Origin of the sequence: Halorubrum lipolyticum DSM 21995 (genome assembly GCF_000337375.1) — an archaeon.
GTDB classification, from domain to species: Archaea; Halobacteriota; Halobacteria; order Halobacteriales; family Haloferacaceae; genus Halorubrum; species Halorubrum lipolyticum.
The window spans coordinates 55,204-105,243 of sequence record NZ_AOJG01000040.1 but is presented as its reverse complement, the minus strand read 5'-3'; the positions used below and the strand labels follow the sequence as shown (position 1 = coordinate 105,243).

The 50,040-nt window shown below is 68.9% G+C and carries 62 protein-coding genes, 1 tRNA gene and 1 pseudogene (1 of these 64 only partly in view); 42 read left to right on the top strand and 22 right to left on the bottom strand.

The features are described 5' to 3' along the window. Window positions 1-323 (top strand): annotated as a pseudogene (locus C469_RS14620) (MATE family efflux transporter); the annotation flags it as partial. Between the two features lie 20 nt (window positions 324-343). On the opposite strand, the gene C469_RS14615 reads toward C469_RS14620, so the two are convergent. Then, window positions 344-2,737, bottom strand: a complete 2,394-nt coding sequence (locus C469_RS14615; protein WP_008007962.1) for a glycoside hydrolase family 32 protein — start codon at window positions 2,735-2,737, stop codon at window positions 344-346. A gap of 90 nt (window positions 2,738-2,827) precedes the next feature. Between C469_RS14615 and C469_RS14610 the strand changes: the two genes are divergently transcribed. From C469_RS14610 to C469_RS14595, 4 genes are all read left to right on the top strand, one after another. Further along, window positions 2,828-3,193 (top strand): HesB/IscA family protein, encoded by a 366-nt coding sequence (locus tag C469_RS14610; protein WP_008007960.1) that lies wholly within the window; start codon window positions 2,828-2,830, stop codon window positions 3,191-3,193. 62 nt (window positions 3,194-3,255) lie between these two features. Beyond that, window positions 3,256-3,501 carry a DUF5816 domain-containing protein gene (locus tag C469_RS14605; protein ID WP_008007957.1) on the top strand — a complete coding sequence of 82 codons (246 nt, stop codon included), beginning with the start codon at window positions 3,256-3,258 and terminating at the stop codon, window positions 3,499-3,501. Window positions 3,502-3,558: 57 nt separating this feature from the next. Beyond that, on the top strand, window positions 3,559-3,897 hold the full coding sequence (locus tag C469_RS14600; protein ID WP_008007955.1) for a DUF7116 family protein: 339 nt from the start codon (window positions 3,559-3,561) through the stop codon (window positions 3,895-3,897). 87 nt (window positions 3,898-3,984) lie between these two features. After that, window positions 3,985-4,185: a dodecin gene (locus tag C469_RS14595; protein ID WP_008007953.1), complete on the top strand. Its 201-nt coding sequence runs from the start codon at window positions 3,985-3,987 to the stop codon at window positions 4,183-4,185. A 101-nt stretch (window positions 4,186-4,286) separates the two neighbouring features. Here C469_RS14595 and C469_RS14590 read toward each other — a convergent pair whose 3' ends face one another. Genes C469_RS14590 through C469_RS14575 form a run of 4 tightly spaced genes read right to left on the bottom strand, consistent with a single transcriptional unit; the run spans window position 4,287 to window position 7,797 of the window. Then, window positions 4,287-5,222: a type II CAAX endopeptidase family protein gene (locus C469_RS14590; RefSeq protein ID WP_008007952.1), complete on the bottom strand. Its 936-nt coding sequence runs from the start codon at window positions 5,220-5,222 to the stop codon at window positions 4,287-4,289. Window positions 5,223-5,272: 50 nt separating this feature from the next. Beyond that, complete coding sequence (locus C469_RS14585; protein WP_008007950.1) at window positions 5,273-5,827, bottom strand: NUDIX hydrolase; 555 nt, start codon at window positions 5,825-5,827, stop codon at window positions 5,273-5,275. Between the two features lie 34 nt (window positions 5,828-5,861). Further along, on the bottom strand, window positions 5,862-6,317 hold the full coding sequence (locus C469_RS14580) for a hypothetical protein (protein ID WP_008007948.1): 456 nt from the start codon (window positions 6,315-6,317) through the stop codon (window positions 5,862-5,864). A 49-nt stretch (window positions 6,318-6,366) separates the two neighbouring features. Then, entirely contained in the window at window positions 6,367-7,797 is a 1,431-nt protein-coding gene (locus C469_RS14575) for a Y-family DNA polymerase (RefSeq protein WP_008007947.1), read from the bottom strand. Between the two features lie 171 nt (window positions 7,798-7,968). Here C469_RS14575 and C469_RS14570 point away from each other — a divergent pair, with 171 nt between their 5' ends. The 4 genes from C469_RS14570 to C469_RS14555 all read left to right on the top strand — a co-directional run bounded on the left by C469_RS14570 (window position 7,969) and on the right by C469_RS14555 (window position 12,656). Then, on the top strand, window positions 7,969-9,831 hold the full coding sequence (locus tag C469_RS14570; RefSeq protein WP_008007944.1) for a PAS domain-containing protein: 1,863 nt from the start codon (window positions 7,969-7,971) through the stop codon (window positions 9,829-9,831). Window positions 9,832-9,929: 98 nt separating this feature from the next. Beyond that, entirely contained in the window at window positions 9,930-11,246 is a 1,317-nt protein-coding gene (locus C469_RS14565; RefSeq protein WP_008007942.1) for an MFS transporter, read from the top strand. Between the two features lie 348 nt (window positions 11,247-11,594). Then, window positions 11,595-11,873 (top strand): zinc ribbon domain-containing protein, encoded by a 279-nt coding sequence (locus tag C469_RS14560; RefSeq protein WP_008007940.1) that lies wholly within the window; start codon window positions 11,595-11,597, stop codon window positions 11,871-11,873. Window positions 11,874-11,978: 105 nt separating this feature from the next. After that, window positions 11,979-12,656, top strand: a complete 678-nt coding sequence (locus tag C469_RS14555; protein ID WP_008007938.1) for a hypothetical protein — start codon at window positions 11,979-11,981, stop codon at window positions 12,654-12,656. Here C469_RS14555 and C469_RS14550 read toward each other — a convergent pair. Further along, window positions 12,653-13,510, bottom strand: coding sequence for a 3-hydroxyacyl-CoA dehydrogenase family protein (locus C469_RS14550; RefSeq protein WP_008007936.1), 858 nt, complete (start codon window positions 13,508-13,510; stop codon window positions 12,653-12,655). The two genes, C469_RS14555 and C469_RS14550, sit on opposite strands and share 4 nt — an antisense overlap. Window positions 13,511-13,745: 235 nt before the next feature. Between C469_RS14550 and C469_RS14545 the strand changes: the two genes are divergently transcribed. The 3 genes from C469_RS14545 (at window position 13,746) to C469_RS14535 (ending at window position 17,376) form a co-directional block, all read left to right on the top strand. Next, a complete protein-coding gene (locus tag C469_RS14545) occupies window positions 13,746-14,549 on the top strand; it encodes a class I fructose-bisphosphate aldolase (RefSeq protein ID WP_008007934.1) in 804 nt (267 codons plus the stop codon). Then, a complete protein-coding gene (locus C469_RS14540; RefSeq protein ID WP_008007932.1) occupies window positions 14,549-15,448 on the top strand; it encodes a class 1 fructose-bisphosphatase in 900 nt (299 codons plus the stop codon). Before C469_RS14545 ends, C469_RS14540 begins: the two co-directional genes overlap by 1 nt. Window positions 15,449-15,552: 104 nt before the next feature. Beyond that, entirely contained in the window at window positions 15,553-17,376 is a 1,824-nt protein-coding gene (locus C469_RS14535) for an acyl-CoA carboxylase subunit beta (RefSeq protein ID WP_008007930.1), read from the top strand. A 26-nt stretch (window positions 17,377-17,402) separates the two neighbouring features. Here C469_RS14535 and C469_RS14530 read toward each other — a convergent pair whose 3' ends face one another. Then, a complete protein-coding gene (locus C469_RS14530) occupies window positions 17,403-17,951 on the bottom strand; it encodes a DedA family protein (RefSeq protein WP_008007928.1) in 549 nt (182 codons plus the stop codon). Between the two features lie 160 nt (window positions 17,952-18,111). Between C469_RS14530 and C469_RS14525 the strand changes: the two genes are divergently transcribed. Beyond that, window positions 18,112-18,639 (top strand): redoxin domain-containing protein, encoded by a 528-nt coding sequence (locus C469_RS14525; protein ID WP_008007926.1) that lies wholly within the window; start codon window positions 18,112-18,114, stop codon window positions 18,637-18,639. A gap of 103 nt (window positions 18,640-18,742) precedes the next feature. Continuing rightward, window positions 18,743-19,843 (top strand): D-xylose 1-dehydrogenase Gfo6, encoded by a 1,101-nt coding sequence (gene gfo6, locus C469_RS14520; protein WP_008007924.1) that lies wholly within the window; start codon window positions 18,743-18,745, stop codon window positions 19,841-19,843. Between the two features lie 10 nt (window positions 19,844-19,853). Here the strand turns inward: gfo6 and C469_RS14515 are convergent, their stop codons facing one another. Further along, window positions 19,854-20,687 carry an aldo/keto reductase gene (locus tag C469_RS14515; protein ID WP_008007922.1) on the bottom strand — a complete coding sequence of 278 codons (834 nt, stop codon included), beginning with the start codon at window positions 20,685-20,687 and terminating at the stop codon, window positions 19,854-19,856. A gap of 89 nt (window positions 20,688-20,776) precedes the next feature. Beyond that, window positions 20,777-20,847 (bottom strand) — tRNA-Gly (locus C469_RS14510). Between the two features lie 140 nt (window positions 20,848-20,987). On the opposite strand from C469_RS14510, the gene C469_RS14505 reads away from it, so the two are divergent. The 26 genes from C469_RS14505 to secY all read left to right on the top strand — a co-directional run bounded on the left by C469_RS14505 (window position 20,988) and on the right by secY (window position 36,774). Next, entirely contained in the window at window positions 20,988-22,274 is a 1,287-nt protein-coding gene (locus C469_RS14505) for a PQQ-dependent sugar dehydrogenase (protein ID WP_008007918.1), read from the top strand. A 145-nt stretch (window positions 22,275-22,419) separates the two neighbouring features. After that, the gene (locus tag C469_RS14500; protein WP_008007916.1) at window positions 22,420-23,286 is read left to right on the top strand and encodes a putative RNA uridine N3 methyltransferase; all 867 of its coding nucleotides are present in this window, start codon (window positions 22,420-22,422) and stop codon (window positions 23,284-23,286) included. Window positions 23,287-23,290: 4 nt separating this feature from the next. Further along, window positions 23,291-24,307: a 50S ribosomal protein L3 gene (locus tag C469_RS14495; protein WP_008007914.1), complete on the top strand. Its 1,017-nt coding sequence runs from the start codon at window positions 23,291-23,293 to the stop codon at window positions 24,305-24,307. Between the two features lie 3 nt (window positions 24,308-24,310). Further along, window positions 24,311-25,057, top strand: coding sequence for a 50S ribosomal protein L4 (gene rpl4p, locus C469_RS14490; RefSeq protein WP_008007912.1), 747 nt, complete (start codon window positions 24,311-24,313; stop codon window positions 25,055-25,057). Then, window positions 25,054-25,308 carry a 50S ribosomal protein L23 gene (locus C469_RS14485; RefSeq protein WP_008007910.1) on the top strand — a complete coding sequence of 85 codons (255 nt, stop codon included), beginning with the start codon at window positions 25,054-25,056 and terminating at the stop codon, window positions 25,306-25,308. The genes rpl4p and C469_RS14485 overlap by 4 nt, the downstream gene beginning before the upstream one ends. 1 nt (window position 25,309) lies before the next feature. Beyond that, window positions 25,310-26,032 (top strand): 50S ribosomal protein L2, encoded by a 723-nt coding sequence (locus tag C469_RS14480; RefSeq protein WP_008007907.1) that lies wholly within the window; start codon window positions 25,310-25,312, stop codon window positions 26,030-26,032. Continuing rightward, window positions 26,029-26,454 (top strand): 30S ribosomal protein S19, encoded by a 426-nt coding sequence (locus C469_RS14475; RefSeq protein ID WP_008007906.1) that lies wholly within the window; start codon window positions 26,029-26,031, stop codon window positions 26,452-26,454. Before C469_RS14480 ends, C469_RS14475 begins: the two co-directional genes overlap by 4 nt. Before the next feature lie 3 nt (window positions 26,455-26,457). After that, window positions 26,458-26,922 (top strand): 50S ribosomal protein L22, encoded by a 465-nt coding sequence (locus tag C469_RS14470; RefSeq protein ID WP_008007904.1) that lies wholly within the window; start codon window positions 26,458-26,460, stop codon window positions 26,920-26,922. Then, the gene (locus C469_RS14465; protein ID WP_008007902.1) at window positions 26,922-27,866 is read left to right on the top strand and encodes a 30S ribosomal protein S3; all 945 of its coding nucleotides are present in this window, start codon (window positions 26,922-26,924) and stop codon (window positions 27,864-27,866) included. The genes C469_RS14470 and C469_RS14465 overlap by 1 nt, the downstream gene beginning before the upstream one ends. Next, complete coding sequence (gene rpmC / locus C469_RS14460) at window positions 27,867-28,079, top strand: 50S ribosomal protein L29 (RefSeq protein ID WP_008007899.1); 213 nt, start codon at window positions 27,867-27,869, stop codon at window positions 28,077-28,079. Between the two features lie 2 nt (window positions 28,080-28,081). Continuing rightward, window positions 28,082-28,540, top strand: a complete 459-nt coding sequence (locus C469_RS14455; RefSeq protein ID WP_008007896.1) for a ribonuclease P protein component 1 — start codon at window positions 28,082-28,084, stop codon at window positions 28,538-28,540. Beyond that, window positions 28,531-28,875 carry a 30S ribosomal protein S17 gene (locus C469_RS14450; protein ID WP_008001361.1) on the top strand — a complete coding sequence of 115 codons (345 nt, stop codon included), beginning with the start codon at window positions 28,531-28,533 and terminating at the stop codon, window positions 28,873-28,875. Before C469_RS14455 ends, C469_RS14450 begins: the two co-directional genes overlap by 10 nt. After that, window positions 28,875-29,273 carry a 50S ribosomal protein L14 gene (locus C469_RS14445; protein ID WP_008007894.1) on the top strand — a complete coding sequence of 133 codons (399 nt, stop codon included), beginning with the start codon at window positions 28,875-28,877 and terminating at the stop codon, window positions 29,271-29,273. Before C469_RS14450 ends, C469_RS14445 begins: the two co-directional genes overlap by 1 nt. 2 nt (window positions 29,274-29,275) lie before the next feature. After that, window positions 29,276-29,632 carry a 50S ribosomal protein L24 gene (rplX, locus tag C469_RS14440; RefSeq protein WP_008007893.1) on the top strand — a complete coding sequence of 119 codons (357 nt, stop codon included), beginning with the start codon at window positions 29,276-29,278 and terminating at the stop codon, window positions 29,630-29,632. After that, window positions 29,629-30,354, top strand: coding sequence for a 30S ribosomal protein S4e (locus C469_RS14435; protein ID WP_008007891.1), 726 nt, complete (start codon window positions 29,629-29,631; stop codon window positions 30,352-30,354). The genes rplX and C469_RS14435 overlap by 4 nt, the downstream gene beginning before the upstream one ends. Continuing rightward, window positions 30,347-30,871 (top strand): 50S ribosomal protein L5, encoded by a 525-nt coding sequence (locus tag C469_RS14430; protein ID WP_008007889.1) that lies wholly within the window; start codon window positions 30,347-30,349, stop codon window positions 30,869-30,871. Before C469_RS14435 ends, C469_RS14430 begins: the two co-directional genes overlap by 8 nt. Further along, complete coding sequence (locus tag C469_RS14425; protein WP_004597423.1) at window positions 30,868-31,041, top strand: 30S ribosomal protein S14; 174 nt, start codon at window positions 30,868-30,870, stop codon at window positions 31,039-31,041. Before C469_RS14430 ends, C469_RS14425 begins: the two co-directional genes overlap by 4 nt. A gap of 2 nt (window positions 31,042-31,043) precedes the next feature. Continuing rightward, window positions 31,044-31,436, top strand: coding sequence for a 30S ribosomal protein S8 (locus tag C469_RS14420; RefSeq protein WP_004597419.1), 393 nt, complete (start codon window positions 31,044-31,046; stop codon window positions 31,434-31,436). Window positions 31,437-31,438: 2 nt separating this feature from the next. Further along, window positions 31,439-31,972, top strand: a complete 534-nt coding sequence (locus C469_RS14415; RefSeq protein WP_008007887.1) for a 50S ribosomal protein L6 — start codon at window positions 31,439-31,441, stop codon at window positions 31,970-31,972. A gap of 3 nt (window positions 31,973-31,975) precedes the next feature. Then, entirely contained in the window at window positions 31,976-32,686 is a 711-nt protein-coding gene (locus C469_RS14410; RefSeq protein ID WP_008007885.1) for a 50S ribosomal protein L32e, read from the top strand. After that, window positions 32,679-33,140, top strand: coding sequence for a 50S ribosomal protein L19e (locus tag C469_RS14405; protein ID WP_008007882.1), 462 nt, complete (start codon window positions 32,679-32,681; stop codon window positions 33,138-33,140). The genes C469_RS14410 and C469_RS14405 overlap by 8 nt, the downstream gene beginning before the upstream one ends. Beyond that, window positions 33,140-33,697: a 50S ribosomal protein L18 gene (locus tag C469_RS14400; protein WP_008007880.1), complete on the top strand. Its 558-nt coding sequence runs from the start codon at window positions 33,140-33,142 to the stop codon at window positions 33,695-33,697. Before C469_RS14405 ends, C469_RS14400 begins: the two co-directional genes overlap by 1 nt. Then, window positions 33,690-34,337 carry a 30S ribosomal protein S5 gene (locus C469_RS14395; RefSeq protein ID WP_008007878.1) on the top strand — a complete coding sequence of 216 codons (648 nt, stop codon included), beginning with the start codon at window positions 33,690-33,692 and terminating at the stop codon, window positions 34,335-34,337. Before C469_RS14400 ends, C469_RS14395 begins: the two co-directional genes overlap by 8 nt. After that, on the top strand, window positions 34,337-34,801 hold the full coding sequence (locus C469_RS14390; protein WP_008007876.1) for a 50S ribosomal protein L30: 465 nt from the start codon (window positions 34,337-34,339) through the stop codon (window positions 34,799-34,801). The genes C469_RS14395 and C469_RS14390 overlap by 1 nt, the downstream gene beginning before the upstream one ends. Continuing rightward, window positions 34,798-35,295 (top strand): uL15m family ribosomal protein, encoded by a 498-nt coding sequence (locus C469_RS14385; protein WP_008007873.1) that lies wholly within the window; start codon window positions 34,798-34,800, stop codon window positions 35,293-35,295. The genes C469_RS14390 and C469_RS14385 overlap by 4 nt, the downstream gene beginning before the upstream one ends. Before the next feature lie 3 nt (window positions 35,296-35,298). Further along, window positions 35,299-36,774 carry a preprotein translocase subunit SecY gene (gene secY / locus C469_RS14380; RefSeq protein ID WP_008007871.1) on the top strand — a complete coding sequence of 492 codons (1,476 nt, stop codon included), beginning with the start codon at window positions 35,299-35,301 and terminating at the stop codon, window positions 36,772-36,774. A 139-nt stretch (window positions 36,775-36,913) separates the two neighbouring features. Here secY and C469_RS14375 read toward each other — a convergent pair whose 3' ends face one another. From C469_RS14375 to C469_RS14355, 5 genes are all read right to left on the bottom strand, one after another. Next, a complete protein-coding gene (locus C469_RS14375; RefSeq protein ID WP_049911466.1) occupies window positions 36,914-38,296 on the bottom strand; it encodes an ATP-binding protein in 1,383 nt (460 codons plus the stop codon). Between the two features lie 307 nt (window positions 38,297-38,603). Next, window positions 38,604-39,977 (bottom strand): M20 family metallopeptidase, encoded by a 1,374-nt coding sequence (locus C469_RS14370; RefSeq protein WP_008007866.1) that lies wholly within the window; start codon window positions 39,975-39,977, stop codon window positions 38,604-38,606. A gap of 125 nt (window positions 39,978-40,102) precedes the next feature. After that, window positions 40,103-40,537 carry a YeeE/YedE family protein gene (locus tag C469_RS14365; RefSeq protein WP_008007864.1) on the bottom strand — a complete coding sequence of 145 codons (435 nt, stop codon included), beginning with the start codon at window positions 40,535-40,537 and terminating at the stop codon, window positions 40,103-40,105. Between the two features lie 17 nt (window positions 40,538-40,554). Continuing rightward, window positions 40,555-41,079: a YeeE/YedE family protein gene (locus C469_RS14360; RefSeq protein ID WP_008007862.1), complete on the bottom strand. Its 525-nt coding sequence runs from the start codon at window positions 41,077-41,079 to the stop codon at window positions 40,555-40,557. An 81-nt stretch (window positions 41,080-41,160) separates the two neighbouring features. Continuing rightward, window positions 41,161-42,363, bottom strand: coding sequence for an MBL fold metallo-hydrolase (locus C469_RS14355; protein ID WP_008007860.1), 1,203 nt, complete (start codon window positions 42,361-42,363; stop codon window positions 41,161-41,163). Between the two features lie 265 nt (window positions 42,364-42,628). Between C469_RS14355 and C469_RS14350 the strand changes: the two genes are divergently transcribed. Further along, window positions 42,629-42,883, top strand: a complete 255-nt coding sequence (locus tag C469_RS14350) for a sulfurtransferase TusA family protein (RefSeq protein WP_008007858.1) — start codon at window positions 42,629-42,631, stop codon at window positions 42,881-42,883. Between the two features lies 1 nt (window position 42,884). Then, window positions 42,885-43,472 carry a DsrE/DsrF/DrsH-like family protein gene (locus C469_RS14345; RefSeq protein ID WP_008007856.1) on the top strand — a complete coding sequence of 196 codons (588 nt, stop codon included), beginning with the start codon at window positions 42,885-42,887 and terminating at the stop codon, window positions 43,470-43,472. A gap of 634 nt (window positions 43,473-44,106) precedes the next feature. Here the strand turns inward: C469_RS14345 and C469_RS14340 are convergent. From C469_RS14340 to C469_RS14305, 8 genes are all read right to left on the bottom strand, one after another. Continuing rightward, window positions 44,107-45,105, bottom strand: coding sequence for a Gfo/Idh/MocA family protein (locus C469_RS14340; RefSeq protein WP_049911465.1), 999 nt, complete (start codon window positions 45,103-45,105; stop codon window positions 44,107-44,109). Between the two features lie 91 nt (window positions 45,106-45,196). Next, the gene (locus tag C469_RS14335) at window positions 45,197-45,844 is read right to left on the bottom strand and encodes a DUF1641 domain-containing protein (protein WP_008007852.1); all 648 of its coding nucleotides are present in this window, start codon (window positions 45,842-45,844) and stop codon (window positions 45,197-45,199) included. Between the two features lies 1 nt (window position 45,845). After that, window positions 45,846-46,991, bottom strand: a complete 1,146-nt coding sequence (locus C469_RS14330; protein ID WP_008007850.1) for an NAD(P)/FAD-dependent oxidoreductase — start codon at window positions 46,989-46,991, stop codon at window positions 45,846-45,848. 1 nt (window position 46,992) lies between these two features. Then, window positions 46,993-47,235 (bottom strand): sulfurtransferase TusA family protein, encoded by a 243-nt coding sequence (locus C469_RS14325; protein ID WP_008007848.1) that lies wholly within the window; start codon window positions 47,233-47,235, stop codon window positions 46,993-46,995. Window positions 47,236-47,392: 157 nt separating this feature from the next. Continuing rightward, window positions 47,393-47,644 (bottom strand): DUF7542 family protein, encoded by a 252-nt coding sequence (locus C469_RS14320; protein ID WP_008007845.1) that lies wholly within the window; start codon window positions 47,642-47,644, stop codon window positions 47,393-47,395. Between the two features lie 101 nt (window positions 47,645-47,745). Further along, window positions 47,746-47,961, bottom strand: a complete 216-nt coding sequence (locus tag C469_RS14315) for a hypothetical protein (protein ID WP_008007843.1) — start codon at window positions 47,959-47,961, stop codon at window positions 47,746-47,748. Further along, on the bottom strand, window positions 47,958-49,751 hold the full coding sequence (locus tag C469_RS14310) for a b(o/a)3-type cytochrome-c oxidase subunit 1 (protein WP_008007840.1): 1,794 nt from the start codon (window positions 49,749-49,751) through the stop codon (window positions 47,958-47,960). Before C469_RS14310 ends, C469_RS14315 begins: the two co-directional genes overlap by 4 nt. After that, window positions 49,748-50,040, bottom strand: the 3' portion of a protein-coding gene (locus C469_RS14305) for a cytochrome c oxidase subunit II (protein WP_008007838.1). The gene runs 223 nt beyond the window's last position; 293 of the gene's 516 nt are visible here — the last part of the coding sequence; its start codon lies off the right edge, out of view — the gene reads right to left on this strand; the stop codon is at window positions 49,748-49,750. The genes C469_RS14310 and C469_RS14305 overlap by 4 nt, the downstream gene beginning before the upstream one ends.

Sequence of the window (50,040 nt, the reverse complement as noted above, 5' to 3'; positions counted from 1 at the left end):
GGATCGTCGCGCTGACGTTCGGCTTCATCGGCATCATGCGCGCGTACACCGGGAGCTTCCGCGGCGCGGGGAAGACGCTCACCGCCGCGGCCATCTCGGTGCTGATGCTCGGGCTCGTCCGGTTCCCGATCGCGTGGGTGGCCGCCGGCCGGATCGGCGAGACCGGCGTCTGGCTGTCGTTCGCGCTCTCGAACGTCGTCGGCGCGGTCATCGCGTACGCGTGGTACCGCCGGGGGACGTGGCGGAGCGGCGACCTCACCGACCGAGGCGCCGCGGTCGACGCCGACGAGCCGGCGGCGGCCGCGGAGTCGACCGACGACTGACCGACCGCCGCTCGGGCCGGTCAGTCGCCGCCCGTCGGCATCGCCTCGCCGAGCTCCCACGCCGACAGCGACGCGATCTCCGCGCGACCGCCCTCGGCGCGCGCGGAGACGCCGACCGCGTCGTCGCGGGTCGGGTACACCCGGCTCGTGAGACAGTGACGACCGTTGGCGTAGATCTCGACCACGGAGCGGTCGAGGAAGACGCGCAGCGAGAGCGGCTCGTCGTAGGGGGGAACCGCCATCGACTGCGGGTCGGCGAACGCGCGGGGGTCCCGGCTCGACGGGGCGCGGTCGACCGACAGCGTCCCGTCGCGCGCGTAGCGGATCGGGGTGTGTTCGGCGCGGTCCGGCGTCTCGAACACGGAGAGCTCGACCGCCTCCGCGTCGTCGAGCGCGATCTCCGCCTCGATCTCGATCGCCGCGCCCGAGAGGTCGAGGCGGCGGCGGTCGTCGGGCGCGAGGGACACCGCCTCGTCGTCGGCGAGCCGCTCCGTCCGGAGCTCGGCCACCTCGTCGGCCGGGCGCTGGCGGAGGTCGCCGTCGGGCCCGGTCTCGATCACGCGGGGGAGCGAGAGCGCGCCCGACCAGCCGGCGTCCCACTGCGCGTCCACGTCGCGGGCCTCGGGGAGCCAGCCCCACGTGAGCGAGCGGCCGTCGTCGTCGAGCGACTGCGGCGCGTAGAAGTCGCCGTGGTCGAGCACTCCCTCCGACTCGACCGCGAACTCCCCGTCCTCGACGGTCCCGAGGAAGTAGACGACGTTCTCGTAGTCGGAGACGTGGAGGAGCCGGCGGTCCCCCAGATCGAGCAGCTCGGGGCACTCCCACACCGCGCCGGCGTCGGGCCCGCCGGCGAGCAGGGGACCCTCGTAGGTCCACTCGGTGAGCGTCTCGGAGGTGTACAGGAGAGCGGCGCCGCCGCCGTCCGCGAGGCCGGTCCCGACGAGGTGGTGCCAGCGCCCGTCCTCGCGCCAGACGTTGTGGTCGCGGAACTCGGCGCGCCAGTGTTCGGTCTCGAGGACGTCGAGGTCGGCCGGGGGCGACTCGATGACGGGGTTCCCCTCGTACTTCTCCCACGACCGGAGGCCGGGGTCGTCGGTCGTCGCGAGACAGGGGAGCTGGTCGCGACCGCTGCCGCCGGTGTACAGCAGCGTCGGGGTGCCGTCGTCGTCGACCGCACAGCCCGACCAGCAGCCGTCGCGGTCGGGGCCGTCGGGGGAGGGCGAGAGCGCGACCGGCTCGTCGCGCCACGTCACGAGGTCGTCGCTGACGGCGTGGCCCCAGTGGATCGTGTTGTGGAACGGGCCGGCGGGATTGTACTGGTAGAAGACGTGGTACCGCCCGTCCCACCGGATCAGCCCGTTCGGGTCGTTCAGCCAGTTCGCGGGCGGCGTGAGGTGGTACTTCGGTCGCCCGCCGGGGCCGCCCTCGCCGGCGTCGTCGACCCGGTCGCGGAGCCGGCGCATGTCGGCGGCGTCGGTCGGGCGAGCGGGCGTCCCGTCCCCGACCGAGACGCTCCGGAGGCAGCCGGCGACGAGGCGGTCGCGCGTCTCGGCGAGCCCCGGGGCGTCGGGGTCGCTGGCTTCGTGACCGCCGCCGCCCGGCGGCTCGCCGAACAGGACGGGCGCGCCGAGCCCGACGACCGCGCCGCCGGGCCCGTCGCCGGGTTCGTCTGGCTCGTCGCCGGGTTCGTCTGGTTCGTCGCGCTCGCCGGGGGCTCCCGAGCCGCTCACCCGCCACGAGACCGCCGTCACCTGGTCGGGGACCGCGGTGTCGCCGCGGAGCGTCGAGGCGAGCGGCTCGCCGCGCTCGGGGAGCACGCGCTCGTACCGGACCGCCGGGACCGCGCCGTGCTCCCGGACGTGGTGTCGACACCCCTCCAGCGACGCCATCGCCGGGTGGTCGGCGTACAGCGACCGCCACAGCACGCCGGTCGGCTCCGCGAGCGACTCCTCGCCGACCCGGTCGGGCGGGACCGACTCCGCGGCGAGGCGGTCGACCGACGCCATCGCGCGAAGGGTCAAGAGGAGGCCGCCGCCGTCGGCGAGGTACCGATCGATCGCCCCGGCCGCGTCGGCGAGGGGGTCGCTCCCGCCGAGCGGGGCCGCGCGGTGCCACCAGAGCGCGTCGAACCGACCGAGGGGGTCGCCTCGGGGGCCGCTGTCACCGACGCCCGGACCGGGGTACGACCCGTCCGGGGACGGGTGGGACCGTCCCGCGGAGTCCGCCGTATCGGTAGGTTTCGAGGCCGAAACCGTCGATATCGGTGCGGTCGGGGTCGGTCCGGCGAGGTCGCCGAACGCGACCGTCTCGACCGCGATCCCGTCGCGCGCGGCCAGCCAGTCGGCCGCGGCGCGCTGCTCCTCGGAGAGGTCCCCGTCGGTGAGGATCCCGACGCGGGACGGCGACGCCGTCATACTCAGGTTCACTCGCTACCGAGTCAAAACCGTGTCGCCCGCGCCGCCGTCGCCGGCAGGGTTTTTATCGTTCGGACGGAAGATCTTCGCATGAGTACCGAAACGGTCGACACGGGAAGCGACCCGGCGATCGAGGTGACCGTCGACGCCGCGGAGGAGGCGCTCTCGCTCCTGGAGGGCGAGGGCCTCGACACGGACGAGGCCGGGCTCCGGCTGTTCGTCCAGCAGGGCGGCTGCGCGGGCCTCTCGTACGGGATGCGGTTCGACACGGAGCCGGAAGACGACGACCTCGTGGTGGAGCACCACGGGCTGCGCGTGTTCGTCGACCCGGCGAGCCGGAACTACATCGGCGGGAGCAAACTCGACTACGAACACGGGCTGCAGGCCGCCGGCTTCGAGGTCGAGAACCCGAACGTCGTCTCCGAGTGCGGCTGCGGCGAGTCGTTCCGGACGTAGTCGGGCGTCGGATATCGCGATCGAGTCACGCTTTTAAACGGCTCCGACCGATACGGACGGGTATGAGTCTCGACGCGTCGACGACGGCCGACGGCGAGCGGGTGTACACCGATCGGACGCAGGTCGAGCGGGGGTCCGAGGGACCCTTCTTCGTCGTGTTCTCCGACGCCGACGGGGCCTCGCGGTGGGGGTTCCGCTGCGGGAACTGCGGCTCGTTCGACACCGCGATGGACACGATGGGGCGGATCCAGTGCACGGAGTGCGGCAACTTCCGGAAGCCGGACGAGTGGGACGCGGCGCACGAATGACCGCCGCCGCGAAATCGTGAGAAAGTTTATCACGGAAGCCGGCCAACGTCGAGGTAGATGGCCACTGCGAGCATCCCACCGACGACGGAGGCCAGAGACGTCTTTCGCGAACTCGGGTACACCGTCTCCGACGGCGGACAGGAGTTCGTCGCGGAGCGGAAATGGCGGCGCGTGCTCGTGACCGTGTTGTGTATGGAGACCGACGATCTGGACCCGTATCTGGCGGACGGCGGCGACGCCCCGCGGCTCCGCTGTTTCGTCACGTGGCGTAACCGCGCGGGCGATCTGCGCGACCGGCTCGTCTCCGCGAAGCCCCCGTACGACTGGGCGGTGATCGGCGTCGAGGCCGACGGCGGGGACTTCGCGGTGATGGAAGGCGCGCCCGGCAGTCCCTGACCGCGACGGGGGACTCGCGGGAGACGCACGCGCCGTCGCGGAGTCCCACCTGCTTTTATATCGCCGTGCGTCCAACTAGCACGTGACATGGTGTTTAAAAAGATCACGCTGATCGGGACGAGCGAGGAGAGCTTCGACGACGCCGCCGACGAGGCGATCGACCGCGCCGAGGACACGCTGGAGAACGTCTACTGGGCGGAGGTACAGGAGTTCGGCGTCGAGCTCCAGGGCGCGGCAGACCGAGAGTACCAGGCGGAGGTCGAGGTCGCGTTCGAGCTCGAGGGCTGAGGCCGCCGGCGCCTCGACGAGCGGCAGTTCCGGATTTTTGAGGGTCGGTCGGACTCGAGAGCCGCTCGGGTATAAATGATCGACGGCGACGCCACGCCTATCTATAAGCCGAACAGCAGCGCGCCCGCCTGTCCCGCGCCCTCCATCTCCGGGGCGTACCTGATAGCGACGTAGCCGATCGTCAGGAGGATGCTGTTGTACAGTCCGTGCATCACGGCGACGACGACGAGGTTCTCCGTGTACTCGTACACCGCGCCGAAGATCAGACTCGGGACGAAGAGCAGGCTGATCGTCGTCAGCATCGCGGCCACGCCCCCCGTCAGCGAGACGAAGTGGGCGGGCGCGAACACGGAGGCCGCGAGGAGGATGGCCGGAACCACAGAGAGCGCCTCTCGCGCCCGGCTCTGGATGACACCGCGGAACAGGATCTCCTCGCACGGTCCCACGACGAGCAGCATGGCCACGATCATGACCGGGATGATCGACGGGTTCTCCAGGGTCGTCTGGGCGCCTTGGTTCTGCGCCGGCTCCGGCCCGACCAGCAACACGAGCGAGCCGACGACGAACACCGTGACGAGCACGAGGACCGGGCCGATCACGGCGATCACGGACTCGACGATGCTCGGCCGCCGGATCCCGAGGTACGCCGCCATCTCGCTCCGGTCCATCCCCCGCCACCGGAGGTAGCCGAGGCTGACGCCGACGAATGCGACGATCTGACCGACGACGAACGGCGCGACGAACGAGCCGAGGAGCGACGGCTCCCACTCGGTGAGCGCCGAGAGGGCGAAGACGGCGCCCCCGACGAGCGTGGTGACGACCAGGAGGCCGAGAATGCCCGCGATACCCAGCCCGAAGGCGACGCCGATCGTCCGTAGCGCGGAGCCACCGCCCTCCCCGTCCGACGGATCGACGGTGTCGGCCACCGCACGGGCGCCGCCGGGCTCGCCGCCGTCGCTGGCCGCGGTGCTCGTCGGATCGCCACGCGTTCTGGCGTCGTCGCCGGGACCGTCGTCGGACGCGGAGGGATCGCTCATTGACCCCAGTACGAACCGATCGCTCAAAGGCCTGTCCGTCGTTTCCGTTGTCACCGGTACAGGAGCTCGTACCACAGCACGGCGGTCACGGTCCGACCGTCGCGGAGCCCCTCGTCGACGACGGCCTCGAGCAGGTCGTCGTACGGCACCGTCTCGACCGCGATCGACTCGTTGTGGTCGAGGTCCCGCTCGGCGGTCGGCTCACACCCCGTCGCGAGGAAGTGGTGGTGGACCGAGTCCGCCATCCCGTTCGTCGGTTCGACGGTGGTCAGGCGCTCGAAGGAGTCGGCCTCGTACCCGGTCTCCTCGGCGAGCTCGCGGGCGGCGGCGCGTTCGAGGTCATCGTCCCCCGGCTCCACCGACCCCGCGGGGAGCCCACGGTTGACCCGCCCGACCGCCTGCCGCCACTCGTCGATGACGACGGCGTCGCCGTCGGGTGTGAGGGGGAGCACCACGACCGCCGGCGGCTCGTCGACGTAGTGGTACCCGTCGGTGTCGCCGTCCGGGAAGCGCACCTCGTCGCGGCGCACGTCGAAGCCGGGACAGCGGTAGTCGATGTCGGTGTCGAGCGTCTCCCACGCGAGCTCGGCGGCGGAGTCGTCCATGGGTCGGGGTCGACGCTCGGGCACCTAAATCCCCTCACTCGGGGGAGCCGTCTCGGCTTCGGGCTCTGACGAGGTCGACCGCGCTGACCGCGCCCCGGCCGGCGATCCACGCGAGGGTCCCGAGCGCGAGCGCCTCGACGCCGACGAAGACGAGGCCGTCGAGTTCGAGGAGCGCGGCGACGCGCTCCCCGAGGGGCCGATCCGGGAGACCCAGCAGGTAGTGATCGGCGTTGCTTCCGACTAGCGCGGCGTAGACGGAGACCCACGCGAGCGCTATCCCGGCCCGACGGTAGGCGAGGACCGCGGCCGCGAGGACGCCGAGGGCCGCGGCGTCGACCGCGAGGAACACGACCCCGCCGGCGTGAGCGAAGATGCCCAGCGCGTAGGCGGCGAAGGAGACGAGAAAGAGCAGCGGCGGGACGAGGAGCTGGAGCCGTCGGGGCGGTGCGTTCCGGTTCGAGCCGAGGAGGACGCGGCGAGCGAGGGACATGTGTCCGGATCGTTTCGAGTCTGTGATAAACGTGCGCGTCGAGTGCGGCTCACGACCAGTCGCCGAGCGACGCCTGTCCGTCGCCGCGATCGCTCGCCCGTCGGTCTCTGGTCTCGTCCGACTCGCCCCCGTTCCCGGCGCTCGGCTCGCCGCCCACCCAGTCGGTGAGCTTCCCGCCGTCGCCGTCGGTGGCGGCCGACCGCCGCCCCGATGCGCTCGCACGACCCCCCGCGTCCGGGGTTCCTCCGCTCGCTTCCTCCCCGTTCCCCGGATCGAACCCGCCGAGCGTCGCCTGGTCGCTCTCGGCGAAGTCGAGCTTCGAGACGCGCACCCCGAGCTTGCGGACCCGGTCGTCGGCGAACTCGCCGAGGAGGTCCAGCGCCACCGACTCCACGAGGTCGGGGTCGTCGACGGGGCCGGGGAGGCTCCGGGCTCGGGTGTTCACATCGTAGGGGGGTTCGACCGCCTTGATCCCGATGGTGCGGTAGAGACACCCCCGCTCGCGGGCGCGGCGGGCCACGTCCGCGGCCAGCGCGCGCACCGTCTCCCGCTTCCGTTCCTCGTCGGCCGTCGCCGACAGCGACGACTCCCGCGAGAGGCTCTTCGGGAGTCCCGTGGGCGTGACCTCCCGGTCGTCCTCGCCGCGCGCCCGCCGGTACAGCTCCCGGCCGCGGTCGCCCAGCTCGTCGGCGAGCCGGTCGGGGTCGGCGGCGGCGAGGTCGCCGGCGGTCTCGATCCCCAGCTCCGCCAGCGTCCGCTCCGTCACCGGGCCGACGCCGTGGATGTCGGCGGTCGGCAGCGACGCGAGGAAGGACTCCACCTCGCCGGGCGGCACGACGACGAGCCCGTCGGGCTTGTCGGCGTCGCTGGCGACCTTCGCGGTCGACATGTTCGGCGCGACGCCGACGCTCGCGGGCACGCCGGCCTCGCGCTCGATGCGCTCCTTGACGTGCCGGGCGTACCCCTCCGCCAGCGTCCGGACCTCGGCGGGGCCGGCGGCGGCGCTCTCCCCGGCCGCGGCGTCCCACGCCGTGCGGTCCGTCACGTCGAGGTACGCCTCGTCGACGCTCACCTCCCGGAGCACGTCGGCGCAGTCGCGGAGGACGGCCTTCACGTCGCCCGCGACCTCCTTGTAAAAGTCGAGGTCGACGGGGAGGTAGCGACCCGCCTCGTCGGGGTCGGGCGCGTCCGGGTCGTCGCCGTCGGCGGTCGCCCGCCGCGGGAGCAGCTCCAGCGCCTCCGAGATCGGCATCGCGCTCTCGACGCCGAACGCGCGGGCCTCGTAGCTCGCGGTCGCGACCGCCCCGATCGTCTCCCCCGCCTCGTATCCCATCCCGACGACGAGGGGCTCGCCCGCCAGCTCGGGGCGTCGCAGGCGCTCGCAGGAGGCGTAAAAGCAGTCCATGTCGACGTGGAACACGACGCGGTCGCTCTCCGCGTCGTCGGCCGCGTCGGTCCCCGGGAGCGTGCCGCCCGCCATCGTCCGAGGCTCCGCGCCGCGCGGCCTTAAGAATCAGCCACGCGCGGCGGTAGTGGAACTCCGGCGCCTCGGCGTCGAAACGCCGGCGACCGTGGCCGTCGCCCCCGAGCGATCCTCAGAACTGATACCCGAGCCGACATCCGTTTATCGGGAGGGCCCGAAGACCGCGCCATGTCCGAACGGATCGACGTGTTGCACGTCGACGACGACCCGTCCGTGCTGGACCTCGCGGAGGCGTACCTCGAACGCGAGCTGGGGTCCGTCGCGGTGACGAGCGTCACGGAGCCGTCGGCCGCGCTCGATCGGCTCGACGACGGCGAGTTCGACTGCGTCGTCAGCGACTACGACATGCCCGGGACCGACGGGCTGGAGCTCTTCGAGGCGATCCGCGCGGCGCACCCCCGGCTCCCGTTCGTCCTCTACACCGGGAAGGGGTCGGAGGAGATCGCCAGTCGGGCGCTCAACGCGGGCGTCACCGGCTACTTCCAGAAGGGCGGTCCCGAGCAGCTCCGCCGGCTCGCGAACCGGGTCGAGCAGGCGGTCGAGGAACACCGGACCCGCGAGATCGCCGACCGCTACTCGACGGTCATCGACGCGCTCGGCTACCCCGTGTACGTCGTCGACGAGACCGGCGTCTTCCGGTTCGTCAACGAGCCGTTCGCGGCGCTGACCGGCTACGACCGCGAGGAGATCGTCGGCAGCAAGCCGGGCCTCATCAAAGACGACGACGCGGTCGACGAGGCCGAAGACCGGCTGGGTCGGGTCCTCTCGAGTTCCGGCCCCGACGTGCAGCGCTTCTCGGTCGACATCGTCCCGAAGGAGGGCGACCCCATCCCCTGCCGGGACCACATGGCGGCGCTCCCGTACGACGGCGAGTGCTTCGAGGGGAGCGTCGGCATCCTTCGAGACGTCTCCGACGAGCGCGAGCGCCGCGAGGAGCTGGAGACGAAGACGCGCGCGCTGGACGAGGCCCCCGTCGGCATCACGATCACCGACCCGGATCTCTCGGACAACCCGATGGTGTACGTCAACGACCGGTTCGTCGAGGTGACCGGCTACGACCGCGAGGACGCCGTCGGCGTCAACTGCCGGTTCCTGCAGGGGGAGGACACCGACCCGGAGCCGGTCGCCCGACTCCGGGAGGCGATCGACGCCGAGGAGCCGGAGAGCGTCGAGCTGCTGAACTACCGGAAGGACGGCACGCCGTTCTGGAACCGGGTCAGCGTCGCGCCGATCCGCGCCGGCGACGGGTCGGTCTCGGAGTGGGTCGGCTTTCAGGAGGACATCACGGCGTTCAAGGAGCGCGAGGCGGCGCTCGAACGACAGAACGAGCGGCTCGACGCCTTCGCGAGCATCGTGAGCCACGACCTCCGGAACCCGCTCAACGTCGCGCAGGGGAGAGTCGGGCTGGCGCGAGACGCGACGGACGATCCCGAGAGCCTCGACGCCGCGGCCGACGCGCTCGACCGGATCGAGTCGATCGTCGAGCACACCCTCACGCTCGCCCGCGAGGGAGAGACCGTCGGCGACCCGGAGCCGGTCGCGATCGCCGCGGTCGCCGCCGACAGCTGGGAGACGGTCGACACCGGGTCGGCCTCGCTGTCGGTCGAGGCCGACGGCGAGGTGTTAGCCGACCCGGACCGGCTCCGGAACCTGTTCGAGAACCTCATCCGCAACAGCGTCGAGCACGGCTCGACTGGCAGCCGGGCGGATCCCGGCGACAGCGTGGAACACGGGTCCGCTGGCGGCCGGGGGGCGCCCGGCGACGGCGCGGAGCACGCCGGCGGCGACGTGCGGCTCCGCGTCGGCGACCTCCGCGACGGGTTCTACGTCGAGGACGACGGTCCCGGGATCCCCGGAGACCTCCGCGACACGCTCTTCGAACCCGGACAGAGCGGGACCGAGGGCAACACCGGCTTCGGGCTGGCGATCGTGCAAGAGATCGCCACGGCCCACGGGTGGACCGTCGAGGCGGCCGACGCGGTCGACGGCGGCGCGCGGTTCGAGATCCGCGGCGTCCGGCGCCCCTCGTAGTCGGCGTCGCGTCTCCCCGCGGGCAGGGTCCACGCCGGAACCGGATCGATCCCCCCCGTTCGCAAACGCCTTTGGGCTCGCGGGCGAACTCGGCTCCGATGGGGTTGCTCTCGGGCGTCGCCGACACCGATCGGCGAGTGATCGTGCTCGCGCTCGCCCGGATGGTCGGTGCGGCCGGCAACTCCTTTCTCATCGTCGTCCTGCCGCTGTACATCGCGAGCGACCTGGTCGACATCGAGTCGCTCCTCGGGACGGCGGTCGGCGTCGGCGCGGCGTCGGTGACGCTGACCGAACCGCTGCTCATCGGGCTCGTGTTATCGCTGTTCGGCTTTCTCAACAGTCTCTCGCAACCCCTGACCGGCCGGCTCTCGGACCGGACGGGCGCGCGCCGCCCCTTCGTGTTGGCCGGGATCCTGCTTCTGGGGACCGCGAGCGGGCTCTACACGATCGCGGACGCCTACTGGCAGCTGGTCGCGCTCCGCGCGGCGCAGGGGCTCGGCGCGTCGCTCATCATCCCGGCGACGGTCGCGCTGGTCAACGAGTACGCCGCGAGCGACGCCGACCGCGGCGGCAACTTCGGCGTGTACAACACGTTCCGGCTGATCGGGTTCGGCTTCGGCCCGGTCCTCGCCGGCGCCGTCGTCGAGCGCGGCCCGTACGACCTCTCCGCGATCGGGCTCCCGGTCCTCGACGGGTTCGACGCCGCGTTCGCGGCCGCCTGCGCCGGCGCGTACCTCAGCTTCGTCCTCGTCTTCCTCCTCGTGCGCGACGCCGCCGAGGCGAGCGAGGCGAGCGACGACCTCTCGATCCGCGTCCGCGGCGAGGACCGCCTGCTCGACCCGGTGTTCGCGCTCGGGCTGGCGACGGTCGTGATGGGGATCTGCATCGCGCTGTTCGCGACGCTCCAGACGCAGGTGAACGCCCGGCTCGACCAGCCCCCGGTGTGGTTCGGGCTCCAGTTCGCGGCGGTCACCATCGCGAACGTCCTGTTTCAGGTCCCCGTCGGGCAGGCCAGCGACCGGATCGGGCGCCGGCCCTTCCTGCTGGCCGGGTTCGCGCTGCTCGTCCCCACGACGCTCCTGCAGGGGATCGTCACCGAGCCGGTCGTGATGACGCTCGTCCGGCTGGCGCAGGGCATCGCCGTCGCGTGCGTGTTCGCGCCGTCGCTGGCGCTCGCCGGCGACCTCGCGCGAGAGGGCGAGTCCGGGACGACGCTGTCGGTGCTCACGATGGGGTTCGGCTTCGGGGTCGCCGTCGGGCCGCTGGCGTCCGGGTGGCTCTACGGCTTCGGGTTCCTCGTTCCCTTCGCGGCCGGCGCCGCCCTCGCCGTCGTCGCGCTCGCCGCCGTCGTAACGCAGGTCGAGGAGACGCTCGAGACGGGCGGCGACGCCGCGGACGCGGCGACGGCGGACTGAGTCTCACGCGGTCTGTCCACGATCGGCGTTTATAAGCGCCCGATTTCGCTTATCACCGAATTCTCGCGGCGCGCCGCCGAGCGGCCGCCGATGGCGGCCGCGAGGGGCCCGCGAGGGAGGCGGACGGGTCAGCGCGGCGCCGCCCGCGCTGACCCGTCCGCCGAGGCTGGGGAGGCGTGAGGGGCGGTGCTGTGCGGTGCGGTCGCGGTGCGGGACTCAAAAGGGCCGGAGGCGGTCACCGTCGATCCGCCGCCGGCAACGATTTATAAACGAGCGGTTGAGCCTTCCGAGGCGTTCGCTCCCGAGTCCGTGATCGCTTATAAGTCGGTGACCAGCCAATCCCCTCGCGTGTCCCGCGATCGCGTCCACTGCGTCGACTGCCGGGAGCCGATCCCGAGCGACGCGCGGATCTGCCCCCACTGCGAGAGCCTCCAACCCTCGCCGCTCCTCGACGTCGGCGTCGTCGTCGCCGGCGTGTTCGCGTTCGTCTTCGGCGTGATCCTCGGGCTGATGACGCTGGGGACGACCCGCATGCTCGGCCTCGGGCTGATCGTCGTCGGGTTCGGCCTCGCCGTCGGCGGCTACACCCGATACGTCGACCGGCAGGCGGGGCGTCGGGCGCGGTGAGGACGCCGCTCGGGCCCGCCATCCGCGCCCCGAACCCGCCACCGGTGCGCCGCCGACGTTCACGTCCCGCGACCTTTTAAGTCGAACCGGGGTCCACGTGGTGACATGATCACGCCACTCTCGGCCGGGCTCGTCGTCGCGGGACTGCTCCTCGCGTTCGTCGGGGCTGCGGTCTCCGTCTACGCCGTCACGCTGACCGGGGTCCTCGTCGGCGCCGGCGCGGGCTACCTCGCCGCGCCGAACCTCGCCGGACTGATCGCGGTCGACGGGCTGGTCCTCACGGGGGCCGCGGCCGCGATCGGCGCCGCGGTCGGCGGCTTCCTCGCGTACGCCGGGCTCTCGTTCGCGGTCGTCGCCATCGGCGGGCTCGTCGGCGGCTTCGCCGGGCGGTTCGCGGTCGGCCCGATGTACGCGGCCGACGCGGCCGGGGTGGAGGGGACCCTCCTCCTCGTCGGCGCGACGCTGGCCGGCGTCGCGGTCGGCGCGCTGTTCGGGTTCGTGTTGAGCCGGACGACGCTCGTCGTCTCGACCGCGTTCATCGGCGCGGCGTTCGCGTCGCGGTCGGTCACGCCGGCCACGCTGGACGCGGCCACCGCGCAGATGTCGGTCGAACCGCTGCTGTTCGACGTGACCGCGCCCGCGTTCCTCGCCGTCTTCGCCCTCGGCGCGCTCTCGCAGCTCGGCCTCTTCAAGTTCGGCTACGTGACGAAGCTCGTCGGCCTGCTCCCGGGCGCGCGCCGGTGGACGGCGAGCAACGACACGGACGGCACGAAAGACAGCTAATCGTACTCGTAGAACCCCCGTCCCGTCTTCTTGCCGAGGTCGCCGGCCTCCACCTTTCGCTTCACGAGGTACGCCGGCTTGTAGCGGTCGCCGAGCTCGTCGTGGAGCGTCTCGCTGGCGTCTAACACCACGTCGAGCCCGATGTGGTCGGCGAGTTCGAGGGGGCCCATCGGGACGTTGGTCCCCAGCGTCATCCCGCGGTCGATGTCCGCCTTGTCGGCGACGCCCTCGTCGTACGCCCGGACGCCCTCGTTGATCCACGGCATCAGGATGCGGTTCGTGACGAAGCCCGGCTTGTCGTCGGCCTCCCACGTCTCCTTCCCGAGGTCCTCGGCGAACGCGTGCGCGAAGTCGACGACGGCGTCCGCGGTGCGCTCCCCGACGACGACCTCCACGCCGTCCATTATCGGGACCGGGTTCATGAAGTGGAGGCCGACCACGTCGCCCGCGCGGTCGGTGGCGCTCGCGATGGTCGTGATCGACAGCGTCGAGGTGTTCGTCGCGAGGACCACGTCGTCGTCGGTCACGTCGTCGAGGTCGGCGAAGATGTCCTTCTTCACGTCGAGGTTCTCCACGGCGGCCTCGACGACGACGTCCGCGGCCGCGAGGGCGTCGAGGTCGGTCGTGCCCGTGATCCGGTCGCGGATCGCTCCGGGGTCCTCGTCGAGTCGGTCCTTCCGGTCGAGCCGCGCGAGGCTGTCGCCGATGCTGTCGAACCCGCGATCGACGTACTCCCGCTCGATGTCGCGCATCACGACCTCGTAGCCGGCGGTCGCCGCGACCTGCGCGATCCCGTTGCCCATCGTGCCGGCCCCCACCACGCCGACGACGTCGATCTCGGATAGCTCTCGCATGCGAGACGCTGCCGCGCCGCGGGTGGTAAGTATTGCGACTCCGGGGACGACCGAATCGACCCTCCCGACGCCGTTTGTTACGCCGGCGTGATAATTTACTATTTGAGTAGTAAGTATGGCGCACGCGGATCCGTCGCGTGTCCGAGTGAAACCCGCGTACACAGTCGATTCCGTTTCTTTACGTCCACCGAAACGACCATAGCGTTTTTTATCGATGTAACGGAAGTACGAACTGATGCTTCCTCACGCCGCCGACAACATCGAGCGGGACGGCAAGTCGCTCATCCTCGCGTACGACCACGGACTCGAACACGGGCCCGTCGACTTCGAGCCGAACCCCGACACGGCGGACCCGGAGCGGATATTCGAGCTCGCCGCCCACGAGGCGGTCACCTCGTTGGCCGTCCAGAAGGGGCTCGCCGAGGCGTACTACCCGGACTACGAGGACGACGTGAACCTCCTGTTGAAGCTCAACGGGACCTCGAACCTCTGGATGGGCGAGCCCAACAGCGCGGTCAACTGCACGGCCGAATACGCCGCCGGGCTGGGCGCCGACGCGATCGGGTTCACCGTCTACGGCGGCTCGAACCACGAGGTCGAGATGGCCGAGGAGTTCCGGAGAGCGCAGGAGGGCGCCCGCGAGCACGACATGGCCGTCGTCATGTGGTCGTACCCCCGCGGACAGGGGCTCCGCAACGACGGCAGCCCGGACGTGATCTCGTACGGCGCGCGGCTCGGCCTAGAGCTCGGCGCCGACGTGGTGAAGGTCAAGTACCCCGGCTCCGCCGAGGCGATGGGCCACGCCGTCGAGATGGCCGGCCCCGCCGACGTCGTGATGTCCGGCGGGACGATGCGCGACGACAAGGCGTTCCTCCGGAACGTCGCGAACGCCATCGACGCGGGCGCCACCGGGATCGCGGTCGGGCGGAACGTCTTCCAGCGCGATGACCCCGAGCGCATCCTCGACGCGCTGGAGGCCGTGATCTTCCAAGAGGTCGAGCCGGACGAGGCGCTGGCCATCGCCGAGAGCGACGACTGATGACCGACCCTGCCCCGGACCGCGACGCGGACTCGGTCGTCGAGGCTGTGTTCGATGCGGTCGCCGAGACGGCCCCCGAGATCCGCGCCGCGCTCCCCGGCCGCCGCGTCGAGAGCGGGACGGAGAACGCCTCGGGCGAGAGCGTGATGGCCGGCGACCTGTACGCCGACGAGCTGCTCGGCGACGCGATCACCGCGGTCGACGGCGTCGGCTCGTTCGTCAGCGAGGAGCGCGAGACCGCCGTCGACGCCGGCGGCGCGGTCGGCGAGGGCGCCTACGCGGTCGCGATCGACCCCCTCGACGGCTCCTCGAACCTCCGGTCGAACAACGCGATGGGCACCGTGGTCGGCGTCTACGACGCCCCGCTGCCCGCCACCGGGCGAGACCTCGTCGCCGCCGGCTACGTGCTCTACGGCCCGATCACGACGATGGTCGTCGCCGACGAGGGGGGCGTTCGCGAGGAGGTGATTGAACAGGACACCGACGGATCGGTCTCCCGCTCGGTCGTCGAGGAGGACCTGACGCTTCCGGACGACCCGCTCGTCTACGGGTTCGGCGGGCGCGTCCCGGACTGGCCCGACGCGTTCACCGCCTACGCCCGCGAGATCGAGGACGAGCTGAAGCTCCGGTACGGCGGCGCCATGGTCGGCGACGTGAACCAGGTGCTCACCTACGGCGGGATCTTCGCGTACCCCGCCCTCGTCGACGCGCCCGAGGGGAAGCTCCGGCTCTCCTTCGAGGCGAACCCCATCGCCTACATCGTTGAGGCGGCCGGCGGGGCCGCCACCGACGGCGAGACCGACATCCTCGACGTCGAGCCCGAGGGCGTCCACGACCGCGTGCCGCTGTACGTCGGCAACGAAGGGCTGGTCGAGCGGCTGGAGACGGCGCTGGACTGAGCGGCGCGGTTCGTCTTTTTATATCTTATTTAAATACCGACCCGCCGGCCCGACCGCAAACCCGCATGGAAAACTGTTTAGGATCTACCGCAAATCTTGCGCCCATGAAAGTCCACGTCGGCGCGGCGGCGACGCCGGAGGAGGCCGAGGCGATAGCGAAGTCGCTCGCGGAGCACCTCGGGGTCGACGTCGACGTCCACGTCGGTGAGAGCGACGAGCCGGCCGCGAGCGCCGAGCCGCCCGAGACGGCGTACCCCCTCGACGACGACCTCGGGCCGACGGACCGCGAGCGCGACCTCCGGGCCGAGATCGACGACATCCTCGAGGGCGGCCCGGAGAAGTACCGCGAGCGGCTCCCGGAGCAGGGGAAGCTGTTCGTTCGCGACCGGCTCGACCTCTGGTTCGGCGGCGAGGGCGGGACGCGCGGCGCGGGCGACGCGAGCGCGACCGACGGCGATCCGGCGGGGCTCCGCTTCGAGGACGGGAAGTTCGCCGCGTTCGACGACTGGCACCCGAACGCGCCGAACCGCGACGCCGTCGACGAGGACGGCGAGCCCAACGAGGCCGGCGGCGACCGCCTCCCCGGCGATGGCCTGCTCACCGGCGCGGCCGAGTTCGAGGGGCGCGACGTGCACTTCATGGCCAACGACTTCACCGTGAAGGCTGGGTCGATGGCGGCGAAGGGCGTCGAGAAGTTCCTCCGGATGCAACAGCGCGCCCTGAAGACGGGGAAGCCGGTGCTCTACCTGATGGACTCCTCGGGCGGCCGGATCGACCAGCAGACCGGCTTCTTCGCCAACCGCGAGGGGATCGGGAAGTACTACTACAACCACTCGATGCTCTCCGGCGCGGTGCCGCAGATCTGCGTGCTGTACGGCCCCTGTATCGCCGGCGCGGCGTACACCCCCGTCTTCGCCGACTTCACCGTGATGGTCGAGGGGATGTCCGCGATGGCGATCGCCTCGCCGCGGATGGTGAAGATGGTCACCGGCGAGGAGATCGAGATGGCAGACTTGGGCGGCCCGCGCGTCCACGCCGAGGAGTCGGGCTCCGCGGACCTCGTCGCCCGCGACGAGGAGCACGCTCGCGAACTCGTCGCCGACCTGATCGGCTACCTCCCCGACCGGGCCGGGGAGAAGCCCCCGAAACGGGAGACGAAGCCCCCCAAATTCTCCCCGGAGGGGATCGACGAGCTGATCCCCGAGTCGCCGAACCGCCCGTACGACGCCCGCGACCTGCTCGACCGGGTCGCCGACGCGGAGTCCGTCTTCGAGCTGAAGGAGGGGTACGGCCCGGAGATCGTCACGGCGTTCTGTCGGATCGACGGGCGCCCCGTCGGCGTCGTCGCCAACCAGCCCACGGAGCGCTCGGGCGCCATCTTCCCGGACGCGGCCGAGAAGGCCGCCGAGTTCATCTGGACCTGCGACGCCTACGAGATCCCCCTGTTGTACCTCTGTGACACGCCGGGGTTCATGGCCGGCTCGGGGGTCGAGAAGGACGCCATCTTAGAGAAGGGGAAGAAGATGATCTACGCCACCTCCTCCGCGACCGTCCCCAAGCAGACCGTCGTCGTCCGGAAGGCGTACGGCGCGGGGATCTACGCGATGGGCGGGCCCGCCTACGACCCCGAGAGCGTGATCGGGCTCCCCTCCGGCGAGATAGGGATCATGGGACCGGAGGCAGCGATCAACGCCGTCTACGCCCGGAAGCTCGCCGCGATCGACGACCCCGAGGAGCGCGCCGAGACCGAGGCGCGGCTTCGCGAGGAGTACCGCGAGGACATCGACATCCACCGGATGGCCAGCGAGGTCGTCATCGACGAGATCGTTCCGCCCTCGACGCTCCGGGAGGAACTGGCCGCCCGCTTCGCCTTCTACGAGGACGTGGAGAAGGACCTGCCGGACAAGAAACACGGGACGGTCATCTAAAACGGACGGGCAGGTGGGTAGCCGTTTTATAAGGCCGCGACCCACTCGGCGCCGAGGAGCTCCGCCGCGCTCCCGAACCCGAGCGCCACCGCGACGCCGACGGCGAGGAGCGCGCCGACGTACGCGGTCGACCCGACCAGCGACGCGGCGGCGAACCGCGGCGCGGAGACGGACGAGGCGTTCGCGGTCGGGACGGCGAGCCACCCGCGCGTCCCGGGCACCGCGTTCGAGGCCGCCACCGCGGGGAGCCCCCACCGGTCGAACCAGCGGCCCGCGCCGTCGAGTCGCCCCTCGCCGACCGGAACGAGGGGGAGCGCCGCGGGATCAACGTCGAACCGGCGGACGGCCGCGAAGACGACCGACTGGCCGACGGTCGCGCCGACCACCGCCGCGGCGAACACCGGCAGCACCGCGACCGCCTCGACGCCGACGGCGACGACCGCGGCGACGAACAGCGTCCGCGCCGGGAGCACCTTCCCCACGAGGGCGCCCTCGAGCGCGAACACGGCGAAGACCGCGACGGCGCCGTAGCCCTCGACGAGGGCGAGCGCGGTCGCGGCGTGGGCGCTGAACACGCGTTCCCTCGGTCGGCCACGCGTATAGCTTTTACACCGTGAGCAGTGCTCTCAGGCGTCATCATGCGATTTGATCGTTTTATTTGATAGCTCTCGCACGTCTGACTGAACCGGAGGGTCAGGGGAGAGTATTTATAAGTCACGTCCGTGACTGTCATCCGTGATAGATGTCGGCGTCAAGGCCCCGGATTTCGTCGCGCCCGCGGTCGCCGGTGGGACGGCGGTCGAACTGGAGCTGTTCCGGCTCGTCGACCGGCACGAGGCGATCGTTTGTTGTTTCGCGCCCGCGAACTTCGTCCCCACTTGTACCGCGGCGTTCGCCGCGGTCCGCGACGCGGGCTGGCACGACCGCGACGACCTCGCCGTCGTCGCGCTCACCGGCGACTCGCTGTACGCGGGGTTCGCGTACGCCGACCAGTTCGACCTCCCCTTCCCTATCGTCTCGGACTTCCACGGCGGCGTCGCCGACTCGTACGACCTGATCGCCGACTCGTGGGAGGGCCACTCGCACATCCCGCGCCGGGCGGTCGTCGTCGTCGACGGCGACTGGACGGTGCGGTTCGCCGAGGCGACGACCGACGCGCTCGACCGCCCGGCGCCCTCGCCCGTCCAGAACGCGACCGCGGCGCTCCGGGGGCTCGGGATCGACGTCGACCGCCCGCGCGTGAACTACGACGGCCCGTGGTGACCGACGGTCCGTGGTGACCGACGGTCCGTAGTGACCGGTTCACGGTGATCTTCGCCCTTCGCGTCGCGGGGGTTATTTGGCGCCCCCGCGCCGACTCCTCGGTATGGAAGCCGATCTCGCGGAGTACCTCGACGAGTTCACGCGCCGGGACTGGGAGACGCTCGAACCGGGGGCCGTCACCGGCCCCGTCCGAGTCGCGGTCGTCGGCCTCGGCTGGTTCGCCCGGGAGTGGGCGCTGCCGGGGATCGCGCGGTCGGCGTACACGGAGGCGACCGTCGTCACCGATATCGACGAGAACGCGGTGGAGGCGGTCGCCGCCGGGCGCGACCTGACCGGCGTCACTCCCGAGGAGTTCCGATCGGGCGCCGTCGCCGACGCGTACGACGCGGTGTACGTCGCGACGCCGAACGCGACCCACCTGGAGTACGTCGAGGCCGCCGCGGCGCAGGGGAAGGCAGTCCTCTGTGAGAAGCCCCTCGAGGCGACGCTGGACCGGGCCCGGCGGCTCGTGGCCGCGTGTCGCGACGCCGACGTGCCCCTGATGGTCGGCTACCGGATGCAGACCGACCCCGCCGCCAGACGGCTCCGCGACCTCGTCGCGGCGGGCGTCGCCGGCGACGTGGTCCACGTCCACGCGACCATGTCGCAGACGATGCTCGGCGAGCTCGACGGCGACGCCGACCAGTGGCGGCTCGACCCCGAGCTGTCCGGCGGCTGCGCGGCCATGGACCTGGGCGTCTACCCGCTCAACACGACGCGGTTCGCGCTCGGCGCCGACCCGGTCCGGGTGTCGGGGCGGACCCGCTCCGAGCACGAGGCGTTCGCCGGCGTCGACGAGCACGCCACCTTCCGGCTGGAGTTCCCGGACGACGTCGACGCGCTGTGTTCGGTGAGCCAGAACGCCCAGCACGCGAGCCGGCTGGAGGTCACCGGAACGGAGGCCAGACTAATTCTCGACCCGGCGTTCTACGAGCGGGAGGACCGCGGGTTCGCGGTCGTCCGCGACGGCACCCGCGTCGACGTCGACTTCGACCAGGTCCACCAGATCGAAGAGGAGTTCGCGTACTTCGGCCACCAGCTGCTGGCGGACGAGCCGTTCCACCCCGACGGCGAGCACGCCCTCGCGGACATGCGCGCGCTCGACGGGGTCTACGAGTCGGCCGAGGCCGGTCGGCCGGTGGCGCTCGGCGACGACACGGAGTGATAGCGCCTCGTCACTGCTCGATCCCGTACACGTCGCTCGTCCAGTCCCGGGCCGGGGTGTCGTACACCGGCTCGTCGCGGTCGCGCTCGTCGAGCCGCCGCCGGTCGGCCTCGTCCAGCTCCCAGTCGAGGTCGGCGTTAGCTCGGACGTGGTCCGGCGTCGACGACCGCGGCAGCGGGACCACGCCGCTGTCGACAGACCACCGGAGGACGACCTGCGCGGGGCTCTTCCCGTACTTCTCGGCGAGCTCGGCGACGACCTCGTCGCCGAACACGTCCGTCCGCGCGAGCGGTGCCGCCGCCTCGATCACGGTGTCGGACTCGCGGCAGTAGTCGACGAGGTCGGGGCGCTGGAACCACGGGTGGAACTCGATCTGGTTGACCGCGATCGGCACATCAGAGACGTGGTGCGCGCAACTCAGCTGGTAGGCGCTGAAGTTCGAGACGCCCACGTCGCGGACGAGGCCGCGTTCGCGGAGCTCCGCCATCGCTCGGAGCGTCTCGCGCAGCGAGATCGCGGGGTTGGGCCAGTGGACGAGATACAGGTCGAGGTAGTCGGTCCCGAGTCGGTCGAGCGACGCCTCGCACGACTCGATCACCGACTCGTAGTTGAGGTTCTTCGCGAGCACCTTCGAGGTGAGGAACACGTCGTCGCGGTCGTACTCCGCGAGGGCGTCGCCGATGGCTTCCTCGTTGTGGTACCCCTCCGCGGTGTCGATATGCGCGTAGCCGGCGTCGAGCGCCGCGCGGACGCTGTCGGCCGTCTGGCCGTCGAGTTCGTACGTCCCCAGTCCGAGTCCCGGAAGCTCGGCGCCGCTCGGGAGCGTCTTCGTTGGTACGGTCACACGCCACAGGTTCGGCGGATCGCCGATTGAAACTACCGGTCGGGGAACGCCGCGGAGCGTGCGCTAACCGTCGAAGTCAGTTCGCAAAATGCACCGGCCGAGATTTGAACTCGGGTTGCAACCATGGCAAGGTTGCGTGATACCACTACACTACCGGTGCGTGCTTCGCGTCTGCACATAGCCCGAGTCGAAGATATAAGCGTTCCGAACGAGGGCCGTCGGGGGCGGGATTTCGACTCGAACCCGACCGCCGGAAGCGTCATCGGGCTCCCGGCCAACACGCACACAGAGACGACCTCCATGACGCGCCAGCCTGCCTCCGCCGCCGACAGACGCACCGTACTCCGAGCCACCGGCGGCCTCGCGGCGCTCTCGCTCGCCGGCTGTCTCGGCGACGGGGGGAACGACGGCAGCGATGGCACCGACGGCACCGACGACGACAGCAACGATACCGACGGCACCGACGCTCCGCCCGATGACGGCGCAGACGTCGAGTACGCGGTCGAGAACGTCGCCGAGGGGTTCGAGAACCCGTGGGGAATCGCGTTCCTCCCGGACGACGGCCGCCTCCTCGTGACGGAGCGTCCCGGCCGGCTCTCGCTGGTGGATCCCGAGGACGGCTCTCGGTCGACCGTCGAGGGCGTTCCCGAGGTCCGCGCCGCCGGGCAGGGCGGGCTCCTCGACGTCGCGGTCCACCCGGAGTTCTCGGGCGACGCGCGCGTGTACCTCACGTACGCGGCGACGAACGACGCCGGGGAGTCGACGACCCACGTCGGGAGCGGGCGGCTCGCGCTCTCCGACGCCGACTTCCCCGCGCTCGACGGGTTCGAGGCGATCCACGTCGCGGAGCCGTTCGTCGACTCGGATCAGCACTTCGGCTCGCGAGCGACGTTCGGACCCGACGGCGCGCTGTTCGTCACGGTCGGCGACCGGCGCGACACGGAGTTCGGCCCCGATCACGTCTCGCAGGACCGCTCGAACGAGCTCGGATCGACGCTGCGACTGACGCCCGACGGCGACGCCCACCCCGGCAACCCGTTCGTCGACGACGCGGAGGCCGCGGACGCGGTCTACAGCTACGGGCACCGGAACCCGCAGGCGATGACGGTCCGTCCCGAGACCGGGGCGGTCTGGCAGTGCGAGCACGGCGAGGAGGACGGCGACGAGATCAACGCGATCGAGCGCGGCGGCAACTACGGCTGGCCGATAGCCAGCGAGGCGTGCCGGTACGGGACCGACGAGCGCGTCGCGCCGAGCCACCGGGAGCGCGGCGACGTGGTCGCGCCGGTCCACTACTGGCCGTGCGGCTCGGGCGGCTTCCCGCCGAGCGGCGCCGTCTTCTACGACGGCGACGCGTTCCCCGAGTGGCGCGGCGACCTGTTCGCGGGGACCCTCGCCGGTCGGTATCTCGGGCGGTTCACCGTCGATGGCGTCGGTACCGACGACGCCGACGTCACCGAGCGCGATCCCCTCCTCGCCGACCGAGACTGGCGGGTCCGGGCGCTCGCGGTCGAACCGGCCACAGGTCACCTCTACGTCGCGGTCGACGACGGCGACGCGCCGGTCGCGCGGATCGTCCCGGTCTGACGGCCCGCGGCGATCGTGTGGGTGCGTACCTCGGATCTGAGCCGAAATCACCGGCCAGAAACCGTGTGAACGCTCCACAGCCCGGAAGCGGGACCGCTATCCTTTTACGGTGCCGTCCGAAATCGAGGGGTACAGTCTCGCCACGATGCGTACCGAAGACGGACTCACGATCTGCGTTCCGTCTTCGGTCGTCCGGGAGGCCGAGGACGCTCGCGAGGCGACTCGCAAACTCGGCTACGTCGCCCGTGCGGCGGCGGTGTTCCGGGCGGATCGACTGGTCGTCTTCCCCGACAGGGAAGGCGAGCGGCGACGGGGCGGCGAGTACGTTCGGACCGTGCTGGGGTACGCCGCGACCCCGCCGGAGCTCCGCAAGGATCTCTGGGGGGAGCGCGACGAGCTCCGGTACGTCGGCGTGCTCCCGCCGCTCCGCGTGCCGTGGCGGACCGGCTCGACCCCTAGCGGGGAAGAGTCGAAAACACAGGGACTCGTGACCGAGGTCGGACCTGAAGGCCGCGTCCGGGTCAATTCCCCGCTGCGGGAACACCCGATCTCCCTGCTCGTTCCCTCCGGAATGGAGGTCGAGCAAGGGGAGCGCGTCACCATCAGGGTCTCTTCGAGAGAACCGGTCCGCGCCCGCATCACCGGGAAGCCCGAGGAGGGGTTCCAGGTCGTGGGAGCGGACCTGTCGGAAGCGCTCGCCGGCGACGGCTTGGCCGTCGCGACGTCGCGACACGGGGAGGAACTCTCCGTCTCGCGGCTCGGCGGCATCGTCTCGGACGCGCGGGAGGCCGGCGGGTACACCGTCGCCTTCGGCTCGCCCGAACGAGGGCTTCCGGAGATGCTCGGGCTTTCGCCCGACGGCATTCGGGCGGCCGTTGCCGACGGCCGCTCGGTCGAACCCGATCCGGGGTTCGACCTCTGGCTGAACACGATCCCGGCACAGGCGAGCGAGGTCGTCCGGACGGAGGAGGCTCTGTTCGTGACTCTCGGCTCGCTCACACTCACGGAGTAAACACATGCCACAACCAAGCCGACCACGAAAAGGCTCGCTGGGCTACGGCCCGCGTACCCGCGCAGACCGAGAGGTCCCGCGCATTCGATCGTGGCCCGACGACGACGGAGCCCCCGCACTGCAGGGGTTCGCCGGCTACAAGGCCGGAATGACGCACGTCGTTATGGTCAACGACGAGGCCAACTCGCCGCGTGAGGGGATGGAAACGTCCGTTCCCGTCACCGTCGTCGAGACGCCGCCGATGTACGCGGTGGCCCTGCGTGCCTACGAACAGACGCCGTACGGAAAGAAGCCGGTCGAAGAGGTCTGGGCGACCGAGTTCCACGAGGAGCTCGACCGCGCGCTCGACCTCCCGGCGGAGGACACCTTCGAGGAGGACGCCGATGAGCTGCGCGCGCTGCTCGACGAGGGCGCGGTCGACGACGTCCGCGTCATCACCCACACCGTCCCCTCGGAGCTCGCGAACGTACCCAAGAAGAAGCCCGACGTGATGGAGACCCGAGTCGGCGGCGGCTCCCTCGAGGAGCGCGTCGACTTCGGCCTCGACCTCGTCGCGGAGGGCGGCGCCCACGAGTTCGGCGACGTCTTCCGCGCGGGTCAGTACACCGACGTCTCGGGCATCACGAAGGGGAAGGGGACGCAGGGTCCCGTCAAGCGCTGGGGCGTGCAGAAGCGGAAGGGCAAACACGCCCGCCAGGGATGGCGGCGCCGGATCGGCAACCTCGGTCCGTGGAACCCCTCCCGCGTTCGCTCCACCGTTCCCCAGCAGGGGCAGACCGGCTACCACCAGCGCACCGAGCTCAACAAGCGCCTCATCGACTTCGGCGAGGGCGACGACGCCTCCGTCGACGGCGGCTTCGTCAACTACGGCGAGGTCGACGGCGAGTACGCGCTCATCAAGGGCTCGCTGCCCGGTCCGGACAAGCGCCTGCTTCGGTTCCGCCCGGCCATCCGGCCGAACGACCAGCCGCGCCTCGATCCCGAGGTCCGGTACGTATCCACCGCATCCAACCAGGGATAATCCATGAACGCAACAGTACACGACCTGGACGGCGGGGACGCTGGCAGCATCGAGCTGCCGGCGATCTTCGAGACCGCGTTCCGACCGGACCTCATCGGTCGGGCGGTCTCCGCCGCACAGGCTAACCGGAAACAGGCCTACGGTGCCGACGAGTTCGCCGGGCTGCGAACCCCCGCGGAGTCGTTCGGCTCCGGGCGCGGGCTCGCGCACATCCCGCGCTCCGAGAACGTCGCCCGCCGCGTCCCGAACGCCGTTTCGGGCCGCGCCGCGCACCCGCCGAAGGCCGAGAAGGACCAGACGAAGAGCCTCAACGACAAGGAACGACAGCTCGCGATCCGGTCGGCCATCGCGGCCACCGCCGACCCCGAGCTCGTCGCCGAGCGCGGACACGCGTTCGACGAGGACCTCGATCTCCCGCTCGTCGTGAGCGACGAATTCGAGAACCTCGAGAAGACCCAGGAGGCCCTGGGCGTGCTCGAGGCCGTCGGCGCCGACGCCGACATCGAGCGCGCCGAGGAGGGTCGCTCTGTCCGAGCCGGCCGCGGGAAGACCCGCGGTCGCAAGTACAGCCAGCCGAAGTCCGTCTTGGTCGTCACCAGCGAGGAGCCGTCCCGCGCCGCCCGAAACCTTTCGGGCGTCGACGTCGCGACCGCGCGAGAGGTCAACGCTGAGGACCTCGCGCCGGGTGCGCACCCGGGCCGACTCACGCTGTGGACCGAGAGCGCCGTCGAGGAGGTGGCCGACCGATGAACTCCATCATCGAGCATCCGATCGTCACCGAGCAGGCGATGAACGAGATGGACTTCAAGAACAAGCTGCTGTTCCTCGTCGACGTCGACGCGACCAAGCCCGAGGTCCGCGAGGAAGTGCAGGACCGGTACGACGTCTCCGTCGTGGACGTGAACACGCAGGTGACCCCGCAGGGCGCGAAGAAGGCCACCGTCACGCTCTCCGAGGACGACGACGCGACCGAGATCGCATCGCGCATCGGGGTGTTCTGAGATGGGACGACGAATCCAAGGACAGCGGCGTGGACGCGGCGGCCCGACGTTCCGGGCCCCGTCCCACCGCTACAAGGCGGAACTGTCGCACAAGAAGCTCGAAGACGTGGACACGATCACCGGCGAGATCGTCGGGATCGAACACGACCCCGCTCGCTCGGCTCCGCTCGCGGAGATCGAGTTCGAGGACGACGACCGTCGGCTCGTGCTCGCGCCGGAAGGCGTGCGCGTGGGCGAGACGATTCAGGTCGGCGTGAGCGCGGAGATCAAGCCCGGGAACACGCTCCCGCTGGCGGAGATCCCCGAGGGCGTTCCGGTCTGTAACGTCGAGAGTAACCGCGGAGACGGCGGGAAGTTCGCGCGCGCATCCGGCGTGTCGGCGACGCTTCTCACCCACGACCGCGACGTCGCGGTCGTCCAGCTTCCCAGCGGGGAAGTGAAGCGGCTCGACCCGCAGTGTCGCGCCACGATCGGCGTGGTCGCGGGCGGCGGACGGACGGAGAAGCCCTTCGTCAAGGCCGGTAACAAGTACCACAAAATGAAGGCGCGCGGGACCAAGTACCCGCGCGTGCGCGGCGTCGCGATGAACGCCGTCGACCACCCCTTCGGTGGGGGCGGTCGCCAACACCCCGGCCAGCCGAAGTCGGTCTCGCGGGACGCCCCGCCGGGACGGAAGGTCGGTGACATCGCATCCAAGCGCACCGGACGAGGTGGCAACAAATGAGTTCTGATTACCGAACAGGCCGCGAGGGCAAGGAGTTCGCCTACCGCGGTCACTCGCTCGACGAGCTGCAGGAGATGGACGTAGACGAAGTGGCGGAACTGCTCCCCGCACGCCAGCGGCGAAGCATCGTTCGCGGACTCGGCACCGAACAGCAGAAGCTGCTGGAGACGGTCCGGAGCCGCGACAAGGAGACGACGGCGGACGACCCGATCCGGACGCATCTGCGCGACATGCCGGTCCTTCCGGAGTTCGTCGGCGTCACCTTCTCCGTGTACAACGGACACAGCTTCGAGCGCGTGCAGGTCGAACCCGAGATGATCGGTCACTACCTCGGCGAGTTCCACCTGACTCGAAGCACCGTCGAACACGGTCAGGCCGGCATCGGCGCGACCCGGTCCTCGAAGTTCGTGCCCCTCAAGTAACCCATGGGAATCAACTACAGCGTCGAGGCCGACCCGGAGACCACCGCCAAGGGGATGCTCCGCGACCGGCCCATCAGCGTGAAGGACAGCAAGGAGATCTCCCGGGAGATCAAAGGCGAGACGGTCGCCGACGCCGAGGAGTTCCTGCAGGAAGTCATCGACGAGGAGACCTCGGTGCCGATGCGCCAGCACAACGCCGGCGCGGGCCACCGCTCCGACATCGACGGCTGGGACGCGGGGCGCTACCCCGAGAAGGCCGCCAAGGACTTCCTGAAGCTCCTGGAGAACGTCAAGAACAACGCGACCGAACAGGGATTCGACGGCGACGAGATGATTATCAAACACGTCGCCCCCCACAAGGTCGGCGAACGACCGGGGCGAAACCCGCGAGCCGCGGGCGCGACCCAGTGGAACACCACGCTCGCCGACGTCGAACTCATCATCGAGGACCCGGAGGCTGACGAATAATGGCTGACGAACACCAATTCATCGAGGACGGCCTGCGCCGTTCACAGATCAACGAGTTCTTCGCGGACGAGCTCGGTCGCGCCGGCTACGGCGGCATGGACGTCGCTCAGACGCCGATGGGGACGCAGATCGTCCTGAAGGCCGAAAAGCCCGGCATGGTGATCGGGAAGGGCGGGAAGAACATCCGCAAGATCACCACCGAGCTCGAGGACCGCTTCGACATGGACGACCCGCAGATCGACGTTCAGGAGGTCGACGAGCCCGACCTGAACGCACAGATCGTCGCGGACCGCCTCGCGAACGCCTTAGAGCGCGGCTGGTACTTCCGGAAGGCCGGTCACACGACCATCGACCGGATCATGGATGCCGGCGCGCTGGGCGCCGAGATCGTCCTCAGCGGGAAGGTCACCGGCGCGCGCTCGCGCGTCGAGAAGTTCAACCGCGGCTACATCAAGCACAACGGCGAGCCCGCGGAGGAGGTCGTCGACCACGGCCAGGGCGTCGCGGTGATGAAGCTCGGGACGATCGGTGTCAACGTGAAGATCATCCCGCCGGGCGCGCAGCTCCCGGACGACTTCGACATCCGCGAGGACGCCGAGGTCCCGGAGGTCGAGCAGGCGGCGGTCGGCGCCGACGCCGACGAGGGCGTCGAGTCGCTCCTCGAAGAGGAGCCAGACGAGGTGCCCGACGTGGGCGCCGACGATGACGTCGAGGTGCCCGACGAGGACCCCGCCGACGTCATCGACGAGGAGGTCGTCGAGGAAGTCGCCGAGGAGACCCAGGACACGGCCACGGAGGCGACCGACGTCGCCGCCGAGGAACCGGTCGGCGACGAGGACGTCGACGCCGACGACGTCGAGGAGCTCGACGAGGAGATCGAAGAGGAGGCCGCAGACCTCGTCGCGGAGATGGAGGCTGCGGACGAAGACGAGGAGGACGAATAGATGGCGATCCTCTACACCGACGAGATCCGCGACATGACCGCGGCCGAGCGACAGGTCGAACTGGACGAGCTCGAGACCGAACTGCTCAACTCGAAGGCGCAGCGGGCCGCCGGCGGCATGCCGGAGAGCCCCGGCCGCGTCAAGGAGCTGAAGAAGACGATCGCGCGGATCAAGACGATCCAGGCGGAAGAAGGCGACTTCGACGACGAATAACGATGATCTCCCCCGACACGCTCGTCCGGCACGAACTCGTTGGCCTCCCGGTTCGGGTGGTCGACGCCGACAGCGACGCCCACGTGGGCATCGCCGGTCGCGTGCTGTCCGAGACGTTCGGCACCCTCGTGGTGCGGACGGGGTCGGGGGACAAACGCGTGCCCAAATCGGGCGCGACGTTGGAGTTCGCGGTCGTCGATGTCCCGACCGCTCGCACAGATGAAGCCGCCGACGACGGTCAGTCGTCGGGGTCCGCGTCCCAACTCGGGTCGGATACTACGGGGGTCCGCCCCCGTCAGTCTGGCCCGTCCGGGTCCACAAGCGTCGTCACCGGTGACGACGCGGGTCCGGCGAGCCATCGCGGCGAGTGCAAAGACGCGGTCTACGTAACGGTGGATGGCGATCGGTTGCGGTATCGACCCGCCGAACGCACCGAACAAGGTGTCACACAATGGCGATAGGAATCGACGTACCCACGCCTCCGGAGCCAGACAACCCGGAGGATTACGACTACGAGAAGTGCCCGTTCTACGGGCAGCTCTCCGTCCGCGGCCAGACCCGTGAGGGAACGGTCGTGTCGACGGATATGGAAAAGACCGTCATCGTCGAGCGAGAATACGACGTGTTCGTACCGAAATACGACCGGTACATGAAGCGTCGCTCGCGCATCCCGGCCCACGTGCCGGGCGTGCTCGACTCGCTCGAAGTCGGTGACGAAGTGAAAATCGCGGAGACGCGACCGCTCTCGAAGACGAAGTCCCACGTCGTCGTCGAGAACCTGTCGGGTGATCAGTGATGGAGGCGCTCAAGGCCGACGTCACGCAGGGGCTCTCGAAGGGCTCGCTCATCACGTGCGCCGACAACACCGGCGCCCGTGAGCTGAAGGTGATCTCGGTGGCCGGCTACTCCGGCACCAAGAACCGCCACCCGAAGGCAGGTATCGGCGACAAAGTGACCGTCTCGGTCACGAAAGGGACCCCGGAGATGCGGCGGCAGGTGCTGGAGGCGGTCGTCGTCCGCCAGCGCAAGCCGATCCGCCGTCCGAACGGCACGCGCGTGAAGTTCGAGGACAACGCGGCCGTCATCATCGACGACCTCGACGAGCCGCGGGGCACGGAGATCAAAGGCCCCGTCGCCCGCGAGGTCGCCGAACGATTCGGGAGCATCGCCTCCACCGCGACGATGATCGTCTAACCATGACGAAACAGCCACGCAAACAGCGAAAACGGTCGGAGACCGCGCCGCTCCACGAGCGGCAGAACCAGGTCCGCGCCACCCTCACGGACGAGCTCCGCGAGGAGTACGGCCAGCGGAACGTCCGCGTCAACGCCGGCGACACCGTCGAGGTGCTTCGCGGCGACGCGGCCGACACGGAGGCCGAGGTCATCTCGGTCGACCTGTCCGCGGAACGGATCACCGTCGAGGACGTCACCGTCGAGAAGGCGGACGGAGAGGAGGTTCCCCGTCCCATCCCGGCGAGCAACGTCCGGGTGACCGAACTGGACCTGGAAGACGAGCGCCGGGAGGCGCGGCTCCAGGAGGATAACGAATGACGCGACATCAGAAGCGACTGGCAGTACCGAACTCCTGGCCGGTCGAGCGAAAGACGAACACGTTCACCGTCAAGGCCGGCGCCGGCCCGCACGGTGAGGCGGGCGTTCCGCTCGTCGTCCTGCTGCGGGACGTGCTCGGCTACGTCGACTCGACGAAGGAGGCGCGCTACGCGCTGAACAACGACTCGGTCCTCGTCAACGGGGACGCCATCTCGGACGAGCAGCGTCCGATCGGGATGTTCGACATCCTGGCGTTCCCCGAGCGCGGGGAGTTCTTCCGCGTCTTCCCCGACGAGGGCGGTCGGCTCGCGCTGACCCCCGTCGACGAGGAGGCCGCCGGAAGCCGGCTCGGGAAGATCACGAACAAGTCCGTCGTCCCCGGCGGCGACGCTCAGCTGACGCTCCACGACGGGACGAACGTCCTCGTCGACGCCGACACCGAGTACGACACGAAGGACTCGATCGTCGTCGACAACGAGTCGAAGGAGATCGTCGCCCACTTCGAGTACGAGGAGGGCGCCTTAGTCACCGCCGTCGCCGGCCAGCACGCCGGCCGCATCGGCGAGGTGGCCGACATCGACGTGACGCTCGGCTCCGGCTCGAACACGGTCTTCGTCGGCGACGACGAGGACGGCTACGAGACGGTCGAGGAGTACCTCGTCGTCATCGACGAGAACTTCGCCGGCGACGACGCCGACGAGACGGGTGGTTCGGATGAGTGAATCCGAGAGCGCGTCCCACGAGATGCGCGAGCCGTACCTGGAGAAGGTCGTCGTCCACATGGGCGTCGGGCAGGGCGGTGAGCCGCTCGCTGACGCCGAGGAGATCATCGAGGAGATCACGGGCCAGCAGTCGGTCCGGACCACCTCGAAGCGCACCATCGCCGAGTTCGGGATCCGCAAGGGCGACCCGATCGGCGTCAAGGTGACGCTGCGGGACGAGGACGCACACGAGTTCCTCGCGACCGCGCTCGACATCGTCGACGTCTCGCAGAGCCAGTTCGACGACACGGGCAACCTGAGCTTCGGGGTCGAGGACCACACCGACTTCCCGAGCCAGGAGTACAACCCGAACATCGGCATCTACGGCCTCGACGTGACGACGACGATCGTCCGTCCCGGCTACCGCGTGTCGAAGCGGGACAAGGGAACGGCCTCGATCCCCTCGAAACACCGGATGACCGCCGAGGACGCGGCCGCGTTCCTCGAAACGAACTTCGACGTTGAGGTAACGGAATGAGCGAAGCGAACAACGACACGGGCGAGCACGCGGCGAAACGCACCGACTCCCGGCACACGTGCCGGCGGTGCGACCGCGAGCAGGGGCTTGTCGGCAAGTACGACATCAACCTCTGCCGGCAGTGTTTCCGCGAGGTCGCCCGAGACATGGGATTCGAGAAGTACAGCTGATCATGACGGGAAACGATCCATTCACCAACGCGCTGGCCGGCATGGACAACGCCGAGAGCGTTGGCCACCTGTCGTACACGGTTGAGCCCGCCTCCAACATCATCGGCTCCGTCCTCGAGGTCCTCTACGACCGCGGGTACGTCGACGGCTTCGAGTACGTCGACGACGGGAAAGCCGGGAAATTCGAGGTCGAACTGAAAGGCGCGATCAACGAGTGTGGCGCCGTCAAGCCCCGCTACTCCGCGGGTGCGGACGAGTTCGAGAAGTGGGAGAAGCGATACCTCCCCGCCCGTGACTACGGGACGCTCATCGTCACGACGAGCCACGGCGTCATGAGCCACTACGAGGCCCGCGAAGCGGGTATCGGCGGCCAAGTGATCGCATACGTCTACTAACAATGAACAGAGTCGAAATCGAGATTCCGGACGACGTCTCCGCCGAGACCGACCACCTCGAACTCACCGTCGAGGGTCCCAACGGGAGCGTCACGCGACGCCTCTGGTACCCCGATGTCGAGGTCACGGTCGAGGACGGTGTCGTCGCGATCGCTTCCGAGAACGAGGACGCGAAGACAAACGCCACGGTCGGCACCTTCGAGAGCCACGTCGCCAACATGATCCACGGCGTCACCGACGGATGGGAGTACACGATGGAAGTGTACTACGCCCACTTCCCGATGCAGGTGACCACGGAGGGCGACGAGGTCGTCATCGAGAACTTCCTCGGCGAGCGAGCACAGCGACGCACCCCGATCCGCGGGGACACGGACGTACAGATCGACGGCGAGACGGTCACGCTCACGGGCTCCGACAAGGAGGCGGTGGGGCAGACCGCCGCCGACATCGAACAGCTGACGAAGGTGACCGACAAGGACACGCGCGTTTTCCAAGACGGCGTGTACATCGTCGAGAAGCCCACCGGAGGTGCCTAACCAATGGCAGACGAACTGGAAGACATCAGCGGTGTCGGTCCCTCGAAGGCGGACGCCCTTCGCGAGGCCGGCTACGAGACGGTCGAGGACGTGAAGGCCGCCTCCCAGTCGGAGCTCTCCGAGGTCGACGGCGTCGGCAACGCGCTCGCAGCGCGTATCAAGGCCGACGTCGGCGGGCTGGAGGTCGACGAGGAGGCGGACGCGGAGATCGAAGACGAGACGGACGAGGAGGAGGAGGCCGACGAGGCCGACGCCGACGAGGACGTCGAGACGGAGCTTCGCCCCCGCGGTCACGCCGATAAGACGCCGGCACTGGACGACGAGACCGCTCGCGCGCTCGCACAGAAGCACCGCGAGGGGAAACCGCAGTTCAACCGGCAGGACTACCACAAGAAAAAGCGGATCCCGACGTCGTGGCGCAAGCCGCGCGGCGGGCTCTCCAAGCAGCGCCGCCGCATGAAGGCGAAGGGCCCCGTCGTCGAGGCGGGGTTCCGGTCGCCCAAGGCGTCGCGCGACCTGCACCCGAGCGGCTTCGAGGAGGTCCGCGTGCACAACACGGACGACCTCGAGGGCGTCGACGGCGACACGCAGGCGGTGCGTATCGCCTCGAAGGTCGGCGGCCGCAAGCGCGAACTGATCGAAGACGAGGCAGAGGAGCGCGAGATCCGCGTGCTGAACCCGACCTACGTCGAAGTGGAGGTCAGCGATGAGTGACCTGAAAGCGCAGAAGCGGCTTGCAGCGGACGAGCTCGACGTCGGCAAGGGTCGCGTCTGGCTCGACCCCGAGGCACAGGAGGAGATCGAGGACGCCATCACGCGAGAGGACGTCCGCGAGCTCATCGAACAGGGCACCATCCGCGCGACTGACGCGAAGACGAACTCGCGCGGTCGGGCCCGCGAGCGCGCCGAGAAGCGCTCGTACGGCCATCAGTCGGGCGCCGGTACCCGCAAGGGGAAGGCCGGTGCGCGACAGAACACGAAGGACGACTGGAAGGCGCGGATCCGCGCACAGCGCGCCCGCCTGAAGGAGCTCCGCGACGAGGCGGACGTGCTCGACGCCAGCGAGTACCGCACGCTTTACAACAAGGCGAGCGGTGGCGAGTTCGAGGACGTCGCGCGACTGGAGGCGTACATCCAGACGCAGTACGGTTACGAGGTGACGGACTAATGGCGACAGGACCACGATACAAGGTGCCGATGCGGCGCCGCCGCGAGGTCCGGACGGATTACCACCAGAGGTTGCGCCTGCTGAAATCGGGCAAGCCTCGCCTGGTCGCTCGGGTGAGCAACGCTCACGTCAGGGCGCAGCTGGTAACTCCCGGATCCGACGGCGACGAGACCCACGCGGCCGCCTCCAGCGAGGAGCTCGGCGAGTACGGCTGGGACGCCCCCACGGGCAACCTCCCCAGCGCGTACCTCACCGGGTACCTCGCGGGCGCCCGCGCCGTCGACGCCGGCCTCGACGAGGCCGTCCTCGACATCGGGCTCAACACGGCGACGCCCGGCAACAAGACGTTCGCAGTACAGGAAGGAGCGATCGACGCCGGCCTCGAAATCCCGCACAACGACGACGTGCTGGCCGACTGGTCGCGCACGCGTGGCGAACACATCGCCGCGTACGCCGAGCAGCTCGACGAGCCGCTGTACGGCGGCGATTTCGACGCGGCCGACCTACCCGAGCACTTCGACGACGTGCTCGCGACAATCCAGGAGGACCATGAGTAGACACAACGACGGCTGGGAACCGCGGACGCGACTCGGCCGCAAGGTACAGAACGGCGACATCTCGTCGATGGAACAGGCGCTCGACTCCGGTCTCCCGCTGAAGGAGGCCGAGATCGTCGACCAGCTCCTCCCGGGGCTGGAAGACGAGGTGCTGGACATCAACATGGTCCAGCGCATGACCGACTCCGGACGCCGCGTGAAGTTCCGCTGCGTGGTCGCCGTGGGTAACCGCGACGGCTACCTCGGCTACGCGCAGGCCCGGGACGACCAGGTCGGCGGCGCCATTCAGAAGGCGATCGACGTGGCGAAGCTGAACATCATCGCGGTCGACCGCGGCTCCGGGTCTTGGGAGGACCAGCCCGGCGGCACGAACTCCCTCACCCGCAAGGCCGAGGGGAAGGCCGGCTCCGTCACCGTCGAGATCCAGCCCGCCCCGCAGGGGCTCGGGCTGGCCGCGGCGGAGACGGTTCGGAACATCCTGGAGCTCGCCGGCGTCGAGGACGCCTGGACGAACTCCGACGGCAACACCCGCACGACGGTGAACCTCGCGAAGGCGACCTTCAACGCGCTGGAGAACGCGGCGCAGTCCCGCACTCCGCAGCACGCGCGCGAGGTCCACTACGACGAGGTGAGCGAGTGATGCAAGCGATCGTCCAGCTCCGCGGCGACGTGAACCTCGAGTACGGCGTCGAGGACACGCTCGATATGCTGAACATCGGGCGCGTCAACCACGCGACGCTCGTCCCCGAGACGGACTCGTACCGCGGCATGATCACCAAGGTGAACGACGTCGTCGCGTTCGGGGAACCGAGCGTCGACGCGGTCGCGACCACCGTCGCGCGACGCGGCGAGCCCCTGGAGGGCTCGGCCGACATCGACGACGAGTGGATCGACGATAACACCGACTACGCCGACCTGGAGGCGCTGGCCGAGGCGCTCGTCGACGAGGAGACGACGCTGCGCGAGCAGGGTCTCTCCCCGACGCTCCGGCTCCACGCCCCCCGGGGCGGTCACGAAGGCATCAAGCACCCGGTGATCGAGGGCGGCGAACTCGGGAAACACACCACCGAGGAGATCGACGGTCTCCTGGAGGCGATGCGATGACGAGTAAGAAACGTCGACAGCGCGGTTCCCGGACGCACGGCGGCGGAACGCACAAGAACCGGCGCGGCGCCGGTCACCGCGGCGGCCGCGGCGCGGCCGGCCGCGCGAAACACGAGTTCCACAACTACGGTCCGCTCGGCAAGTACGGCTTCAAGCGCCCCGAGAGCGCGCAGACCGAGGTCCTCGAAGTGAAGGTCCAGAAGCTCGACGAGGACGCGGCGGTGTACGCCGCGGAGGACCTCGCCGAAGAGGACGGTGACGCGTACGTTATCGACGCGCGCGATGTCGTCGAGGACGGCCACGACGCCGACGTCGTGAAGGTGCTCGGCGGCGGACAGGTCCGTCGCGAACTCCGAGTCACCGCCGACGCGTTCACCGCGGGTGCGGTCGAACTCATCGAGGAAGCCGGCGGCGAGGCGACGCTCTCCGAGCGCGCCGAGGAGGCCGCTGACGAACCGGAAAACACTTCCGACGACGAGGACGACGAGGCGTAACCAATGAGTTGGAAGGAGGTCGCCGAACCGGTGCTCACGCGGATGCCCGTCGTGGAGCGACCCGCGGGTCACGTTCCGTTCAAGCGGAAGCTCATGTGGACGGCCGGCATCCTGGTCGTCTACTTCTTCCTGACCAACATCAACCCGTTCGGGTTGGCGACCGGCGGGTCGGACTTCTTCGGGCAGTTCCGGTCGGTGCTCGCCGGCTCGTCCGGCTCGCTGTTGCAGGTCGGTATCGGACCGATCGTCACGGCGTCCATCGTCCTCCAGCTGTTGGGCGGTGCGAACCTGCTGGGGCTCGACACCGACGACCCGCGCGACCAGGTCCTGTACCAGGGCCTCCAGAAGCTCCTGGTGATCATCGTCACCGCCCTGACGGCGGCGCCGATGGTGTTCACCGGCGAGTTCCTTCCAGCGGATCAGGCGGTCGCGGGGGCGCTCGGAATCAGCACGTTCGGCGTCGAACTGCTGATCTTCGCGCAGGTGTTCGTCGGCGGCATCCTCATCCTGTTCATGGACGAAATCGTGAGCAAGTGGGGCGTCGGTTCCGGCGTCGGGCTGTTCATCATCGCGGCCGTGAGCCAGCAGATCGTCGGAGGCTTTTTCAGCTTCTCGGCGCTCGGTGCGTCCGGCTTCTTCGCGAGCTGGTACGGCATCATCGTCGGCGACGTGCCGGTGTCGCTGTCGCCGTTCACCGCGGAGGGGCTCCAGAACCTGCTGTTCGATCCCGGGAACATCTTGGCGCTGTTCACCACGCTGTTCATCTTCGGGATCGTCGTGTACGCGGAGTCGGTCCGCGTCGAGATCCCGCTCTCGCACGCGCGGGTGAAGGGCGCTCGCGGACGCTTCCCGGTGAAGCTCATTTACGCGTCCGTCCTGCCGATGATCCTCGTTCGCGCGCTGCAGGCGAACATCCAGTTCCTCGGCCAGCTTCTCTCTTCGCAGTGGGCGGGGATGCCGGGATGGCTCGGCATCTACAGCGACCAAGGTCAGCCCATCTCCGGGCTGTTCTACTACCTGAACCCGATTCAGCGCCGAACCGACTGGATGTGGTTCCTGGGTGAGATCCCGGCGTCGGTCGAACCGTGGATGATCGCGGTTCGGCTGACCATCGACCTCACCTTCATGGTCGTCGGCGGCGCGATCTTCGCCATCTTCTGGGTCGAGACCACCGGGATGGGTCCGGAGGCGACGGCGAAACAGATCCAGAACTCCGGGATGCAGATCCCCGGATTCCGGCGGAATCCGCAGGTCGTCGAGAAGGTCATGGAGCGGTACATCCCGCAGGTGACCGTCATCGGCGGCGCCCTCGTCGGGCTGCTCGCCGTCATGGCGAACCTACTCGGAACCATCGGTCAGGTCTCCGGTACCGGACTGCTGCTCGCGGTCTCCATCACGTACAAGCTGTACGAGGAGATCGCCGAGGAGCAGCTGATGGAGATGCACCCGATGATGCGCCAGATGTTCGGAAACGAGTAAGAACAGTTCTGGAACGCAAACGGGCGTTCTAGGCGTTCTTACGTTGATTTCATTGAAATCACGTAGTTTATTCTGCGGCTCGCTCGATTCCGAGCATCAGCCATCGAACCTCTCTCCTCCTTCGTGTTTGATGGCACCCCTACGCGTGTTTCGTAATATCTCCGAGTTCGAACAGTTGTACGTCATCGCGCTCGGACACGGCTTCCTGAACGGACTGTGTCGCACCATTCCGGGCGAATAAGGCGTACTCAGTGTTCCTCTCATCGCCGTCCGGCGTCCAGCGTATCTCGGCGGCGTGGTCTTCGAGAGAAGCGAGGGCTCCGTAATCAAGCGGTGCGTTCGTGAACTTGCATTCCCCCACGACCATCGTCCCGTCTATGGTGAAGCCGACGACGTCAACCTCGTGTTGCTTGTACCACCAGCGACCGATATCGAGGAACGTCTCTGCGGGGTAGAGGCCCGGGAGTGCGTCTTGGCAAAGCCGCTCAAACTCGTGACTCACGAAGTCTGGAAGTTCCGGCTCAATGACCGCGTCGTAGGCGTTCTCTCCGAGTCGTTCGTATCGATCTTCCCTGCCGTAGACGAAGCGGAACCAGAATCGGAATAACGGATCGAGGATTCGATAGCGCCCCCGGCGTGACTTTGCCTTCTCTTCAGTGATCGGGACCTCTCGCTCGATGAGCCGCAGACGCTCCAACTTCTGTGTGTACGTCGAGATCTGCTTCCCGTCGATCCCTATCGCTTGGGCGATCTCGTTCGACGTCGTCTTTCCCGCGGCGATCGCGGTGAGGATCGCAAAGTATCGGTTCGGGTCCGTGAGTTCGGTGCGGAGCACGTACTCCGGTTCGTTATGGAGGTATCCCTTCTGGGAGAGCACTTCCTCGGTGAGAACTGTTCCGAGGTCTCGTCCAAGATCGACGCCATCGAGATAGTACGGAACGCCACCGAAGATTCCCCACATAAAAATCCGCTCTTCGGGCACATACTCGTCCGGAAGGAACTCCTGTGCAGCAGCGAAGTTGAGAGGCCGGAGGTCAAGTCGTTCCGTGAATCGTCCATATAAGGGACTGTTCCCGAGAAGGGTTGCTTCTTCCATCATACTGATCGACGACCCGATCAGAACCAGCGTTCCCGAGGTGCTCTGGAGCCGCTGGTCCCACAGTCGCTGAATGACGGACGGGAGGCTCTCGTCGGCGTCGATGAGGTAGGGAAATTCGTCAAGGACCACGATTCCGTCCTGATCCCCCAGATATCCGAGCAGCGCTTCCCAGTTCTGTTTGATTTGCGTGATGCCGGAGAAGTTTTCGGAGGCGACATCGACGAACTCGTCGAGCTGTATCTGGGAGGTGGTCTCCGTGGCCTGATAGACGACTGCGTCGTCACGGTCGGAGAGCGAGTGCTGGACGAGCTGTGTCTTCCCGAGGCGTCGCCGACCGAAAACGACGACCATCTCTGCGCCGTCGGACTCGTAGCATCCGCGTAGCCGAGAGAGTTCGTCATCCCGATTCACGAAGCAGTCCATACACCTACCCCACTGTGGCCGGGGATAATACTTCCGAATAGACTATTCTAAAATTGGCTAATTTGAAATTGGCTATTCGAGTTCTGCCGCATCTCTTGATTTGGAACAGGTCAGGCGACAAAGCATATCAGGACTAATTCACCGCTATGTTCAGTAACTGAATATATCTCTTTTTCATGTGACATATATTCGAGAACAAGTAGGCGAAACGGTCGTTCCTGACGCAGCTTTTTATTTGATCCGCCGTTCACGTGTCCACGCTCTGTCATCTACCTCTCGACCGCGCCTCGAGGGAACGCTCGGCCGATCACCGCTCGCTTCGTTCTTGCGGTTCCGAGAACAGCGCGTCCCACGCGGTCGGGAGGCGGGCGTAGACCGCCGCGTTACGCCGCAGCGCTTCGACGGTGGTGTACTCGTCGACGGCGTGGACGGTGTCGGTGCCGAAGCCGAACTCGACGGTCGAGACTCCGGCGTGGCGAAACGTCTTCGCGTCGCCGCCGCCGGTCGCGCTCCGCCGGTGTATCCGGTCGCCGGCGACGCCCTCGGCGGTCCGCGTCACGGCCTTGACGAGCGGGCTCTCGACTTGCTCGTAGCTCCCGACCGACCAGCTCGCGTCGGCGACGGAGACCGCCGGGAAGTCGGCGAGACACTCACGGATGTCGGCGAGCACGTCCGCGGTGTCGACGCCGGCGGTGAGTCGGATGTCGAGGCGGGCCGTCGCCGAATCGGGAACGGTGTTCACCGCGTCGCCGCCCTCGATCGTCCCGAGGTTCACGGTCGGGTGTTCAAAGAGGTCGCGGGCCGCGTCCGCGCCGAGCGTCGGCTCGTAGAACGAGACGGACTCCTCGACGATCGGCCGTAGCGTCGCGTCCAGCCGAAACTCACGCGCTGAGAGCCGCGAGCGGATCAGCGAGGTCGCCTCCCAGAGCCGGTCGATCGCGTTGTCGCCGAGCGACGGCCGGGACCCGTGCGCCGCGGTACCCGACGCGCGGAGCGTCAGCCAGATGCTCCCGCGGTCCGCCACGGTGACCGAGTGTCGCCCGCGCGAACAGGTCGTCTCGCCGATGACGCACCCGTCGGGCGCGAGCCGGTCGAGCGCGCCGCGCTCGACGAGGGTGTCGACGCCCGCGGCGCCGCCGGTCTCCTCGTCGCTCACGACCGCGAACGCGATCGATACCGGAGGGGCGCGGTCGGCCGCGGCCAGCGCCTCGCCGGCAGCGAGCATCGCCGCGAGCGGCCCCTTCATATCGGTCGCACCGCGGCCGTAGACCCGGTCACCGTCGCGCTCGCCGAGGGGGTCGCGGTTCCACATCTTGCGGTCGAAGGGGACGGTGTCCGCGTGGCCGTTGTACAGCAGGGTCCGGTCGGACTCGCCCGGCAGGGTCGCGATCAGGTTCGGTTTCGCGGGATCGGTCGCGACGCGCTCGGTGTCGAAGCCGGCGGCCGAGAACAGCGACTCGACGTACTCGATCGCCGCGCGGACGTCGCCCGGCGGATTTTGCGTGTCGATCGCGAGCAAATCGGTCGCGATGTCGACGACGCGGTCGGTCGGGACCGGCGGAACGTCGCTGGCGGCAGCGGCGCCCGTTGTCGCCGTGTCCTTCGATGCTGTGTCCTTCGCGGTCGCGTCCTTCGCGGTCGCGTCGGTCGGTTCGTCCGTGTCTGATGGGTCGTGTGTCATGGTGTGGAACGCGAGCGGTACCGGGTAGACGAACGGGTCGTAGTAGATCTACGGGTACGGTAAATGAACCGGCGTCCGCCGACGAGCGTTGCCGGCGAGTCGGTTCCGCGGTCCGGAGGCGCTCGTCAGTCGTCGCTCGGAGCCGCCGCGGGGTCGTCCGCGTCGTGGCTCCGCCAGGCGCCCTGCGCGTAGGCGCCGACGAACATCCCGCCGATCGCGTAGAGGATCGGCCAGTTGCCGACGCCGAGGCTGGCGTAGGCGGCGCCCGGGCAGATTCCCGACAGCCCCCAGCCGACACCGAAGACGGAGCCGCCGATGAGGACGTTGCGATCGAACGACTTCAGACGACGGCCGTACGGGCGACCGGTGAGCGGCGCCGACCCGCGCAGCTTCGGGAGCGTCCAGAACGCGATCCCAGCGACGATCGAGCCGCCGAACATCACGAACAGGAGCCCGAAGTCGTCGAACGTCAGGAAGTCGATAACGACCTCCGGACGGGCCATGTGACTGAAGCCGAGTCCGAAGCCGAAGACGAGTCCGCCGACGAGGACCAGCGGCATGAACAGCGGATGCCGGCTCACAGCCCCACCCCCAGCGCGGAGACCGCGTTCGCGGTCACGATCGCGACGACGAGGAACGTCGCCACGCCGACCAGCGAGGTGCGGGAGACCGAGCCGACGCCGCAGATCCCGTGGCCCGAGGTACATCCCTTCCCGACCCGGGTGCCGATCCCGACGAGGATCCCGCCGACGAACAGCCGCCACGCGGACACCTCGGTGGTCCAGCCGCTGCCCGCGATCGACCACGGATCGCCTTGGTAGATCACCGCGTAGACCGCGGCACCGCCGATGATCCCGACGGTGAACACGACGCGCCAGTCGCGGGACGGGCGGTACTGCGCGAATCGGGAGCGACCCGAGACGTACGAGAGGGTCGATTCGAGGAACGTGCTCGCGCCGGCCGTGATCCCCGTTCCGAGGTAGATCAGGACGGTCCCGAGCCCCACGAGCATCCCCCCGATCGCGTACCGGGACACGCCGTTCGGGAACAGCGCGTCGACGGTCTGGGGCCCGAGCAGGTCGGCGAAGGCGGCGTCGATCATCGGTGTTCACCTCCAGACGCGGTGGGTGTGCCGGTCTGCGTATCGGTCCGGAGACGCTGGTGCGGTGGGGTCACGGTCGGATCAGTCGTCGCTCGTGAGCGCATCCTGGCTCGCGGCGCAGTTGTTCGGCCCCAGTTCGAGTGTGAACGCCTCGTCGTCGTCGACGGCGTTCTGCCCGAGATTCGTCGCGATGATGTCCTCGTAGTTGGCCGGACGCGGGGGCATGTCGGCGAGGACGATGTCGACGAACTCGGCCTCGTCGACCGAGAGCGCGTCCATCCGCTCGCGGAGTTCGCCGATCGGCGCGGTGTAAGTGCCGTCCGCCGCCGGCTCCGCGGCGTCGCTGAAGTGCGCGCCGCCGACGAGCACGTCGTCGTCGAGCGTCAGCACGCGGTTCTGTAGCGAGTCGTACAGCAGCCGTGCGGCCTCGGGCGCGCCCTCGTCGCCCTCTTCGAGGTCGGGGCGGGCGACGCTCTCGACGAACAGCCCGTCGCCGGTCGCGAGCAGGCTGTCGCCGAGCAGGTACGAGGTCATCCCGGTCGTGTGTCCGGGCGTGAACACCGTTTCGACGGTCGCGTCGCCGACCGCGAACTCGTCGCCGTCCTCGACGAGCGTGACCGCGTCGGCGTAGGTGACGCCGCGGTCGGCGGCGGCGGACGGGAGCATCGCCTCGACCCCCTCCTCGGCGAGGTCGCGGAGCCCGGAGATGTGATCGGCGTGCACGTGCGTGTCGAAGGCGTACGTCACGTCGACGCCGAGCTCCTCCGCGTCGGCGAGGTAGCGGTCGGTGAACGCCCGGAGCGGGTCGACGATCGCGGCCTCGCCGCCGTCGTACAGCAGGTAGCCGAGACAGCCGCTGGAGGGGCGCTGGTACTGCAGGAGCGTCCCCGGGCCGTCGTAGCCCGTCACCTCGCGGGTCTCGTAGATCGAGGCCCAGCCGTTCATCCCGTCCTCGAGGTGGTCGACTTCGTAGCCGCGGTCGGCGAGCGCGCCCGCGACGTATTCGCTGGCGCCGCCCTTCGCACAGAGCACCGTGACGTGTTCGTCGTCGGGAATGCGGGCGAGGACGTCGTCGTCGATCTCCTCGTCGAGGAACTGGAAGTACGGCACGTTGATCGAGTCGACGGTCGGCCCGTCGATGCGCCACTCCTCGTAGTCGCTCGACATCCGGGCGTCGAGCAGCGTCACTGACTCGCCGTCGTCGATTCGGCTCTTGAGCGTCTCGGGGGCGATCGAGTCGACGTCCGATTCCGGCGTCGGGAAGTCCATCTCGTCTGCGTCCATGTACACCCAGTCGTAACGGAGGGAGTGACTTAAGAGTTCGTATAGTAATTCACTATATACACAATATAGAAGATCGGCTTGATGAGTCGAAAACTGCCCATATCGCACTTGCAGGCGCGAAGGAGGAGCGAGCGTTCCTACTGTGTATCGCGAGCGCGAAATCCGGCCACCTGTTCGTCAGTAGTTCAGAATAACCACAAGTATCGACACACTTATGGCGATCTGACCAGTATTGTGGGGTAACCCCAACACGGGGGACCAAACAATGAGTACGGAAACCGCAGCCGAGACGCTGGACGTGACGGGACAGAACTGCCCGATGCCCGTGATCAAGACCAAAGGCGCGTTCGACGGCATCGCCGCCGGCGAGGTGCTCGAAGTCGTCGCCACCGACTCCGGGAGCGTGAGCGACATCGCGGGCTGGGCGGAGTCGACCGACGGGGCCGAGCTCGTCGATCAGGAGGAAGCGACCGAGGGCGGTCGGGACGTGTACAAACACTACGTCCGGAAGACCGAGTGAGATGAGCGCGGACACACCGGCGTCGCCCGACGACGACCTCGATCCCGAAGCGGTCGCCGACTTGCAGGCCCGTATCGACGCGCTCGAGACCGAGGTGTCGGACCTCCGGACCGAGGTCGACGACGGCGGCTCCCAGAAAATGGTGATCATCGCCACGAAGGGGACGCTCGACATGGCGTACCCGCCGCTGATCCTCGCGAGCACGGCGGCCGCCTTCGGCTACGACGTCACCGTCTTCCACACGTTCTGGGGGCTCGAGATCCTCCACGAGGAGAACTCGAAGAACCTCCAGCTCAGCTCCGTGGGGAACCCGAACATGCCCGTTCCGAACGCGATCGCCGCGCTCCCCGGGATGGACCGGATGACCACGCGCATGATGCGCACCAAGATCGAGGACAACGACGTGGCGTCGGTGGAGGAACTCATCGAGACGTCGATCGCCAGCGGCGTCGAACTGCAGGCGTGTCAGATGACGATCGACCTGCTCGGCTACGACGAGGACGACTTCTACGACGGCGTCACGACCGGCGTCGGCGCCGCCTCGGCGTTCCAAGACATGGTCGACGCCGACATCCAGCTGCTGGTCTGACGACGGATTTCCACCCGTTTCTCGTCGTCGATCGCTCCGTTGAAACGCTCAACCGCCGAGAGACTCGTCCCTGTAGCGATCGGTACGGACGCAACGGCGAGCGATAGCGGGAGTAGGTATAGCACGTTGGGGGCGTGGTTGTTTATAAGCGATCGAGTGGTGTTGCTGTCGGCTGTTTATAAACGACCGACGACTCTACGGTGAACACGTCCAAAGCCCCAGCCGGCGAGGCGGGCGCACGCTCGCTGCGCGCTTCAGTCGCTCGCAGGCTCGCTCCTTCCAGTGCTTGCGTCGCCTGTGCCCGCCTCGCCGGCTGCCCCTTTGAGTCCCACCCTGACCGCACAGCCTCACGCCTCCCCAACCTCGTCGCTCGCTTCGTCGCCGGCGCTGCGCGCCGGCTTCATGAGGGACCGGAGGTCCCTCTCTGCTCGCGACTCCCTCGCGCCGTCGGTTCGCGGCCTTCCGGGCCGCTCACCGGGGCGCGCCACCGCCACGTTCATTTATAAACTATCGTCGCTGTCGCTCGTGTGCTTTTAAATTCTGGATCGCCACCACCGATCTGCAATACCCGCTCCCGCTATCGGTCGGGAAGCCGTCCCCATCGACCGGCCTCTTCGGACCGAACTCCGATCGCTCACTCGATCGGTACCGATTCGGTTCCGGCGGCGCTCTCGAACAGCGCGTCGATGACCCGCATGTTCGCGACGGCCTCTTTCCCGTCGGTCAACGGGTTGGCGCCGTCCGCGACGCGCTCGGCGAAGTGCTCCACCTGCAGTCGGTACTGATCGACGGGGTCGAACGTCTCGACGCCGCGCCGGCCGTCGATCTCGTAGGTCAGCTCCACGGGCTCGTCGGCGGGCGCGTCGAACGCTCGCTCGACCGCGATCCAGCCGTTGGTCGCGTCGATCCGATACTGCTGGACCAACTGCGTGTCGAAGCCGGAGGCGACGCGCGCCGACCGACCGTCCTCGTACTCCAGCACGCCCGCAAGCTCCGTGTCGACGCCGGCGTCGCGGGTGTCGTGCGTGTGCGCGTACGCCCGGTCGGGCGCCCCGAGCACCGCTCTGACGAGCGAGACGGGGTAACATCCCACGTCCATCAGCGACCCGCCCGCGAGGTCGGGATCCAGCCGTACGTCGTTCGGCCGGTCGTACAGCGGGAACCGGAACGTCGCGGTCACCGTGCGGACGTCGGCTAACTCCCGCTCGGCCAGTTCGAGAGCGCGCTCCGTGCGCGGGTGGTACCGGTACATGAACCCCTCCATCAGGGTGACGCCGCGGTCCTCGCAGTGGTCGGTCACTTCGCGCGCCTCCGCGGCGTCGACCGCGAGCGGCTTTTCACAGAGCACGTCGAGCCCCGCGTCGGCCGCCCGCTTCGTCCACTCGGCGTGGAGCCCGTTCGGGAGTGGAACGTACACCGCGTCGATCCCGTCGTCTTCGAGCAGCGCCTCGTAGGAGGCGTAGCTCCGCGGGATCGCGTGCTCCTCGGCGAACCGCTCCGCGCGCCCGCCGTCGCGAGACGCGACCGCGCCGAGCGCGTGGTCGCTCGCCGCGATCGCCGGTACGACCGCTTTCCGCGCGATCCCCGCCGTCCCGAGCACGCCGAAGGTGAGCCGATCGTCGGATGTCGCCATGGCGCCGCCGACGCTCCGGACGATCAAAAAGTCGGGTGGTTCGACCGTCGCGCCCGACCGCGGGGGACGGCCGACACGGACGGCGCCGATCTCACGCGTCGTCGGCGCTTTCCGCGCGCTCTCGTCCGATCGCCTTCGAGATCGCGAGCACGTAGCCGAGGCCGTACCGGATCTCCGGGTCGCGGACAGCGCGCGCGAGTCCGAGGGCGCCGACCGGTTCCGGATCGCTCCGCTGGGCGGTGCCGACCCCCGCTAACAGCGTCTTCAGTCCGTCGCGGGCGTCGTCGTCCGCGGCGGTGTCCGCCACCTCGCCGAGCGCGGCGCCCGTTCCGGCCAGCGAGCGGACCATCTCGTCATCGAGCGCCGCGGTCGCGAGCGACCCCACTTCCGCGACCTCCGCGAGCTCGTCCAGCGTGCCGCTCCGCTGGAGCGTGATCAGCGTCTCCATCGCCTCCTGGAGTTCCGCGCCGTTGCCGCCCACGGTCTCGGCGAGCGCCACGGTCTCGTCGGTCGCGAGGCCGTCCGCCGACTCCGCGAGCGTCGAGGCGGTGCCCGCCAGTTCGACGACCATCTCGTCGGTGAGCGCGCCTTCGCCGAGAGCGACCACGTCGAGGAGCTCGTTGACCGCGTCGAGCCGGTCGACGAACGCCGCGACCGCCTCGGGGTTCTCGGCGACGATCGATTCGAGGTCGTCGCGGTCGAGGGTCTCGCCTCCGTTCTCGGATTCGTCACCCGTCATCTCAGAGCAACCCCCGTGCGGTGAGCCAGTAGGCCTCGTTGTACGCCAGCTTCGACCAGTGGAGCTTCTCGGAGGGCGGCGCGGGCGACGGCGGGTTCTCGTAGTCGAATTCGACGAACGAGGCGGCGTCCGTCCCGGTCTCGATGAAACAGAGCGTCTTCCCGTCGTACGTCGCGGTCGCGGGCCGCCCGCGGACCTCGCTTTCGAGCCGCTGCGCCACGACGCCCGCCTGGTAGTGGGCGACGCTGCCGGCCTTCGGGACCCCGGTGGTCGCGGCGTCGCCGAGCGCGTACACGTCGTCGGCGCGCTCGGCCTCTAAGGTGTGCTTGTCGACGTCGACCCACCCGCGGTCGCCGAGGTCGGCCGCCTCGACGACGTCGACGCCGCGGTGCGGCGGGATCGCGGCCAACAGGTCGTAATCGAGCTCCGTCCCCTCCATGGAGGTGATCGTCTCCGCGTCCGGGTCGACCGACTCGGCGTTGAAGAACGTCTCCGTGTTGATATCTCGGTCCGCCATCATCGGCTCCGCCCACTCGCCGATGTGGGGGTTCCCGTGGACGCGGTTGATCGGGTACGTGTACGTGATCTCGATGTCGTCGCGGAGCCCGCGCTCGCGGAACCAGTCGTCCGCCATGAACGCGAACTCCAGCGGCGCCGCCGGACACATGTGCGGTGTCCCGACGACGCTCACCACGAGGTGTCCCTCCGTCATCGAGAGGAGCTCCTCCCGCAGTTCCAGCGCGCCGGACTCCGAGTAGTAGTCGTGGCCCGCCTCCGCGAGCCCCGGGATCTCGTCGGCGGCGAGCGTCGAGCCCGTCGCGACGACGAGGTGGTCGTAGCCGAGCGGGTCGTCGCCCTCGCGCAGCGCGAGCTCCTTGGCGTCCGTGTCGATCTCGGTCACCCGGTCGATCGCGAGGTCGATCCGACCGTCGACGAGGTCGCGGAGGGGTCTGCGTCCGTCGGCGGGCTCGCGCTGTCCGAACGGGACGTACAGCCACACCGGCTTGTACACGTGGTCCGGGTCGTCGTTGATCAGCGTCACCTCGACGTCGCCGGCGTCGATCTCCGGGGCGAGCCGCTCCGCGAGGGTGTTCGCGAGCACCGTGCCGCCCGTGCCGCCGCCGAGGATCGCGATTCGGTCGGCCATCTCACGGGACCTCCACGTAGAAGCCGTAGTCGTCGCCCGACTCGTCGATCGCCAGCAGCTCGTTGTCGGTCTCGTCGACCCACTCGGAGACGTCGGTCAGCGACTGGTCGTTGTCGCTTAAAAGCACGATCACGTCGCCAGGGCTCGCGGACCGAACACGGCCGATGAGGTCCATCAGCGGTCCGGGGCAGGCGGCTCCGCGGGCGTCGACCGTGTCAGTGGGTTCGATGTCGATATCGGACATGGGTACGACCGATCGTTCGCTCCCTACGGCATTAATATTGTATGATTATCCCACTATATTGGGATGCTAGTCGAAAATATTTATACCCGTGCCGGCTCACGGGTCCGCCCGCGTTCTCGGCCGTCGCCGGTGGCGGCGGCTCCGGTCGCGGCTCCGCCTACGACTCCGGCTCCGACGGTGCGTGGTCGACGAGGGGAGAGTCCTCGTTCGCGCACTCGGGGCGACCGCAGACGCCGGCGTCGGCGCCCGCCCGCGAGACGCCCGCGTCGAGGGACTCGATGTCCCAGTCGACGCCGTGGCCGGTCGTCGACTCGTGGTCGTCCACCGCAGTCCGAGCGTCGCGGAGCCGGTCGTACGTCGCCGCGAACGAACAGTCGCCACACCGGACCGCGACGCGCGTTCCGCTCATGGATCAAGATTGTACTACTTTAACATAACTGTCGCGATCGGTGGCGCCGTCGTCGACGGGGCGGAGACGGTCGGCCGCCGGACCGAGACCGGTCGGCGGCGCTACGCCGGCTCGTCGCCCTCGGGATCGGTCCGCCAGCCGCCCTTCAGCGTGACGAACCAGATCGTGACGCCGGCGAGAATGAAGACGGCGGCCATGTACGGGATCAGCGGCAGCTCGACGCCGACGAAGTCGAGCACCGTCCGGAGCTCGTAGACGATCACGCCGAAGATCGCGAGGGTGACGAGGAGTCCGCCGCGGCTCACGTCCACGGTCATCGGACCACCTCGACGAGCGAGGCGGACGCGTCGCCGACAGCGCCGAGCACCGAGGCCGCCGCGTTCGCGAGTGCGTCGAGCGCGGGCGAGAGCCACACCGGATACGTGCCGACGCCCGGCCCCAGCAGTCCGCCACGGTTGATGATCGCCGCCAGCGGGAGCGCGTACGCGAGCACGACGAGCGTGAGCGCGATGCCGACCCACAGACGGAGGTTGTCGAGCACCTTCGGCGAGTCGTCGGGACCGGACAGGGCCGGCGGCAGCGTCTCGGCGAGCCCGGAGACTTTCGGGTTCCCCATCGTGAGGACGAGGTTCCCGATGAACAGGACCGTCGAGACGAAAAGCAGCGTCCCGCCGATCGCGATCTGGACGTTGAGCTCCTCGAACCCGCCGAACATCGTCGGGTAGTCGAACCCGGAGTACTCCGGCTCGGCGGTCCGTCGCGGGACGCCCATGATCCCCTGCGCGTGCATCGCGTTCGACATCAGCGCCATGCCGATGAACCAGAGCACGACCTGGAACAGCCCGATCGCTCGGCTGTAGATCGGCTTGTTGGTGATCTGCGGCCAGATCCAGTAGGTCGCCGCCATGAACGTGAGCGCGACGGCGGTCCCCACGGTGAGGTGGAAGTGGCCCGGGACCCAGATCGTGTTGTGGATCATGTAGTTGATGTTCATCCCGGCGTTCACCATCCCGGAGAATCCACCGGCGGCGAACATCAGCCCGGCGAGCATCATCCCCGTGAACGCCGGGTCCCGCCACGGGAGGTCGGTGAGCCAGCCGAGGAGGCCGCTCCCGCCGCGCCGGCGGGCGCCGTACTCCACGCTCGCGACCACCGTGAACGCGGTGAGCAGGCTCGGCAACAGCAGGAACATCGTGTTCGTCATCGAGATGAACTTGAACCCCTCCGCGATCCCCGGATCGAGGTACTGGTGGTGGATCCCGACCGGGGTCGACAACAGGAGGAACAGCACGAACACGACCCGAGCGAGCGGGTCGCTGAACAGCCGCCCGCCGGCGATCTTCGGGAGCACGGTGTACCAGAGCAGGTACGCCGGCATCAGCCAGAAGTACACCACCGGGTGGCCGAAGAACCAGAACAGCGTCCGGGTCAGCGTCGGGTTCACCTGGTCGATCAGCCCGAGCGACCACGGCAGTAAGAATATCAGCACCGAGGCCGCCACGGCGGACGACGCGATGTACCACATCGCCATCGTCGTCAGCACCATGAACGTCTGCAGGGGGATCCGCTCGTCGGGGTGCTCGCGCTTCCACGCGAGCCACGTGCGGAACCAGTCGGCCCCGGCGATCCACGACCCGACGATGAACACGGCGAGCCCCGCGTAGAACATGGGGTGCGCCTGCAGCGGGGCGTAGAAGGTGAAGAGCACGTCGGCGCTCATGTCGATCGCGTCGGTGAAGCCGGCGAGGATCGAGATACCGGTCATCGTCATCCCGGCGGCCATGAGTCCGTACCACGTCCAGGTGATCTTGGTGTTGAGGAGCGGTCGGTCGAGGCTCCGCACGACGGCCCACGTGAACAACCCGACGAGGAAGAACGTCGTGAAGCTGAGCGCGAGGAACACGCCGTGTGCGGTGAGCGACGTGTAGTAGTCGGTGGAGTCGATGAGCCCCCGGAAGATCCCGGTCCGGTGGAGCGTCTGGATGATCCCGAAGATCGCGCCGAGCGTGAGCGCGAGGAACGACCCGAGCAGCGCGGCGCGGACGATCCGCGCCTCCTCCGGGAACTTGTCGGCGAAGGTTCGGTCGCCCTCGATCGCCTCGCTCATTCGCCGTCACCCCCGCTCGTCCGGTCGTCGAACTCGGACTGGCTCACGACTTCCAGTTTGCCCTCCATCCCGTGATGGCCGGCGCCGCAGTACTCGTTACAGACGATCCCGTACTCGGCCGCGCCGTCGGTCTCCACGGTGATCTCCGCGACCTCGCCGGGAACGACCATCGTGTTGGCGTTCGTCCCGGCGACTTCGAACCCGTGGATCACGTCCCGCGAGGTCACGTAGAACGTCACCGTGCTGTCTTCCGGAACCACGATCGGGTCGGGTTGGAACCCGAACTGGA

Coding starts and splice junctions, on each gene's coding strand:
- C469_RS14615 (WP_008007962.1), bottom strand. CDS start 2,737: ATGACGGCGTCGCCGTCCCGCGTCGGGATCCTCACCGACGGGGACCTC.
- C469_RS14610 (WP_008007960.1), top strand. CDS start 2,828: ATGAGTACCGAAACGGTCGACACGGGAAGCGACCCGGCGATCGAGGTG.
- C469_RS14605 (WP_008007957.1), top strand. CDS start 3,256: ATGAGTCTCGACGCGTCGACGACGGCCGACGGCGAGCGGGTGTACACC.
- C469_RS14600 (WP_008007955.1), top strand. CDS start 3,559: ATGGCCACTGCGAGCATCCCACCGACGACGGAGGCCAGAGACGTCTTT.
- C469_RS14595 (WP_008007953.1), top strand. CDS start 3,985: ATGGTGTTTAAAAAGATCACGCTGATCGGGACGAGCGAGGAGAGCTTC.
- C469_RS14590 (WP_008007952.1), bottom strand. CDS start 5,222: ATGAGCGATCCCTCCGCGTCCGACGACGGTCCCGGCGACGACGCCAGA.
- C469_RS14585 (WP_008007950.1), bottom strand. CDS start 5,827: ATGGACGACTCCGCCGCCGAGCTCGCGTGGGAGACGCTCGACACCGAC.
- C469_RS14580 (WP_008007948.1), bottom strand. CDS start 6,317: ATGTCCCTCGCTCGCCGCGTCCTCCTCGGCTCGAACCGGAACGCACCG.
- C469_RS14575 (WP_008007947.1), bottom strand. CDS start 7,797: ATGGCGGGCGGCACGCTCCCGGGGACCGACGCGGCCGACGACGCGGAG.
- C469_RS14570 (WP_008007944.1), top strand. CDS start 7,969: ATGTCCGAACGGATCGACGTGTTGCACGTCGACGACGACCCGTCCGTG.
- C469_RS14565 (WP_008007942.1), top strand. CDS start 9,930: ATGGGGTTGCTCTCGGGCGTCGCCGACACCGATCGGCGAGTGATCGTG.
- C469_RS14555 (WP_008007938.1), top strand. CDS start 11,979: ATGATCACGCCACTCTCGGCCGGGCTCGTCGTCGCGGGACTGCTCCTC.
- C469_RS14550 (WP_008007936.1), bottom strand. CDS start 13,510: ATGCGAGAGCTATCCGAGATCGACGTCGTCGGCGTGGTGGGGGCCGGC.
- C469_RS14545 (WP_008007934.1), top strand. CDS start 13,746: ATGCTTCCTCACGCCGCCGACAACATCGAGCGGGACGGCAAGTCGCTC.
- C469_RS14540 (WP_008007932.1), top strand. CDS start 14,549: ATGACCGACCCTGCCCCGGACCGCGACGCGGACTCGGTCGTCGAGGCT.
- C469_RS14535 (WP_008007930.1), top strand. CDS start 15,553: ATGAAAGTCCACGTCGGCGCGGCGGCGACGCCGGAGGAGGCCGAGGCG.
- gfo6 (WP_008007924.1), top strand. CDS start 18,743: ATGGAAGCCGATCTCGCGGAGTACCTCGACGAGTTCACGCGCCGGGAC.
- C469_RS14505 (WP_008007918.1), top strand. CDS start 20,988: ATGACGCGCCAGCCTGCCTCCGCCGCCGACAGACGCACCGTACTCCGA.
- C469_RS14500 (WP_008007916.1), top strand. CDS start 22,420: ATGCGTACCGAAGACGGACTCACGATCTGCGTTCCGTCTTCGGTCGTC.
- C469_RS14495 (WP_008007914.1), top strand. CDS start 23,291: ATGCCACAACCAAGCCGACCACGAAAAGGCTCGCTGGGCTACGGCCCG.
- rpl4p (WP_008007912.1), top strand. CDS start 24,311: ATGAACGCAACAGTACACGACCTGGACGGCGGGGACGCTGGCAGCATC.
- C469_RS14485 (WP_008007910.1), top strand. CDS start 25,054: ATGAACTCCATCATCGAGCATCCGATCGTCACCGAGCAGGCGATGAAC.
- C469_RS14480 (WP_008007907.1), top strand. CDS start 25,310: ATGGGACGACGAATCCAAGGACAGCGGCGTGGACGCGGCGGCCCGACG.
- C469_RS14475 (WP_008007906.1), top strand. CDS start 26,029: ATGAGTTCTGATTACCGAACAGGCCGCGAGGGCAAGGAGTTCGCCTAC.
- C469_RS14470 (WP_008007904.1), top strand. CDS start 26,458: ATGGGAATCAACTACAGCGTCGAGGCCGACCCGGAGACCACCGCCAAG.
- C469_RS14465 (WP_008007902.1), top strand. CDS start 26,922: ATGGCTGACGAACACCAATTCATCGAGGACGGCCTGCGCCGTTCACAG.
- rpmC (WP_008007899.1), top strand. CDS start 27,867: ATGGCGATCCTCTACACCGACGAGATCCGCGACATGACCGCGGCCGAG.
- C469_RS14455 (WP_008007896.1), top strand. CDS start 28,082: ATGATCTCCCCCGACACGCTCGTCCGGCACGAACTCGTTGGCCTCCCG.
- C469_RS14450 (WP_008001361.1), top strand. CDS start 28,531: ATGGCGATAGGAATCGACGTACCCACGCCTCCGGAGCCAGACAACCCG.
- C469_RS14445 (WP_008007894.1), top strand. CDS start 28,875: ATGGAGGCGCTCAAGGCCGACGTCACGCAGGGGCTCTCGAAGGGCTCG.
- rplX (WP_008007893.1), top strand. CDS start 29,276: ATGACGAAACAGCCACGCAAACAGCGAAAACGGTCGGAGACCGCGCCG.
- C469_RS14435 (WP_008007891.1), top strand. CDS start 29,629: ATGACGCGACATCAGAAGCGACTGGCAGTACCGAACTCCTGGCCGGTC.
- C469_RS14430 (WP_008007889.1), top strand. CDS start 30,347: ATGAGTGAATCCGAGAGCGCGTCCCACGAGATGCGCGAGCCGTACCTG.
- C469_RS14425 (WP_004597423.1), top strand. CDS start 30,868: ATGAGCGAAGCGAACAACGACACGGGCGAGCACGCGGCGAAACGCACC.
- C469_RS14420 (WP_004597419.1), top strand. CDS start 31,044: ATGACGGGAAACGATCCATTCACCAACGCGCTGGCCGGCATGGACAAC.
- C469_RS14415 (WP_008007887.1), top strand. CDS start 31,439: ATGAACAGAGTCGAAATCGAGATTCCGGACGACGTCTCCGCCGAGACC.
- C469_RS14410 (WP_008007885.1), top strand. CDS start 31,976: ATGGCAGACGAACTGGAAGACATCAGCGGTGTCGGTCCCTCGAAGGCG.
- C469_RS14405 (WP_008007882.1), top strand. CDS start 32,679: ATGAGTGACCTGAAAGCGCAGAAGCGGCTTGCAGCGGACGAGCTCGAC.
- C469_RS14400 (WP_008007880.1), top strand. CDS start 33,140: ATGGCGACAGGACCACGATACAAGGTGCCGATGCGGCGCCGCCGCGAG.
- C469_RS14395 (WP_008007878.1), top strand. CDS start 33,690: ATGAGTAGACACAACGACGGCTGGGAACCGCGGACGCGACTCGGCCGC.
- C469_RS14390 (WP_008007876.1), top strand. CDS start 34,337: ATGCAAGCGATCGTCCAGCTCCGCGGCGACGTGAACCTCGAGTACGGC.
- C469_RS14385 (WP_008007873.1), top strand. CDS start 34,798: ATGACGAGTAAGAAACGTCGACAGCGCGGTTCCCGGACGCACGGCGGC.
- secY (WP_008007871.1), top strand. CDS start 35,299: ATGAGTTGGAAGGAGGTCGCCGAACCGGTGCTCACGCGGATGCCCGTC.
- C469_RS14375 (WP_049911466.1), bottom strand. CDS start 38,296: ATGGACTGCTTCGTGAATCGGGATGACGAACTCTCTCGGCTACGCGGA.
- C469_RS14370 (WP_008007866.1), bottom strand. CDS start 39,977: ATGACACACGACCCATCAGACACGGACGAACCGACCGACGCGACCGCG.
- C469_RS14365 (WP_008007864.1), bottom strand. CDS start 40,537: ATGCCGCTGGTCCTCGTCGGCGGACTCGTCTTCGGCTTCGGACTCGGC.
- C469_RS14360 (WP_008007862.1), bottom strand. CDS start 41,079: ATGATCGACGCCGCCTTCGCCGACCTGCTCGGGCCCCAGACCGTCGAC.
- C469_RS14355 (WP_008007860.1), bottom strand. CDS start 42,363: ATGGACGCAGACGAGATGGACTTCCCGACGCCGGAATCGGACGTCGAC.
- C469_RS14350 (WP_008007858.1), top strand. CDS start 42,629: ATGAGTACGGAAACCGCAGCCGAGACGCTGGACGTGACGGGACAGAAC.
- C469_RS14345 (WP_008007856.1), top strand. CDS start 42,885: ATGAGCGCGGACACACCGGCGTCGCCCGACGACGACCTCGATCCCGAA.
- C469_RS14340 (WP_049911465.1), bottom strand. CDS start 45,105: ATGGCGACATCCGACGATCGGCTCACCTTCGGCGTGCTCGGGACGGCG.
- C469_RS14335 (WP_008007852.1), bottom strand. CDS start 45,844: ATGACGGGTGACGAATCCGAGAACGGAGGCGAGACCCTCGACCGCGAC.
- C469_RS14330 (WP_008007850.1), bottom strand. CDS start 46,991: ATGGCCGACCGAATCGCGATCCTCGGCGGCGGCACGGGCGGCACGGTG.
- C469_RS14325 (WP_008007848.1), bottom strand. CDS start 47,235: ATGTCCGATATCGACATCGAACCCACTGACACGGTCGACGCCCGCGGA.
- C469_RS14320 (WP_008007845.1), bottom strand. CDS start 47,644: ATGAGCGGAACGCGCGTCGCGGTCCGGTGTGGCGACTGTTCGTTCGCG.
- C469_RS14315 (WP_008007843.1), bottom strand. CDS start 47,961: ATGACCGTGGACGTGAGCCGCGGCGGACTCCTCGTCACCCTCGCGATC.
- C469_RS14310 (WP_008007840.1), bottom strand. CDS start 49,751: ATGAGCGAGGCGATCGAGGGCGACCGAACCTTCGCCGACAAGTTCCCG.